This is a genomic window from Veillonella caviae (genome assembly GCF_003992125.1).
GTDB classification, from domain to species: domain Bacteria; phylum Bacillota; class Negativicutes; order Veillonellales; family Veillonellaceae; genus Veillonella; species Veillonella caviae.
Map to the genome: position 1 here is coordinate 1 of NZ_RQUY01000005.1, position 57,671 is coordinate 57,671.

36 protein-coding genes and 1 pseudogene (1 of these 37 running past the window's edge) are annotated in these 57,671 nt (G+C 39.7%); 10 read left to right on the forward strand and 27 right to left on the reverse strand.

Translation table 11 applies throughout. The features are described 5' to 3' along the window. Window positions 1-219: 219 nt before the first annotated feature. The 4 genes from potE to EO120_RS02805 form a co-directional block, all read right to left on the reverse strand. Window positions 220-1,551, reverse strand: coding sequence for a putrescine-ornithine antiporter (gene potE / locus EO120_RS02790; protein WP_127133991.1), 1,332 nt, complete (start codon window positions 1,549-1,551; stop codon window positions 220-222). A gap of 572 nt (window positions 1,552-2,123) precedes the next feature. Then, a complete protein-coding gene (gene argH, locus EO120_RS02795; protein WP_127133992.1) occupies window positions 2,124-3,551 on the reverse strand; it encodes an argininosuccinate lyase in 1,428 nt (475 codons plus the stop codon). Beyond that, on the reverse strand, window positions 3,551-4,762 hold the full coding sequence (locus tag EO120_RS02800; protein WP_127133993.1) for an argininosuccinate synthase: 1,212 nt from the start codon (window positions 4,760-4,762) through the stop codon (window positions 3,551-3,553). The genes argH and EO120_RS02800 overlap by 1 nt, the downstream gene beginning before the upstream one ends. Window positions 4,763-5,106: 344 nt before the next feature. Then, window positions 5,107-5,856 carry a transglycosylase domain-containing protein gene (locus tag EO120_RS02805; protein WP_407834215.1) on the reverse strand — a complete coding sequence of 250 codons (750 nt, stop codon included), beginning with the start codon at window positions 5,854-5,856 and terminating at the stop codon, window positions 5,107-5,109. Between the two features lie 308 nt (window positions 5,857-6,164). Between EO120_RS02805 and EO120_RS02810 the strand changes: the two genes are divergently transcribed. Beyond that, window positions 6,165-6,443 carry a metal-sensing transcriptional repressor gene (locus tag EO120_RS02810; RefSeq protein WP_127133995.1) on the forward strand — a complete coding sequence of 93 codons (279 nt, stop codon included), beginning with the start codon at window positions 6,165-6,167 and terminating at the stop codon, window positions 6,441-6,443. A 183-nt stretch (window positions 6,444-6,626) separates the two neighbouring features. Here the strand turns inward: EO120_RS02810 and EO120_RS02815 are convergent, their stop codons facing one another. Both EO120_RS02815 and ptsP read right to left on the reverse strand, forming a co-directional pair. Beyond that, window positions 6,627-6,887, reverse strand: a complete 261-nt coding sequence (locus tag EO120_RS02815; protein WP_127133996.1) for an HPr family phosphocarrier protein — start codon at window positions 6,885-6,887, stop codon at window positions 6,627-6,629. A gap of 170 nt (window positions 6,888-7,057) precedes the next feature. After that, window positions 7,058-8,785: a phosphoenolpyruvate--protein phosphotransferase gene (gene ptsP, locus EO120_RS02820; RefSeq protein ID WP_127133997.1), complete on the reverse strand. Its 1,728-nt coding sequence runs from the start codon at window positions 8,783-8,785 to the stop codon at window positions 7,058-7,060. A 254-nt stretch (window positions 8,786-9,039) separates the two neighbouring features. On the opposite strand from ptsP, the gene dapF reads away from it, so the two are divergent. From dapF to EO120_RS02840, 4 genes are all read left to right on the forward strand, one after another. Continuing rightward, on the forward strand, window positions 9,040-9,873 hold the full coding sequence (dapF, locus tag EO120_RS02825; protein ID WP_127133998.1) for a diaminopimelate epimerase: 834 nt from the start codon (window positions 9,040-9,042) through the stop codon (window positions 9,871-9,873). 1 nt (window position 9,874) lies between these two features. Beyond that, window positions 9,875-11,263 (forward strand): Na+/H+ antiporter NhaC family protein, encoded by a 1,389-nt coding sequence (locus tag EO120_RS02830; RefSeq protein WP_127133999.1) that lies wholly within the window; start codon window positions 9,875-9,877, stop codon window positions 11,261-11,263. Then, the gene (gene pfkB, locus EO120_RS02835; protein WP_127134000.1) at window positions 11,260-12,171 is read left to right on the forward strand and encodes a 1-phosphofructokinase; all 912 of its coding nucleotides are present in this window, start codon (window positions 11,260-11,262) and stop codon (window positions 12,169-12,171) included. The genes EO120_RS02830 and pfkB overlap by 4 nt, the downstream gene beginning before the upstream one ends. A gap of 120 nt (window positions 12,172-12,291) precedes the next feature. After that, the gene (locus tag EO120_RS02840; RefSeq protein ID WP_127134001.1) at window positions 12,292-14,265 is read left to right on the forward strand and encodes a PTS fructose transporter subunit IIABC; all 1,974 of its coding nucleotides are present in this window, start codon (window positions 12,292-12,294) and stop codon (window positions 14,263-14,265) included. 124 nt (window positions 14,266-14,389) lie between these two features. On the opposite strand, the gene EO120_RS02845 is transcribed toward EO120_RS02840, so the two are convergent. The 13 genes from EO120_RS02845 to EO120_RS02905 all read right to left on the reverse strand — a co-directional run bounded on the left by EO120_RS02845 (window position 14,390) and on the right by EO120_RS02905 (window position 29,448). Then, window positions 14,390-16,501, reverse strand: coding sequence for an ATP-dependent Clp protease ATP-binding subunit (locus EO120_RS02845; RefSeq protein WP_127134002.1), 2,112 nt, complete (start codon window positions 16,499-16,501; stop codon window positions 14,390-14,392). A 275-nt stretch (window positions 16,502-16,776) separates the two neighbouring features. Then, a complete protein-coding gene (gene cysK / locus EO120_RS02850; RefSeq protein WP_127134003.1) occupies window positions 16,777-17,712 on the reverse strand; it encodes a cysteine synthase A in 936 nt (311 codons plus the stop codon). Window positions 17,713-17,830: 118 nt separating this feature from the next. Then, window positions 17,831-18,280 carry an RrF2 family transcriptional regulator gene (locus EO120_RS02855; RefSeq protein WP_127134004.1) on the reverse strand — a complete coding sequence of 150 codons (450 nt, stop codon included), beginning with the start codon at window positions 18,278-18,280 and terminating at the stop codon, window positions 17,831-17,833. Between the two features lie 351 nt (window positions 18,281-18,631). Beyond that, entirely contained in the window at window positions 18,632-19,195 is a 564-nt protein-coding gene (gene ahpC / locus EO120_RS02860) for an alkyl hydroperoxide reductase subunit C (RefSeq protein ID WP_127134005.1), read from the reverse strand. A 231-nt stretch (window positions 19,196-19,426) separates the two neighbouring features. Further along, window positions 19,427-21,037, reverse strand: coding sequence for a CTP synthase (locus EO120_RS02865; protein ID WP_127134006.1), 1,611 nt, complete (start codon window positions 21,035-21,037; stop codon window positions 19,427-19,429). 15 nt (window positions 21,038-21,052) lie between these two features. Next, window positions 21,053-22,786 carry an arginine--tRNA ligase gene (argS, locus tag EO120_RS02870; RefSeq protein ID WP_127134007.1) on the reverse strand — a complete coding sequence of 578 codons (1,734 nt, stop codon included), beginning with the start codon at window positions 22,784-22,786 and terminating at the stop codon, window positions 21,053-21,055. Then, the gene (locus EO120_RS02875) at window positions 22,752-23,210 is read right to left on the reverse strand and encodes a YwiB family protein (RefSeq protein WP_127134061.1); all 459 of its coding nucleotides are present in this window, start codon (window positions 23,208-23,210) and stop codon (window positions 22,752-22,754) included. The genes argS and EO120_RS02875 overlap by 35 nt, the downstream gene beginning before the upstream one ends. 52 nt (window positions 23,211-23,262) lie before the next feature. Then, entirely contained in the window at window positions 23,263-23,529 is a 267-nt protein-coding gene (locus EO120_RS02880) for a GIY-YIG nuclease family protein (protein WP_127134008.1), read from the reverse strand. A 94-nt stretch (window positions 23,530-23,623) separates the two neighbouring features. Continuing rightward, window positions 23,624-24,262 (reverse strand): peptidylprolyl isomerase, encoded by a 639-nt coding sequence (locus EO120_RS02885; RefSeq protein ID WP_127134009.1) that lies wholly within the window; start codon window positions 24,260-24,262, stop codon window positions 23,624-23,626. A 154-nt stretch (window positions 24,263-24,416) separates the two neighbouring features. Beyond that, the gene (locus EO120_RS02890; protein ID WP_127134010.1) at window positions 24,417-25,193 is read right to left on the reverse strand and encodes an HAD family hydrolase; all 777 of its coding nucleotides are present in this window, start codon (window positions 25,191-25,193) and stop codon (window positions 24,417-24,419) included. A 95-nt stretch (window positions 25,194-25,288) separates the two neighbouring features. Then, a complete protein-coding gene (locus EO120_RS02895; protein ID WP_127134011.1) occupies window positions 25,289-25,546 on the reverse strand; it encodes a DUF1653 domain-containing protein in 258 nt (85 codons plus the stop codon). A 415-nt stretch (window positions 25,547-25,961) separates the two neighbouring features. After that, window positions 25,962-27,287, reverse strand: coding sequence for a branched-chain amino acid transport system II carrier protein (gene brnQ, locus EO120_RS02900; RefSeq protein ID WP_127134012.1), 1,326 nt, complete (start codon window positions 27,285-27,287; stop codon window positions 25,962-25,964). Between the two features lie 121 nt (window positions 27,288-27,408). Continuing rightward, window positions 27,409-29,448: a molybdopterin-containing oxidoreductase family protein gene (locus EO120_RS02905; protein WP_127134013.1), complete on the reverse strand. Its 2,040-nt coding sequence runs from the start codon at window positions 29,446-29,448 to the stop codon at window positions 27,409-27,411. A gap of 672 nt (window positions 29,449-30,120) precedes the next feature. Here EO120_RS02905 and EO120_RS02910 point away from each other — a divergent pair. From EO120_RS02910 to EO120_RS02920, 3 genes are all read left to right on the forward strand, one after another. Continuing rightward, entirely contained in the window at window positions 30,121-31,260 is a 1,140-nt protein-coding gene (locus EO120_RS02910) for an Ldh family oxidoreductase (protein ID WP_127134014.1), read from the forward strand. A 297-nt stretch (window positions 31,261-31,557) separates the two neighbouring features. Further along, on the forward strand, window positions 31,558-33,192 hold the full coding sequence (locus tag EO120_RS02915; RefSeq protein ID WP_127134015.1) for an L-lactate permease: 1,635 nt from the start codon (window positions 31,558-31,560) through the stop codon (window positions 33,190-33,192). Window positions 33,193-33,291: 99 nt separating this feature from the next. After that, window positions 33,292-34,476, forward strand: coding sequence for a multidrug effflux MFS transporter (locus EO120_RS02920; RefSeq protein ID WP_127134016.1), 1,185 nt, complete (start codon window positions 33,292-33,294; stop codon window positions 34,474-34,476). A 235-nt stretch (window positions 34,477-34,711) separates the two neighbouring features. Here the strand turns inward: EO120_RS02920 and EO120_RS09285 are convergent, their stop codons facing one another. The 7 genes and pseudogenes from EO120_RS09285 to EO120_RS02995 all read right to left on the reverse strand — a co-directional run bounded on the left by EO120_RS09285 (window position 34,712) and on the right by EO120_RS02995 (window position 53,733). Then, window positions 34,712-39,112, reverse strand: coding sequence for a 2-hydroxyacyl-CoA dehydratase (locus EO120_RS09285; RefSeq protein ID WP_241234862.1), 4,401 nt, complete (start codon window positions 39,110-39,112; stop codon window positions 34,712-34,714). 261 nt (window positions 39,113-39,373) lie between these two features. Beyond that, a pseudogene (locus tag EO120_RS09140) lies at window positions 39,374-46,132 on the reverse strand (S-layer homology domain-containing protein); the annotation flags it as partial. After that, on the reverse strand, window positions 46,075-47,298 hold the full coding sequence (locus EO120_RS02975) for a hypothetical protein (protein ID WP_127134018.1): 1,224 nt from the start codon (window positions 47,296-47,298) through the stop codon (window positions 46,075-46,077). The pseudogene EO120_RS09140 and the gene EO120_RS02975, both read right to left, overlap by 58 nt. Then, the gene (locus EO120_RS02980; protein ID WP_164725716.1) at window positions 47,295-49,583 is read right to left on the reverse strand and encodes an ESPR-type extended signal peptide-containing protein; all 2,289 of its coding nucleotides are present in this window, start codon (window positions 49,581-49,583) and stop codon (window positions 47,295-47,297) included. The genes EO120_RS02975 and EO120_RS02980 overlap by 4 nt, the downstream gene beginning before the upstream one ends. Window positions 49,584-49,760: 177 nt before the next feature. Further along, complete coding sequence (locus EO120_RS02985; RefSeq protein ID WP_127134020.1) at window positions 49,761-50,783, reverse strand: nicotinate-nucleotide--dimethylbenzimidazole phosphoribosyltransferase; 1,023 nt, start codon at window positions 50,781-50,783, stop codon at window positions 49,761-49,763. A 256-nt stretch (window positions 50,784-51,039) separates the two neighbouring features. Further along, window positions 51,040-52,353 carry a dicarboxylate/amino acid:cation symporter gene (locus tag EO120_RS02990; RefSeq protein ID WP_127134021.1) on the reverse strand — a complete coding sequence of 438 codons (1,314 nt, stop codon included), beginning with the start codon at window positions 52,351-52,353 and terminating at the stop codon, window positions 51,040-51,042. A 207-nt stretch (window positions 52,354-52,560) separates the two neighbouring features. After that, complete coding sequence (locus EO120_RS02995) at window positions 52,561-53,733, reverse strand: iron-containing alcohol dehydrogenase (protein WP_127134022.1); 1,173 nt, start codon at window positions 53,731-53,733, stop codon at window positions 52,561-52,563. A 284-nt stretch (window positions 53,734-54,017) separates the two neighbouring features. Here EO120_RS02995 and EO120_RS03000 point away from each other — a divergent pair, with 284 nt between their 5' ends. Beyond that, window positions 54,018-56,300, forward strand: a complete 2,283-nt coding sequence (locus EO120_RS03000) for a ribonucleoside-diphosphate reductase subunit alpha (RefSeq protein WP_127134023.1) — start codon at window positions 54,018-54,020, stop codon at window positions 56,298-56,300. 160 nt (window positions 56,301-56,460) lie between these two features. Beyond that, window positions 56,461-57,489 carry a ribonucleotide-diphosphate reductase subunit beta gene (locus EO120_RS03005; RefSeq protein WP_127134024.1) on the forward strand — a complete coding sequence of 343 codons (1,029 nt, stop codon included), beginning with the start codon at window positions 56,461-56,463 and terminating at the stop codon, window positions 57,487-57,489. A 104-nt stretch (window positions 57,490-57,593) separates the two neighbouring features. Here the strand turns inward: EO120_RS03005 and EO120_RS03010 are convergent, their stop codons facing one another. Continuing rightward, window positions 57,594-57,671 carry the 3' portion of a FumA C-terminus/TtdB family hydratase beta subunit gene (locus tag EO120_RS03010; RefSeq protein ID WP_127134025.1) on the reverse strand. 471 nt of this gene lie beyond the right edge of the window, so the window shows 78 of its 549 coding nt (coding positions 472-549); the start codon falls outside the window, past its right edge; the stop codon is at window positions 57,594-57,596.

Below are 57,671 nucleotides of genomic sequence, written 5' to 3' on the forward strand. Positions count from 1 at the left end.
AGATTAAACCCTTATAACACTAGATATTTACTAGTATTACAAGGGTTTTTACACACACTTTTTGTCCTATAAGCCAATATAACTATTTCTTATAACCCTATAAAAAAGAAGAATTAATTATACACATAAAAAAGACAGGAACCAAGGTTCCTGCCTTAATAAGACGAAATATATCATGTATTGATACTAAGCTAATTTATCATTATCAACGATGACAGATTAATCAATACTTTGCTGTAAATTGTGAGCACGACGAGCAATCATCGCTTTACGAACTATGTAAATAACAAAGCCGATAGCCAATGCTACAACACCGCCCACTATAGCATCTACACCACAAGCATAAATAGCATAGATGCAATACATAATACCAAAAACTGCTATGATGTTAAAATTTTTAATGCGAGATTCGGATAAACCAGATTGACGCATCATAACCGGTACGGCAAGAGTACATAAAATATATGGTACTACATTCGTTACAACCGCAAGATTGACGAGCATTTCAAATTGTTCTCGCAATATATCGTTTGCAGTAAATAATGTAAGCACAGTTTCTACGACAAGTAAAATCAATACGCCTCGAACTGGTGCATCCTTACTGTTTACGCGAGCAAAAACTTTAGGAAAATATCCCGCTTCCGCAGCGCTTTTAAACACGCGGGATAATGTAAATTGCCAGCAGAGTAAAGCCCCACAGCAGGAAATGACCATAGATGCCATTACTATATTCGCCACAGTGCTATTAAACATGTGCATATAAGTCAAGCCGAAAGGAGCATTAGAATTGAGCAAATCTGCGTTAGGCACAATACCTGCCATAACATTAGTGGATAAAACATAAATCACCGCTACTGCTAATGTACCAGCCACTGTTGCGATTGGCACGTTTTTCTTTGGATTTTCCACTGCATCTGCATTCGCCGCTGCGGATTCAAACCCTAAAAAAGCCCAAAGTGTCAAGGAAATAGACTGCTTAACGGCATCAAAGAATGGTAAATCATTAGGATTCCAAGCAGCAATATACATATCAGGATTGAACCAAAACCAACCAATAGTTCCGATTGCAAAAACAGGAATAATAGATCCCCAAACAGTAATATTGCTAAGTTGCCCTGTAAAGCGATTCCCTTTAAAATTCAAAATCGCTGCAAACCACAAGAGCACAATTGTCACTTGACTTGTTTGCACGGCATTCAAATCAATACCGAAGAGTTCTGCACCATAACCGACTGCGGAGACCGCAATCGCTACATTAGCAATGATGAGAGATATGCTGTAAGCATAACTCGCCATAAAATGTCCAGTTTTACCGAAGCGGTGTTCCGTATAACCGCCCATGCCCCCCTTAATTTGGGAGAACATACCCGCTTGAGCAAAAATATACGCTAACAAAAGCGCACCCACAGCTGTCACGAGCCAAGATAAAACTGAAATAGTACCAACTTGAGCCAAATTGGTTGGTAACATAATGATCCCAGCTCCTAGCATATTGGCTGCTACCATTGTGGTTAGCTGGAATACAGACATTTTTTTAGCGGTGGTTTTCATGTATCAATCCCCTTTCGCAGGTGAATTTTTTCTCGTCCATAATTCACTTAAAATAATATATACCGCTAAGCACTTTCAGTTCCTACTGTAATGGGCGGGAATGTGAAAGCACCGTTTTTAGTTCGCATTAATAATAACACCATACAGGCTAAATGAAAAGTACTTTATTGGCGGACAAACCTCATTACACGAATTGAATAAAATAACCGATATTATAGATGTATTGCGATTAGAATCTATAAGAGTATGGTAAGGCTATTATTTTATTCCTGTTTAATCTACGTATCTCTTGGAAAATCACTATCTATTCCAATTATAGTGTCCCAGTAGGACACTAGCAACACTACATAGTCTATTCTATATGGACATGATTTTACAAATAACTCCATCCCTTATCTATGTAAAAGAATTAATTATCCTTACTGTAACATTTATAAAAGTACCCCCAGTCTACACCTATAATTGGGCTCCATAAACAAGGACTGCCTAACGGCAGTTTCAGAGTCACCCAAACGCAGATGTAAACTGGGGGAAATTTTTCATATAAACTTATCAATATTTAAAATAGGCAATTATTCTTGCACCGAATGTACTATTGATTTCCAATTAGCAATTTGCTCCTCTTCTGCAGCAATCAATTGTTTGCCCTTTTCACGTTGCCGTTCCACACATTCAGGTGCTGTACCAGAGTAATTATTTCTACCCGCTACACAGGCTTCGATGGTGATAGCATCTAAAATATCTGCATCAAAGTGAGCAGAAATGGCTTTGAAATCGTCAACAGATAAATCTAATAGAACACAGCCTTTTTCGATACAGTGATGCACAGCGTTGCCTACGATTTCGTGAGCTTCACGGAATGGAACGCCTTTTTTCGCAAGATAGTCTGCCATGTCTGTAGCATTGGAAAAGTCATCGTCCAATACGGATTTCATACGTGCTCCGTTTACTTTCATACCACGAATCATAGCCGCATTAATGGAGAGCGCAAAATGTACCGTATCAATGGCATCGAAAATACCCTCTTTATCTTCTTGCATGTCCTTGTTGTACGTCAAAGGTAATCCTTTCAACGTCGTCAACAAACCGAGCAAATGACCATAGGTGCGACCAGTTTTACCACGCACGAGCTCGCACACGTCAGGGTTTTTCTTTTGTGGCATAATACTAGAACCAGTACAATGAGCATCATCAAGTTCGATAAACCCAAATTCATTGGTAGACCACAAAATTAGCTCCTCGCTGAGGCGACTCAAATGCATCATCACCATAGATGCAAAAGACAAGAATTCTACTACATAGTCACGGTCGGATACGGCATCCATACTGTTTTCGTAGATGCGAGAGAAACCTAATAGCTCTTGCGTATATGTTTGGTCAATGCCATATGTGCTTCCTGCCAAAGCGCCGGAACCAAGTGGCATAATATCGGCATGTTTAAACACCATATAAAGGCGATCAAAATCACGTTCTAACATAGAAAAATAAGCCATCATATGATGAGCAAACAATACAGGTTGTGCCCGTTGCAAGTGAGTATAACCAGGCATGATAACATCACTGTACTTTTCCGCCACTTCCATAAGAGCCTTTTGCATATCTACAATAAGTTCGCCCATTTCGATAACGGCTTTACGCACATACATATGTAAATCTACGGCACATTGATCATTACGGCTACGACCAGTATGTAATCTACCGCCAGCTTCGCCAATATCATCGGTCAATCGTTTTTCAATATTCATATGAATGTCTTCAAGAGCTACAGAAAATGAGAACTCGCCTTTATCAATTTGCCCTTTGATTTTTGTAAGACCTGCTACGATATCATCACAATCTTGTTGAGAAATAATATTTTGTTTTGCTAACATCTTAGCATGTGCTTTACTGCCTGCAATATCTTCAGCGTACATTCTAGCGTCAAAAGCGATAGAGGATGTAAAATCCTCTACCGCTTTATCTGTGCCTTTTGTGAAACGCCCGCCCCACAATTTAGCCATTATAAACCTGCCTTTTCTTTCATCAATGCATTAATTTTGAGAGGTAAACCAAAGAGGTTAATGAAACCAGCTGCATCAGCTTGGTCATATACATCGTCTTCTTCGAAGGTTACAAAATCTTCGCTGTACAAGGAATATGGAGAAGTGCTGCCAGCAGAGATGATATTACCTTTATACAATTTGAGTTTTACGTCCCCTGTTACCGTTTCTTGAGTAGTATCAACAAAGGCTTGCAAAGCATTCATTAAAGGAGCAAACCACATGCCGTCATACACGAGTTCAGCATATTTATTAGCGATTAATTCCTTGTAATGGTATGTTGCTCTATCTAAACAGAGGTATTCAAGCTCTCTATGAGCGTACATAATGATGGAACCACCTGGGTTTTCATAAACGCCGCGAGATTTCATACCAACGAGACGGTTTTCAACGATATCCACAACGCCAACACCATAATGCGCGCCGATTTCGTTCAATTTTTCAAGGATTTGCAATGGTGTTCCTTCTACGCCATCTACCGCAACAGGTACACCACCTTTGAAAGTAATATTTACATAACCAGCTTCATCAGGAGCTTGTTCCGGTGTATGTGTTACAAGATACACATCATCCTTAGGCGCATTGGCTGGATTTTCTAAATCGCCGCCTTCGTGAGACAAATGCCATACGTTTTGGTCCATAGAGTATGGATGTTTTTTAGTAGCCACTACAGGGATATTATGCTTTGCTGCATATTCCATGCAATCTGTACGGGATTTTAATTCCCATTCACGCCAAGGTGCGATGATTTTCATATTTGGTGCCAATGCTTTGATAGCCAATTCAAAACGTACTTGGTCATTACCTTTACCTGTAGCACCGTGAGCAATAGCATCTGCTCCTTCTTTTTCTGCAATATCTACGAGAATTTTACCAATCAAAGGTCTCGCAAAAGAAGTACCTAATAAATATTTACCTTCGTAAATAGCGCCAGCTTTCACAGTTGGCCAAATATAATCTTTTACGAATTCCTCTTTTGCATCCACAATATACGCCTTAGATGCGCCAGAAGCAATTGCTTTTTTCTCAACTGCATCATAATCTTCAGGTTGACCAAGATCCACGCACACCGCGATAACCTCAGCACCATAATTTTCCTTCAACCAAGGAATGATAACAGATGTGTCCAACCCACCAGAATAAGCGAGTACTACTTTGTTTGCTTTACCCATGATTACACCTCATCAACTTACTTATAACAGGTATATATTATATACCGCATGTAACTATTATAATACATATAAATGATGAACATCTAATCTGTTGTTCATCGACTACATGTGTTAGTATATCACTGTATATTTATAAATGCAAGAGTATTTTTTATACATCTGTATAATGTATTTCGTTTGCGAATGATTTGACGGTTAGAAAGATGGAGATATCAAAAAAGATTCAGGAACGCTTATGACCCTTTGGGTTTCTAAAACCGTACTTTACGTAGCTACAGGCCGTTAAGCGTATGAAGGATTTTAGAGCCCCAAAGGGTCATTTAATTCGGATATATTAAATTTTGCTATTCTTCATCCCGAAGGCCGAGGTCTTGTTCGTACGCATAATCAGCTTCTGCTTGAGTAATCATATCCTGTGTCACCATAGCTTGTAGTACCAATTTTTGCCGAGCTTTCGCTGCATCGTAATTCACATAAGGATCTAAATAAGACGGAGCATTTGGTAGTGCCGCTAACAAAGCACATTGTCCAAGGCTTAAACGACTTGGGCTAGTGCCAAAATATCCTTCAGAGGCTGCTTTGATTCCATAGTAGTTATGCCCGTAGTAAACGGTGTTCAAATACATGGTAATGATTTCGTCTTTATTATAGTAATGTTCCATTTCTACAGCTAAAATGGCCTCTTCCGCTTTACGGCTCATGATGCGTTTTGAGGACAGAAATAAATTCTTCACCAATTGTTGTGTTATAGTACTGCCCCCTTCCATAGTTTCACCAGCCACGGTATTTACATAGAGGGCACGAATAACACCGAATATATCGATGGCACCGTGTCTATAGTAACGTTTATCTTCAATAGCAACGAGGGCACGCTTCGCATTATCTGGAATCGTTTCCGATTTCACCCAATTTTCTGACGCCACACGCCTATAGAGGGATTCTTGTACATGTTCTTTAAAAGCAAACACCCGATACATTCGGTCCCAACGGCTCAATGTATCTTCTGTTTGTTCAATTGTCTGTTCTACCGACGTATGCGCTTTACTAATACGGTTTGTTCCCTGATAACTATGGTACGAATCATAGATATACATAATTAAGAACAACACAAGGATAGCGATAATACATCGTTTGATATAACGTAGGATAAGCATAATTTCACCTGTATCGTTACACAATATATACTCAAACAGTATGCCATAGTAAAAAATAACAAAACTTTCACAAAAGAACTGTACAAATGTACTTCCACTATAGCACACAGCCATAAATTTTATATTGATAGTATTGTACCACATATCTACCATTTTACGCATAGTACGCAGTATATCTATTGTATTTAATCTATATAATAGCGTATAATAAAACAGATGAATAAAACATGCCCAATTGGAGGAGTATTATGAAACAGTGTATGGATTCAGACAATCTGCATCGTCGATTGCGTAAAATTTTAGGTCAAGTTCAAGCTATTGATCGAATGATTGAAGAAGACATCCCATGCGAAGATGTGCTGAGCCAAATCAATGCTGCTAAATCCGCATTGCACAAAGTTGGACAAGTAGTCCTCGAAGGCCACATCAACCACTGTGTACGCGATGGCATTGAACATGGTGACGTAGATAAAACCATTGCAGACTTTACACTTGCAGTAGAACGATTTGCTAATATGGGAAAATAAGAACTGGCTTTCAGATGCAGCTCTATATAAATAAACACCCTAAGGATAACCTTAGGGTGTTTATTTTAGTTTTTCTATAAACGGCTTATTACGCTATACTATCATCAAGAAAGACAGTAAGCATTGTTGAACTATCCAATCCTTTAACGATTGGAGGTTCTATTATAGAATAACTACCGTCAATTAGTCATGATTGGTAGTCAAAAATTCGCTCAATGCTGTCAAAGCGTCATCTTCATCAGCGCCATCAGCAGTGAGGACTACAGATGTGCCTTTTGTAGCACCTAATGTAAGCACGGTCAAAATAGATTTAGCATCTGCTGTTTTGCCATTGGCAGCAATGGTTACTTTGGATGCGTATTTAGCAGCCAATTGTGTAAACGCTGTTGCAGGGCGAGCGTGTAAACCAGATTCGTTTGTAATTTCTACTGTTATTTCTTTCATCATGTACCTCTTTCTAATCGATGAGTAGAACAATCAATCATTCATATACATCATTACATATCGATATTCAATGTATGTATTGTAACAAGTTATATTGTCATAATTCAAGATAAATATCAAATTAACAACATAAAATCTATGTAACCATTATATATGATTACTTCGTGTCATTATGCCAGTCCTTTTTCTGCGAGAACAGATTTCGCATAGGCCGTAATTTCTTCCGCTGTGTCTAGTGTGAGTGCATGAGTCGCTACAGCTTCACATTCTGCTTTTGATACGGAACGCAAGATATTTTTAATGAGCGGAATGCTAGATGCGGTCATAGAAAATTCGTCTAAACCTAAACCGAGGAGAATCATAGTAGCCACAGGATCACCAGCCAACTCGCCGCACATGCCAGTAAATTTCCCCTGCTCATGGCTGGCATCGATAACACCTTTGATGAGACGCAACACCCCTGGATGCAATGGTTGATATAGATTACCTATAGCTTCATTCATACGATCCACCGCCAATGTGTATTGGCACAAGTCATTGGTTCCGATACTAAAGAAATCTACATATTTTGCCAAAATTGGTGCAATAACAGCTGCGGCAGGAACTTCAATCATAATACCTACTTTAATATCTTCGTTGAAAGCTACGCCTTCTTTACGAAGTTCTGCTTTGCATTCTTCTAACATAACATTAGCACATTTTACTTCTTCTACAGATGCAATCATAGGGTACATGATATGAATATCACCGAAAGCACTAGCCCGTAGTAAAGCACGCAATTGAACTTTGAAAATATCAGGTCTATTCAAAGAAATACGAATAGCTCGATACCCAAGGAATGGATTCATTTCTTCTGGCAAATCAAGGCATTTTAATTCTTTATCACCACCAATATCCATAGTACGAATAATGACAGGATTACCATGTAAGGATTCTGCCACTTGTTTATATTCTTCAAATTGTACATCTTCCTCAGGCAATTCGTCATTTTCCATATATAAGAACTCAGTTCGATACAAGCCAATACCGCTAGCTCCCATATTAATAGCGTTATCCGCATCCTTAGATTTGCCAATGTTCCCAAACAAATCTACATGATGGCCGTCAACAGTCACCGCCTCTAAATTAGCGGAATCTTTTAATCGTTTTAGTTCATCTTGAAATGCTTCCGCTTGTGTGCTGTAATCAACCCATTCTGCATCACTTGGGTTTATCAACGCAATACCATCGGTGCCAAGCACAACGGCACGAGTGCCATCGACGAAGCTGTCAATATCACCAACCCCCATAACGGCAGGAATTTCTAGGGTACGTGCCATAATAGCCGCATGTGATGTGGGCCCGCCTGCAGCAGTAACGATACCTTTCACTACATTTTTATCGAGAGATGCTGTGTCAGATGGTGCTAAATCGTGAGCTACAAGAATCACTTGTCCTGAAATGTGGGACAAGCCACGCGGATTCATACCTAACATATTACGCATCAAACGATCCCCAATATCTTTAATATCTGCGCCTCTTTCGCGCATATAGGGGTCATCCATGCCAAGAAAAATACCCGCAAATGTATCGATAGTTTGTGCCGTCGCCGCTACCACGTTCGTTTTCGTGGATTCTACTAATGATTTAATGCCATCCGACAATGATGGATCTTGAGCAATCTGCATATGTGCTTCAAAAATAGCAGCCTCTTCAGGCCCCATATCAACCAATGCTTTTTGACGAATGATATCTAATTGTTTTAATGTAGCTGCCATAGCGGCTGCAAATTTTCCAATCTCCGCTTCCACATCACCGTCCGCTACGGTATAGTCGGGAATGATAATTTCCTCTTGTATATATTTGTACACATTGCCAACAGCAACGCCTCGAGATCCAGAAATCCCTTGAATTCGCATCTGTGCTCCTCTTTCTATACTGATAAACTACTGTATAGTTTATTGTAACATGTATAGATAGAACAATAAAGGGACACTATTTGTGATATAATGTTATATTATGTATTCAATAGATTAGTTGGTTCCCATAAGCTGTGACAGTAGTGTGATGAAAGTTTCGTCTATTACTAATCATAAATTATTGAGTGATGCTAGCCATAAATTATATTAGTGAAAGCATAACATATAGGAACCATAGAACCATAGGAGCTATAATGAAACTAACAAAAATGCATGGATTAGGCAATGATTTTGTCCTCTTCTCTGACCCTCAAGGGGGAAATAAAGATTTTACAAATTTAGCCATCAAATTGTGTGATCGCCGAACCGGTATTGGCGCCGACGGTATTTGCGTAGTTGTACCCTCTGATGTAGCAGATGTACGTATGCGCATTATCAACTCTGATGGATCCGAGGCGGAAATGTGTGGTAACGGTATTCGTTGCTTTGCGAAATATGCCTATGAGCATGGTGAGATTACAAGTGAAACTTTCACCATTGAAACATTAGCGGGTATTATGAAACCCACATTGACTATAGAGAATGGGAAAGTTACATTGGTTACAGTTGATATGGGCAAACCATTTTTCAACAGTACTGATATTCCAATGAACATAAACATGGCTAAGGTTATCGATGTAGACCTCGCCGTAGCTGATGAAATGGTAACAGTAAGCTCCGTATTGCTCGGTGTACCACACACAGAAGTATTCATCGACGATATTACCAAAGCGCCTGTAACGACACAAGGCCCTATTCTAGAGAAACACGATGCATTCCCATCTAACACGAATGTGAACTACATCGAGGTTGTCAATGACCATCACATCAAAGTGCGTACTTGGGAACGCGGTGCAGGTGCTACATTAGCGTGCGGCACTGGTTCATGTGCATCTGCAGTAATAGCCCATGAAAAAGGACTAACCGGCCGCGAAGTAGACGTAGAACTCTATCTCGGTACATTGCATATTAGTTATTTGGAGGATGGTACGGTGCTCATGACGGGCCCTGCCGAGGAAGTATTCGAAACCGAACTTCCTATTGAATAATATGAAATGGATTCAACGACTATTACAGACTTGGCTGTTGTATCGCCAAGGTCGCTCTGCACTACCTAGTAACCTAGGTTTACTCATTGCCTTATGTGTATCTATTTGTATTATCATGCTAGCTATCAGCTCTGGTATTTCCATCGGATTTGCACTCATGATAGTATGGTGCGTATTCGCCTATGCCCTCTATCGGCAAGGATATGCTGTAAACGATTTGTTGCGCATGTCTTGGCAAAACGCAAAAACATCGGTAGTGATAATGCAAATTTTCCTACTTATTGGTTGGCTCACTGCTATGTGGCAAGCATCGGGGACAATTCCCATGATTATTTCCATTGGCATTGAACTGTTAAACCCTAATTATTTTATTATCAGTTCTTTCCTACTCACGTCTATAGTGAGTATGCTACTTGGCACTTCGTTAGGAACGGTAGGCACCATTGGTGTTGTCCTGATTACGATTGCAAAGGCTGGAGGCATTCCCCTTGACATGGTGGCAGGTGCCATCATCGCTGGCGCCTATGTAGGAGATCGTAATTCACCGCTTTCATCATCTGCATCATTAGTGGCCAATCTAACACATACAACGGTGCAAACCAATATACCTCGTATGTTCAAAGATAGTATTCCAGCACTCCTAATCAGTTCTGTGCTATATATCTTACTATCCCTATCTCATCCTTTAAATTATGAAAGCAACTATTTGCCAGATACAATCCACTTGTTGTTCAATATACATTGGACTTTGTGGATTCCACTACTCATCGTTATAAGTCTATTGCCAACGAGATTATCCATCCGCTGGCCTATCTCTCTTAGCGCCATGTCGGCAGCCATTTTAGCAATGATTCACCAAGGATACACAGCATTTGAAGTATTGCAGTTCTCTCTACTCGGATTTGAATTACCTCATTTCAATCCTCTAGCGGACATCATACACGGCGGCGGTTTAAAAACTATGCTAGTACCAACTATTTCTATCTTTATGGCTTGTTCTATATCAGGCATGCTAGAAGGAGTCGGTTTTTGGAATGACATTCGGCAGTTGCTTTCACAAGTGAAAGGACGCGCTCAATTATACGCAGCAAACCTTAGTATTGCTTTCATCACAGGCGCCATCGGTTGTAGCCAAGCCATCGCAGTCATTATGACCCATTCCATTATGCGCACTACTTACGCCAAGGAAGGCGTACATGACGAAGATGTAATGTTAGATTTTGAAAATAGTGGCATCCTTATCTCAGCCTTACAGCCGTGGAATATTGCAGCTCTCGTTCCAGTAGTGATGATGGATGTATCACCTGCTGGATACATTCCATATGCCTTCTTCTTGTACTTAGCACCACTCATCTACTGGTATCGGTTGCGCAGAAAGGAACAATCATGATTTACACCATTACCTTTAATCCTGCATTGGATTACATCGTCCGTTTGGACCACCTCAAAACAGGTACAATAAACCGCACTGAGCAAGAATATATTCTCGGTGGTGGTAAAGGAATCAATGTATCCATCGTGCTCAAGAATTTAGGTATGGATACGACAGCGCTCGGATTCATTGCTGGTTTTACAGGCCAAGAAATCGTGCGTCAGCTCAACAGCTTCGGGGTCCGCGAAAATTTCATTCGTCTCCGTGAAGGTCTGACCCGCATCAATGTGAAAGTAAAAGCCTCCGACGAAGAAACGGAAATCAATGGTCGTGGTCCTATCGTATCCAATTTCGAATTACAAGAGTTATATACTCAACTTAATTCGCTCACAGCAGATGACACATTAATTCTCGCTGGTAGTATTCCATCCAGTCTACCTAGCAATATGTACGAAATCATTATGGAACGATTAGCCAACAAAGGGATTCGCATCGTCGTAGATGCTACCAAAGACTTGCTAACCCGTGTGTTGCCATATAAGCCATTTTTGATTAAGCCCAATAATCACGAACTCAGCGAAATCTTTGGTATCCCATTAAACACAACCGAAGATTTAATCAATGCAGCCCACACATTACAATCCCGAGGAGCTCAACACGTGCTCATCTCCATGGCTGGAGACGGTGCTATTTTAGTAGCGGCTAACGGCACAGTCTACACTAGTCCTGCACCATCAGGAACATTAATAAATTCGGTAGGTGCCGGCGATTCTATGGTGGCTGGATTTATGACAGGCTATACAAAAACAGGGGATTTACAAGAATCCCTTTACTGGGGTATCGCCGCAGGATCTGCGTCAGCATATTCTGAAAACTTAGCTACATTACCTGAAGTTGAGAAACTGTTGAAGGGTATAAAAGGATAATAGTTTTATTCACATCAATAATTCTACGAACAGGATTTGTAAAATCTACTATGGTAGTTCAAAAGTATCGATGTGCAAAGGATATTTATATATTATATATGTGCAGTAAGGAGTACACATATGCAAATTACAGATTTATTAAAACGGGACTCTATTTTGCTCAATGCAGCACCAGCAAACAAAGCAGATGCAATCAATACATTGGGTGATTTGATGGACAAAAGCGGTAATCTCTCTAACAAGGACGAGTATTTAAAAGCCGTATTCGCTCGCGAAGAATCCGGTTCTACAGGCCTTGGCGAAGGCATTGCAACACCACATGCTAAATCCAGTGGCGTTCGCGAAGCAGGTCTAACGGCTATGGTTGTGCCTAATGGTGTTGATTTCGATGCCCTCGACGGCCAACCATCTCGCCTATTCTTCATGATTGCCGCCCCTGAAGGTGCCGCTGACACACATGTTGAGGTGCTTAGCCAATTAGCAACGATGATTATCGACCCAGATTTCAAAGAAGCACTCATTTCTGCACCAACCGCGGAGAGATTCCTAGCTTTAATCGATGCAAAAGAAAATGGTAAATTCGACCCAGCCGTGGATGGCTTTATTAAATCCGATGTCGATGCTAATAAGAACACAACAGATATAGTAACAAATGAAAAAACAGATGTTGCTGCACCTACTACAAATACAGGCACTATAACCGTAGACCATCCATACTACGATGTACTAGCTGTTACAGGTTGTCCTACAGGTATTGCTCACACCTATATGGCTGCAGAGTCGTTAGAACGAAAAGCTAAAGAATTAGGTATTTCCCTCAAAGTAGAAAAAAATGGTGCTTCTGGTGTCAAAGATGCTTTAACAGCTGATGAAATCGCTTATGCTAAATGCATTATCGTTGCCTCTGACCGTCAAGTAGAAATGGCCCGCTTCAACGGTAAACCGATGATTCAAACAAAAGTGGCCAACGGTATCAACAAAGCAGAAGAATTATTAACACAAGCTATGTCTGGTACGGCACCAATCTATACAGCCAGTGCAACAGAGCAACAAGCAGCTATGGCAGATGCAACAGATAGCTTTGGTCGTCAAATATACAAACATTTGATGAATGGCGTATCCCACATGCTACCATTCGTTATTGGTGGCGGTATCCTCATTGCCTTGGCATTCTTATTCGATACATTTGATCCTACTAATCCATCTGGATTTGGTTCTGGTACACCACTAGCGGCATTTTTGATGAAAATCGGCGGTGCATCCTTCGGATTTATGCTCCCAGTCTTAGCTGGTTATATTGCTATGAGTATTGCGGACCGCCCTGGTCTTGCTGCAGGTTTCGTAGGCGGTGTATTGGCTAACCAAGGAGGATCTGGTTTCCTTGGGGCTTTGATTGCCGGTTTTGCTGCAGGTTATTTAGTATTATTAGTAAAAAAACTTGTATCTGGATTCCCTGAAGCTTTAGAAGGTACAAAACCAGTTCTTTTCTATCCAGTACTAGGCGTATTATTTATTGGTGTAGCTATTACTTTCATCATCAATCCTCCTGTGTCGGCCCTCAACGAATGGCTTATGAATTCATTACAAACAATGGGCACTACAAGTCGCGTATTATTAGGTCTTATCTTTGGTGCCATGATGTCCGTTGATATGGGTGGTCCTGTAAATAAAGCAGCATACGTTATCGGTACAGGCGCATTAGCAACAGGGGAATATGGTATTATGGCAGCTGTTATGGCAGGCGGTATGGTGCCACCATTGGCGATTGCCCTTTGTACAACATTCTTCCCTAACCGTTTTACCGAAGCTGAAAGAAAATCAGGTATCACCAACTACATCATGGGATTATCCTTCATTACCGAAGGGGCTATTCCATTTGCTGCAGCTGACCCAATCCGCGTGCTCCCAGCATGTATTATTGGTGCCGGTACAGCAGGCGCATTATCCATGTTCTTTGAATGTACATTGCGCGCTCCACACGGTGGTATTTTCGTAGTGCCAACTATCGGCAACCCACTCCTCTACCTCGCGTCTATCGCAATTGGTGCTGTAGTGACATGCTTGATTTTAGCTATGGCAAAGAAAAAAATCTAAAATAATTGAATAACTGCAAGTAACTATAAAAGCCCTCGTACAACTGATATACAGGAGTACTGAGGGCTTTACATATTATATATTCATCTCAATATAATATAGTTTTTAATTTATAAGAAATATGTTATTTATTATTAATAACAATATGTCCATCTTGAACATCTGCTACTAAGTGTTTAGCATCGATATGATCGAGGTAAAAATCTGTTACATTATCACGAATTTCGGTTTCGATAACGCGGCGTAATGGACGTGCTCCCATTGCCTTATCATAGCCTTGTTCCATCAAGAATTCTTTAGCTGCATCAGTTACATCAAGGGTAATATCTTTTTTAGCTAATGTAGCGTTTACTTGATTAATCATAAGGTCTACAATTTCTTTGAGATCTTGTTTACTCAAATGATTAAACTCAATAACACCATTAAAGCGGTTCAAAAATTCTGGACGGAAGTATGGTGCAATACGGTCCATGATAGGTGTATCAATTCCGCTTTCACTATCACTACCATAGCCGAAACCTGCATTAGAGGTAGCGATAATGACAGTATTTTTAAAGTTAACCGTATTCCCTTGTCCATCAGTTAAGTGACCATCATCGAGCACTTGGAGGAGTAACGTAATAACTTGAGGATCCGCCTTTTCAATTTCATCGAACAATACGATAGAGTACGGATTACGCCGAACGCGTTCAGTTAATGTGTTCGAGTTATCATCGTAACCAACATAACCAGCAGTAGCGCCAATCAATTTAGATACTGCAGTGCGATCACTATATTCAGACATATCAAGGCGAATAATCGCATCTTTATTGCCAAACATGTCGTATGCCAACTGTTTTGCTAATTCTGTTTTACCTACACCAGTAGGACCTACAAAAAGGAAGCTACCAATAGGACGATTACCCTCATCAAAACCAGCACGATTACGACGAATAGCACGAGATACGGCTTCTACTGCTTTAGCTTGTCCAATAACATGTGCTTCTAGACGCGCTTTCATTCCTTTCAAGCGCTCAATATCAGATGCACCCATTTGGGAAACAGGAATCCCTGTCATTCTTTCAACGGCTTCGGCTACATCATTTACTGTGGCTACTACTTTTTGGTTTTCAGTATGATTATCGATTTCTTTCTGCAATTTTTGAATACGCATTTTTTCGTTAATAGCCGATTCATAGTCTTCTTTACGAGCATACTCTTCTTGTTTTTCTTTTGCTTGCGCCATTTCTGCTTCCAATGTTTTAATATCGGTTACAGGATATTGAGATGCAAGGTGTGCTGCAGTAACATCGATTAAATCTATGGCTTTATCTGGTAAACTGCGTTGAGGAATATATTGTACAGAATAATCAACAGCAGCTTTCAACACGCTGTCTGGCAATTCAATATTATGATGCGCTTCATATAATGGGCGAATACCTTGTAAAATTTTGAAAGTATCCTCTGCAGATGGTGCATTGACCTTTACTTCATTAAAACGTCTTGCAAGAGCTGCATTTTTCATGATTGTATTACGGTATTCATCCTGTGTGGTAGCACCGATAACAGTTAATTCACCACGGGAAAGTGCTGGTTTTAATATATCTGCCAATCCTTTGGAGCCTCGACCATCACCAGTAGAACCAGCGCCTAAAATTTGATGGATTTCATCGAAGAATAAGATAATATTCCCAGCTGATTTGACTTCTTTAATCAAATTTTGAATATTTTCTTCAAAAGACCCACGATATTGAGTACCAGCTTCTAGACCAGAAATATCGATGGAGATAATTTCTTTATTCTTAATAGCTGCTGGTACATCACCGTTTACAATCGCTTGTGCTAATCCTTCTACAACAGCTGTTTTACCAACACCAGCATCACCTACAAGTACTGGATTGTTTTTAGTGCGTCTAGCCAAAATTTCTGCAGTTTCTTGAATTTCTTTATTTCTACCGATAACAGGATCTAACTTACCATTGCGAGCTTGTTCTGTCAAATTAGTACCTAATCTTGCCAAAATACCATCTTCTTTCATTTTACCTTGTGTGGCTGCTTGAGCCGCTTGTACTTCTTCCTGTGTAGGCAAATGACCAGTTTGACGATAATAAGCAAATTCTTCTGGCGTTACTTCACGACCATTGATTTTATACCGACGATTTTCTGTAGAAAACCCTCCCATATTGCTCATCAATTGATTGAACAAATCATTCATACTATTAAATTCATTACCGAAATGATTAAAATTGTTATTCATATATAACACCTCTCTTTACTAGTCAAACTACTTTATTCTCTATTTGACTTTTTGTCCTTTCTTTTATGTGATTATATTACATCTAAAAAGTCAAAAAGTCAATTATATTTTTATTTTTTCCTGACCTTTTTCGACTTTTTTTGTGTGAATCGCAAAAAGGCCGACAGCATAAGCTGTCGACCTTCTTATAGAAGATATTATTTTATATACCTTATCACAGAAATATCTCAATCCAAAATATGAAATTACTATATTTTATTAAAGATATTAATCTATTATGCTTCTGGGAACAATGGTGTAGACAAGTATCGTTCCCCAGTATCTGGAAGAATTACTACAATATTTTTACCTTTATTTTCAGGTTGTTTTGCTAATTGAGATGCAGCCCACAATGCAGCACCGGCAGAAATGCCTACCAATACACCTTCATCGCGACCGAATTGTTGAGCAGTTTTAAATGCATCTTCATTAGTTACTTGAATAACTTCATCGTATACAGATGTATCCAAAGTGTCTGGAATGAACCCAGCCCCTAAGCCTTGAATTTTATGAGGACCTGGTTTACCATTGGACAATACTGGAGAGTCAGCTGGTTCTACAGCTACGACTTTTATAGCAGGATTCTGTTCTTTCAAATACGTACCTGCACCAGTCAATGTACCACCTGTACCAACACCAGCTACATAGATATCCACGGCACCATCTGTATCTTGCCAAATTTCCGGACCAGTAGTTTTATAGTGAATTGCAGGATTTGCTTTATTTACGAATTGACCTGCTTCAATAGCACCTGCTGTAGCAGTTACGATTTCTTTTGCTTTTGCAATAGCACCTTTCATACCAAGCGCACCATCAGTCAATACGAGTTGAGCACCGTAACCAAGCATCAATTTACGGCGTTCAATAGACATTGTTTCAGGCATTACGATGACAACTTTATACCCAAGTGCAGCACCTACGGCGGATAAACCGATACCAGTGTTACCAGATGTAGCTTCTACAATTGTGCCACCTGGTTGTAATTCGCCAGATTCAACAGCAGCTTGAATGATAGCAGCAGCAATACGGTCTTTTACAGACCCACCTGGATTAAAATACTCCAATTTAGCGAGAATGTTAGCACCAGCGCCTTGGCTTTCACCAAAACGAGTAGCCGCAAGCAATGGAGTTTTGCCAATTAATTCAACGAAGGATTTTGCAATTTTAGACATAGTATTCACTCCTTATTGTAAATTCGGTCAAGATTGACCTACATTATATAATCTATATGTTGATATTGGATAATTATTGATTATGGAAGTACCTCTTCAATGCATTGGCATAATCGTATTAAATAGAACCATCCCAATTGTCATATTTAGCATCCAGTTTCGCATATGTTCCATCTATAACATCTTGTAGGCTGACATTTTCTAAATAATCGTGGATGTAATTTTGTAATCCTGCCCAAAAACCAACGGTGCGTTCATTGATTACATCATCTGTAGAAACACCTTCATCCAATGTGGAAATAATAGCCATCGATTCCTCTGTGGCAAGTAATATTTCTATAATCGAATAATCTTTAGGATCTTTAGATAAACGATAACCGCCATATTTACCGCGAATACTGTCCACCAATTTAGCTGCCCCCAAACGAGCTACGATACCTTCTAAATATTTTTCAGAAATATTTTGTCGTTCTGCCACCGATCGAAGGGATACGGGCTTATCCTTACCTTGTTCCGCCAAATCGATTAGAACCATCAATGCATATCGCCCTTTTGTGGAAATTCTCATGAACATCCCCCTTTTTATAACCTTGTACATCGATAGGAATTAATTACATTATAGAATAGGCTAAGAAAAATTGCAAGTTTAATCTCCTACTTTCTGTAAAGGAATTAGAAAAATACTACTATAACAGGAGTTTTGACTATGTATTTTAATAAAATAGTTATTATAAACAACGTAAGATAACACAAAAAGACTAGCTCGAAAGCTAGTCTTTTTGCGTATAGTTTGTAGTTTGTTATATGAGGTTTGCTTCGGTGAATTGGAGAGGAGTTTCACCGAGCAATGGGGCTTACCGGTATTATTAATGTATATAATCCGTACCCAATTTTGTCATTTGAGGAGGTTATAAAAATCTTAGATTTTACCAACTAGGTCTAGACCTGGTTTCAATGTATCTTTACCTGGTTTCCAACGTGCAGGACACACTTGGTCGCCATGTTTAGCTACAAATTGAGCTGCTTGTACTTTACGAACTAATTCTTCCGCAGAACGACCGATACCCATGTCATGAATTTCAGCTGTACGGATGATACCGTCTGGATCAACTACGAATGTACCACGGTAAGCCATAGCAGATTCAGGGTCGAACACATCAAAGAAATCAGCTAATTCATGTTTTTTGTCAGCTAACATGTAGTACTCAATTTTGTTGATGCTAGGAGAAGCATCAGACCATGCTTTGTGAACATATTCGGAATCAGTAGATACAGCATACACTTCTACGCCCAATTCTTTTAATTCTGCATAGGATTCTTGCACATCTTCCAATTCTGTAGGGCAAACAAATGTAAAATCTGCTGGGTAGAATACGAATACAGACCACTTACCCAATACATCAGCAGTGCTAACTTTTACTAATTCAGGCTTTCTAAAAGCATCTAATGTAAATTCAGGAAGTTTTTTACCAATAATAGACATTATGTCCTCCTTATCTCAATCTATGTGTCTAATAAACAAGTATATGTACTTAACATCTTTTATATCTATCTTTGTCTATATAATATCACTAATCATTATGAATTGCAAGTGTTATTTTTAAATTTATCGATATATATTTTTTATGAGGACTTTCGATATAAGATTTTTTATTTACTTTATATACATAAACGCAAAAGAAGAGCCTATTTAGGCTCTTCCTTGGAATTACTATTATTTTTTTAGATTCAACACAGCATCTACAAACCCTCTAAATAATGGATGTGCATTATTTGGGCGAGATTTCAGTTCTGGATGGGCTTGTGTACCAATGAAGAACGGATGGTTTTTCACTTCTACGGATTCTACAAGGCGACCATCTGGAGATGTACCAGAAATAACAAGACCTGCATCAGTCAATTGTTGACGGTATTCATTATTGAATTCGTAACGGTGACGATGACGTTCGTAAATGAGGTCTTCTCCGTATACTTCACGCGTTTTAGTGCCTGCTTCCACTTTGCACGGGTAGATACCAAGGCGCATAGTACCACCTTTTTTATCTACATCAACTTGATCAGACATCAAATCGATAACTTTATATTGTGCTTCTTCATTGAATTCGCTAGATGTAGCACCTTCTAAACCGCATACGTTGCGAGCAAATTCCATTACGGCTGATTGCATACCGAGGCAAAGACCGAGGAATGGAATGTTGTTTTCACGAGCGTATTGAATGGTACGGATTTTACCTTCTACACCACGGCTGCCGAAGCCACCTGGTACAATGATGCCTTCTACACCTTCAAACATGTCAACAGGACTCACAGACACGTCATCTAATTCTTCGGAATCAATCCAACGGATATTCACCTTTGTACCTGTTTCAATACCAGCATGGCTCAATGCTTCTGCTACAGAAAGGTACGCATCATGCAGTGCCACGTATTTACCTACGATAGCAACAGTGATATCTTTAGTAGGGTTCAAGATTTTATGAACCATTTCTTTCCAAGATTCCATATTACATGGACGATTTTCCAATTCCAATTTGCGGATAACGATATCATCTAAACCTTGTTCTTGCATCATCAATGGTACTTCATAAATAGAATTGCAAGTTTGGTTTTCAATAACCGCATCTGGTTCTACATCGCAAAACAATGCTAATTTTTCTTTCATTTCATCGGAAATATGTTTTTCACTGCGACATACAAGGATATCTGGTTGAATGCCGATACTACGCAATTCTTTTACGCTATGTTGTGTCGGCTTTGTTTTAAGCTCTCCAGCAGCATTGATATATGGTACCAATGTTACATGAATATAAAGCACATCATTACGACCTACATCTTTTTTCACTTGTCGAATAGCTTCCATAAAAGGTAAGCTTTCAATATCGCCGACAGTACCACCGATTTCCGTAATCACCACATCAGCATTGTCCTCTTTGCCTACGCGGTATACATTTTGTTTAATTTCATTAGTTACATGAGGAATGACTTGTACAGTGCTACCTAAATAATCGCCTTTACGTTCTTTATTAATAACAGACCAATATACTTTACCGGCTGTGATATTGGAACGTTTACTCAAATTGATATCGATGAAACGTTCATAGTGACCTAAATCAAGGTCAGTTTCAGCACCGTCATCGGTAACGAACACTTCACCATGTTGGTAAGGGCTCATTGTACCTGGATCAATATTAATATAGGGATCGAATTTTTGAATGGTTACATTAAAACCACGGTTTTTCAACAATCGGCCCAAAGATGCTGCAGTAATCCCTTTACCAAGAGAAGAAACAACGCCACCTGTTACGAAAATATACTTAGTTGCCATGATGCCTCCCACCTATTACATTTTTTCCGGAGCGGAAATACCTAAGATACCAAGCCCTTGACGTAAAACAAGAGCGATAGCAGTAATTAAACCAAGACGAGCTTGTTGCAAAGCTGGATCTACACCGATAATACGACCTTGACGGTAGAACGAGTGGAACATACCAGCCAAATCGTACAAATAACGAGCAATGCGATGCGGCGCACGATGCGTAGCAGCTTGCTGTATTTCTTCTGGGTATTCAGCTATTTTTTTAATCAATTCTAATTCCATTTCTCCTGTTAATGTAGAGAAATCAGTATTGCTATAGTCACCAAAAGCGATACCAGCTTCACGAACTTGATTATAAATGCTGTGAATACGAGCATGCGCATATTGGATATAATACACAGGATTGTCATTGCTTCGAGATTTCGCCAAGTTAATGTCAAAATCAAGTTGGCTATCAAGAGAACGCATCAAGAAGAAATAACGAGATGCATCAACGCCTACTTCTTCGATGAGCTCATCTAATGTTAGCGTATCACCACTGCGTTTAGATAATTTAACTAGTTCCCCATCGCGGAACAAAGCAACCATTTGCAACAATAAAATAGATAATTTATCTGGATCAAAACCGAACGCAGACATGGCTGCTTTCACACGGCACACATAACCATGATGATCAGCACCCCAAATATCAATCATTTCTTTAAAACCGCGCTCGTATTTATTGCGATGGTACGCAATATCCGCAGCAAGGTATGTAGGAACACCATTATCGCGGATTACAACGCGATCTTTATCATCGCCATAATCGGTAGATTTCAACCATAAAGCGCCTTCTTGTTCATAAATAGCACCAAGATTTTTCAATTCATCTACAGCGTATTTGATTTCATCTGTTTCATGAACGCTGCGTTCAGAGAACCAATTATCAAAGGTAACACGGAAATTACGCAATGTTTCTTCTAAACGAGCCAATTTTTCTTTCAAACCAGCTTCTTTAAAAAGTGCAATACGCTCTTCTTCTGGCATAGCCAATAATGTGTCATTGCCCACTTCTGCTACAATAGTTTTCGCTGTTTCGATAATGTCAATACCACGGTATCCATTTTCAGGATACACGAGAGCCCCTTCTGGAACTTCGAATGCAGGCATCGTACCATCATCATTGCGTTTTGGTGGGAATACCAATGTTTTTCCTTGCAATTCTTGGAAGCGGTATTCAATAGACAATGCCATATTGTCGATTTGGTTACCTGCATCATTAATGTAATATTCAGATTGCACATTGTAACCAGCAGCACGCAACAAATTCACTAGCGCACTACCATACGCCGCACCACGTCCATGTCCTACATGCAATGGACCTGTTGGGTTCGCACTAACATATTCTACTTGAATCGTATCTTTTGGACGAATCTCTGCCTTACCATATTCATCGCCAGCGTTCAAAATAGATTTCAATGTATCGTACACCATATCAGATTTCAGGAAGAAATTGATAAAACCAGCGCCAGCTACTTCAGCGCGGTCTAACCAATCAAAATTCATATGGCTAATTAAAGTCTCTGCAATGGCGCGTGGGTTTTGGCGCGCAACACGAGCAGATTGCATGGCAATATTCGTAGAAAAATCACCGAATTCCTTTTGAGGTGGCACTTCGAGTACGATTTCAGGATATTCCCCTGCAGGTAAACCACCACTAGTAATCGTATCTTGTAATGCCTGTTCAATTCCCGATTTCAGGATTTCCTTCATGTCCATGCTCTATTTCCTCCCGCACATCTATATCTAACTGATTGTAAAATTGCCATTCATCGTCAACGGAAATATCATATCCTAAATGAACATGACCTGTCCCATCGTGAAAGTCCACTGTTAATTCATGTGTTTTTACAGCCATCGGAATTTCTCCAAAAGGCGTTTCATACACGGTTTCTCTCTCTTCACCGAGAATATACTGATGTCGCATATTAACAGCACCAGTACGCAACAATACGATGGATCCATCGTAAATCTTGATAGTCGTTTTAACGCCATCCATTCCTGTTACGCTAGACTCCTCATAACGCACATATTGGGTGCCGTTTTTCTCATACCAAGTACCTGGAGAAATTAATTCCACTACTGTATCCTGTCCATCCCTATCTCGTTGTACACTTTTTACGGACACTAGAACCCGTTTCATCATTCATCCTCCATGGTCATAACATATCAATATATTATATCACATTGGATGTCTATTTTGAATGATTTATGAGGGCGATTTTTTTCGTCTTCGTCAATCGTTTGATAGCATATTCTCGCGACTGTGCATCTTGTTTCTGTTGAAAGCTTTCATAATACACCAACTCAACAGGGCGACGACCCCTCGTATATTTAGCGCCTCCAGGGATATCACCATTGTGAGCAGCTAAACGTTTCACTAAATCTGTAGTCCACCCACAATATAAGCTTTCATCAGCACAACGGAGAATATAGGTAAAATATAAGCCTTCCTCTTTCATTCTATATCGTTTATTACATCCATTCAAACACCAGAACTATACATATAACCTACATAATTATCCATATAGAAAGCATTACCAATCTATACTTTAACTATTTTGTAGCATCATCCGTAATAGGTTCGATAGAAATAGAATTAATCACTACTGGTTCTAAAGGTTTATCACGATTATCTGTTTTCACCTTACCAATTTTTTCCACTACATCCATACCTTGTACAACAACACCAAAAATAGTGTGTTTATTATCGAGATGCGGCGTAGGTCCTAGGGTAATAAAGAATTGGGAACCACCTGTATTAGGTCCACGGTTCGCCATAGCCAAAATCCCCATTCTATTAAAATGAAGATCATTAGAAAATTCATCTGGAATTTCATAACCCGGTCCACCAGCACCTGTGCCTGATGGGTCACCACCTTGAATCATAAATCCATCAATAACACGATGGAAAGTAACGCCATTGTAATACCCTTGTTTCACAAGATAATCAAAATTTTTCACTGTAATTGGCGCTTTAGAACCATATAGGCGAATTTTAATTTGTCCATAATTAGTATCAAAAATAGCATATTGATCTTCCACAGGAGCATTTGTAAAATTCGGCATTTTATTGACCGTTTCCGCCTGTGCTACAGGGGTAACAGATTTTTCTGTACTATTCGTACCACATGCCGAGATTGCCAATACAGATACACCAAGCAGGGCAGCTAATACCAAACGTTTTATATTCATAATAAACCTCTTTCACAGAAAAATACGTTAACTATAAATCAAATGTATGGGGCATACAATTCATAAGCTTGTAATATAGAAGAACCGCTCAACCCATGAGCGGTTCTCTTTTAGTATATCATGTTTTCACTAGAAAAACTGTTATCAAAAGATATTATTTAATCCAACCAAAATGCTTACACGCATTATAGATGCCATCCTTATCGCAATCGGTAGTAACATAATCGGCCTCTAGTTTTAATTCAGGTCGCGCATTGCCCATGGCGATATTGAACCATTCAGGTCTAAACATGGACAAATCATTATAACCATCACCGAATACCACTACTTGACTAGGTTCCATACCAAAATGTTCTATCATTTTATGAATGCCTAATGCCTTTTCCATAGGCTCATACAACACGCACCCCTCGCCGTAGCGAATAAGCTTGTGCGTCATGTGCTCAATATCCTTTTCCTCTTCTTCACCATCTTTAAAAAATACGTAAATTTTATAAAAATCCTCTACCCTGTGAAAGTCAAAATCAGGATCTACATGTGTTTTAAATACATCCCAATCGGGGTGCCATTCTAAAATTCCTTTATATGGTGTAATGCGACCTAAGTGATTGCGATCTGTAACAGCCCAAGGAATCTGTTTGGACTCCAAATATTCCAAATAATCAATGCACATATCCCGATTCATACCAATCATAGAAATCAGCTTATTATCGACGGTCACACTATGACCACCATCAGCTACAAAATCGACGAGTCCTGCCTTATCCGCAAAGCGTTGTGCATCCATTTGAATACGCCCAGTTGCCAGTGCCACGCGATGACCTTGCCGTTTCAACTCATCCAAGCAATATTGAGCGCTATCTGGAATATTTCCATTCGGCCATACCGCCAAAGTGTTATCGATATCAAAAAAGAAAAATTTCCGTTCCACAAGCCCTCCTTATATGCTATACACACTATATGACTCTTATCTCCAAATTTCCACTACCTGTCTTTACAATTTAATACTAGTAGCACAAGTCAAATCTATTCTGCCTCGCAACCACTCATTAGTTGAAACCGTTTTTCCTGTACTACATCAGGATATTTCTCACGGTCCACATCACTCAAAAACATATCTAATGGACGCACATACAAATCTCGATTATCATACAACTTCTGATACACCACCAACAGCTCTCCCGTTTCTGAATGGGTCGCCACATCTAGTACGTAATAATACATCCCCTTAAAATGACGATATAAACCACCTTTTACAATACTATCAGCACTAATCGCTTTCATCAGTAACCACCCACCTACAAAACTATACTCAAGATATTTTTCAACTAATGTTAATCAATCACCTATCAGAAATATTATCGTTAACCCTCGCGCCATACATTTCACTCCAATTTCATCACAGATTTTCTGTCTGAGCGTTTATTAGATAATTAACCTTTACTTTCATTATAAAAAGTCCGCCTTATAAAAGCAATAAAAAGCAGTAGATGTATTTAATATAGTTGATTAATTGCTGATTTACGAAAACGTACAAAAAAACGATACCTACTCTGTCTCCACTTTAGCCTCTCCAAAGCGCGCAGCGCACAAGAGAATCTAGTTAGTGGAACCAAAAGTAGGTATCAGTTCTAAATTTAATATTATAGATGAAATACTCAGCAATTAGTCCATTGCCCCAATAGCATTATCGCCTTTTTCATTCGCTTTTAAGCGCCTTATGAATGAGCCCGAAAATAAAACCTAGCACAGCAAAACTCACCCAGCCCATACCAATTCCTTGGAATGGAATATATTGAGTAAATACGGCTTTTAATACATCAGGTGCCCAGCCTGCAGTTTCTAATCCGCTCATCAATGCAGAAATCATCGTCAATCCAATAGTCCAACTATACACACAGCGACGACCATCAAAAAGGGCATCAGATAAAGCTAGGAAAATAATAACAATGGTCAACGGATATAAGAGCATCAACACTGGAATAGCAGCACTGATAATAGTTTTCAAACCAAACATACCGAGCCCAAAGGCAGCTATAGAGAAAATAACTACAAATACTTTGTAGCTAACCTTGCTATACAATTTGTGGAAATACGTACTGCAAGATGTAATTAAACCAATACTTGTACTGAGGCACGCCAATAATACGATAACCGCCAAAATCACTTGTCCCACAGCACCAAACAAAAAATCAGCACTCGCTGTAAGCACCGGAGCGCCAGTTTCAAATAAACCAAAGCGTTCCACGCTAGTAGCACCTATATTAGCAATAAAGATATATACAATTCCGAGGAGTGCTACTGCAATAGCACCAACCTCCATAACTGTTTTCGTCACCACCACTCTCGATGTAGCGCCACTGAGACGTACAAAATCGATGACGAGAATGGCGAATACTACCGAAGCTAAGGCATCCATCGTATTATAACCATCTAGGAAACCTTGTAATACAGCGCCCCCAGCAGTTACATATTCACCTTGCGGCACTGCATAACCACCGAGTGGCGTAATAAAAGACTTGACAATTAATAGAAAAATAACCAATAACAAAGCAGGTGTTAGAATATTGCCAATACGATTTACAAGTTTTTGTGGACTAATAGATAACCATAAGGAAATGCCAAAGAACAGGGCTAAAAAGATTGGTTGCATATCCATAGCCACACCTTCGGTAAAAGGCTTGATAGCAATTTCATATGCTACTGTTCCCGTTCTCGGTGTAGCAAACATAGGTCCAATACTCAAGTACAATGCTACTGTGTAGATAAGACCATATACAGGGTGTACGCGACTAGCCAACTCCTGCACATCTTTACATCCAGAATACCCCATAGCCATAACGCCCAATAAAGGCAAACCAACACCAGTAATAACAAAACCAGCTAGAGCCCATCCTACATTAGATCCAGAGTGCTGACCTAATGCGGCAGGGAAAATTAAATTCCCAGCGCCAAAGAATAGGGCAAACAACATCATGCCTATAGCTAAATAGGCGCGTTTTGATAGATTCTGAGTTCCATCCATAAAGTTACCCCCTTTTTAAGATAATAAAATTAATACCCTTATTATATCGGAATTACAGGTATCGGTATAGTATCAACATCGATTTGTATCGATGTTAATATAAATTTATTTCCTATAAGAACTAAGACAATCTCTCCAAATGCACTTGCACATCATAAAACGTACTACCCCAACCTTCATCTGTAGGTCTGTCTGCTGTAAGAGCATTGATTCCTACACAGGGGTCACTACATTGTTCTTGCCACCATACACCAAGCGTTACGAGGGTGCCTTCGCGCACACTTTTATCAAGATAGGCAGTGATTTCCATACGACCACGGTTATTATAAATGGCCACCCGATCACCATCTACGATGCTATAATCGCTAGCATCCACAGGATTGATGCGTAAATTCATAAGTTCTTCATCGCCGTAATCTAATTCGCAAAAACTAGAATCTAAAATACGAATATCATTGCCGTTAATGAGCCAAAATGGCGCATCATCACCGTATGGCGCAGTATATTGAATGAGAGGGACACTTTCACAAGGATTCAATATTTCGATTTTGCCAGATAACGTTTTAATATCTAATTTGTAATTCTCAGGCAGCATCATCTCTACAGGTTCACCGGCCAACAACAAATCTTGCTCTTCTTGTGAAAGCAAATCAGAGCCGCGCACCATAGATTTGATAAGGTCCGTTTCAGATTGTTTAAAAAACGCATCATCAAGTCCCATACGTTGGGCTAGTAATGAAATAACATCCCAATTAGATTTTGATTCACCAATAGGGTCAATTAATTGATATCCCACACCGATTGTATAGTGACCATATGGATTGTAAATATCATTGTGTTCCACCGATGTAGTGGCAGGTAGAATAATATCTGCGTATTTGCAAGTATCCGTAAAGAATCGTTCATGAACGGTGACGAATAAATCATCTCTCATGAGGCCACGGCGCACGAGATTTTGATGAGGTGCCGTAATAGCCGGATTGGAGGAAAAAATATAAATACTATGAATTGGAGTAGTTCGGAATTCTGAGTCCAAGCCATGTTCATAAAGAGCATTGGGATTCGTCAACAAATCACCTAAAAGAATCATAGGCATCACCCGTTTAGGCGGAGCAGGATGATTTGGTTGCTGCATATAAGATTTATCTAAAAATACTCCAGTACTAGCACTAGATAACAATCCTCCGCCTAAATGCCGCCATGCTCCTACGACGGCAGGCAAAGCATTAATACAGCGACAAGTCATGGCACCATTGCCATACCGAGACAATCCACTGCCGAGGCGAATAAACGGTGCTTTCGATGTAGCATAAGCATGTGCCAATTCTGTCATTTGCGACACAGATACGCCACAAATTTCAGATGCATATTCAGGAGTAAATCGGGGCAATACTTGTTCTACTAATTCATCGTAACCTTGTACATAACGCTGGATAAATTCAATATCATCAAGACCATCTCTATGGATAATGTGCATCATCCCCAATGCTAATGCGCCGTCTGTGCCTGGCTTTATATATACATGATGATGAGCCTGATCAAAAGTATATGTTTTGTGGGTGTCAACAATCCATACTTGAGCGCCTTTACGTTTAGCTATATTTACATCGTGCAAAATATGTACATCTGTGGCCGTCGCGTTGATTCCCCACAATATAATGCAATCACTATGTTGTGCTTCTTGCGGTTTAATAGCCAAAGTATTGCCATATAAGGATTTAAATCCCGCTTGTTTTGCAGGAGAGCAAATACCTCTATCTTGATCTGTAGCACCGATACGACGGAAAAAATAATCTGCTGCAGGACTATTTACAGCTCCCATAGTACCTGCATAGGAATAACGCAGAATACTTTCACTGCCATATTGATTGATAACTTCTTTAAAATTATTGACAATCGCATCAAGCGCCTCATCCCAAGAGATAGGCATATACTCGCTAGGCCCTATCCCCTTTTTCCCCACTCGTTTTAACGGTGTTGTAAGTCGTTTAGGGGAATGGATGATTTTTTCATAATGCGTCATCTTAGGACACAAAGCCCCTCTTGTGAAAGCGTGTTCTCTATTACCACGCACCTTGACTATCCTATTATTATCTACAGTTACGATTAATCCACATGCATCGGGACAATCGTAAGGACATACACTCTTGTACTCTTTCATACTAGTAGCTCCTTTAGCTCTCCCCTATATACTCAGTTTTCTCTATATATTTAGTACTTCGCTCGACATACTTAACGATTCTACCTATATAGTACCATACAAGTAAAACAGTGATGTATATTTATATTATCCAATATATTGTAATTATACCCAAAACGATATTGTTATCAACATAATTATCCACCAATATACGTCATACCATCTTTGCATATCAATACATTTTATAATAAGAATTATAATTTATTCTACAAATATATATCAAAATTTTTAATGTATACTCATTAGATGCACAATAAATATCGATACTTTTCGGTATCTATCTATGTTTATAGAGAGTCAAATTTAATAATAAACTTCATAAAAATACTCAAAATCATTCTATAGACATCCATTCTATTACAGAAACGCATAACACTTTATTTTTAGCTATAATCTAGTATTTTACTAATGTATAAGGATTTATGTATCAAAAATCACACCTAATTATGCATATTAAGTAATGTATTTCGCTATGTAAAACTATTCAATATCTGAATATTGTGTGCTATACTGACATTGTCATTTGAGAGGTATACAACTCGATAACAAATTCATCATGTTATATGTGCTTAATGATGGATGACATGGAGTTGGCTATATCTAGTACATTTTTTCTGAAAAGAGGTTTTAACAATGGCAGACGCAAAAAACACTGTGCTATTCCCTTATGAAACACTAAAAAAACTTTGCATGGACGCATTCCAAAAATTCGGTTTCTCCGAAAAAGAAGCGGACATCATCCAAGATGTACTTTTGACTTCCGACTTGTTCGGTATTCAAAGCCATGGTATGCAACGTATGGTTCGTTACCACAAAGGTATCGAAAATGGTTTGATTAAAATCGACGCAAAACCAGAAGTTGTATTCGAAACTCCTGTATCCGCTGTTATCGAAGGTAACGACGGCATGGGCCAAGTATTGGGCCACAAAGCTATGGAAATGGCTATTGAAAAAGCGAAAAAATCCGGTGTTGGTATCGTATCTGTACGTAACTCCAACCACTATGGTATCGCTGGTTACTACGCAAAAATGGCTTCCGATCAAGGCTTAATTGGTTTCTCCTGTACTAACTCCGAAGCAATCATGGTTCCTACATATGCTCGTAAAGCTATGCTTGGTTCCAACCCTATCGCTTGGACAGTACCTGCTGATCCTGTAGATTTCTTCTTCGATTGCTCCACTACAGTAGTAACTCGTGGTAAATTAGAAATGTACAACAAAATGGCTAAAGCTACTCCAGATGGCTGGGCTGTAAATAAAGATGGTGTTCCTTCCACAGATGCAGCAGAAGTGCTTGGCAACATCTCCCGTCATGAAGGCGGCGGTATCCTTCCTTTAGGTGGTGCTACAGAAGTTCTTGGCGGTCACAAAGGTTATGGTAATGGCATGATTGCTGAGTTATTCTCCTCCATCTTATCCCAAGGCGGCACTTCCAACAAATGTATGGTTGGCGGTCGTTCCAATATTTGCCACGGCTTCATGGCTATTAACCCTGAGTTCTTCGGCGATGCTGCGGAAATCAAAAAACACTTCTCTCAATTCTTACAAGAATTACGTGAAGCACCTAAAGCAGAAGGTCAAGATCGCATCTACACTCATGGCGAAAAAGAAAATGAATCCGTTGAAAAAGTTAAAGCAGAAGGCATTCCTGTACTTAATGGTACAATGGTAGAAGTGCTTGAACTTTGCGAAGCTTTGGGCTTAGACTTCTCCTCCTACTTCGGCGATTACAGACCAGAAGCTCCTGCTAACATGTTCAAAGGTAACTACTAATACCTAAATACTTAGTAAATGGCCCTAACTAGGACATGTAGATAGCATAGAAAGGGACATAAACTTGGTTTATGTCCCCTTCTTTCTTTTTAACACCGTATGGTGTTAAAAAATTTTATACCCTTTATCAATTTTTATGATAAGTCTATTGTTTATTTTTATTTAAAGCCTTATTTTATCTGACTTATTACAATTTAATAGAGTAGCAATAAACTCATCAAAATTATTGATTAGGGTAACTGCATCGTCCTAGACGCTATATAAAAGTTTATATTTAACGAAAGGATGATTCCACAAATGAGTGCCTTAACAGTACTTCTAGCCCTCTTGCCAATCATCTGGTTAATTGTGGCTCTATCAATTCTAAAATTGCCTGCATGGAAAGCCACTTCCGTAGCAGCAATCGGCTCTTTCATTGTAGCCATTACATATTTCCAAGCGGATCCAATGATTATGTTGTCCGGTGCCCTCGAAGGTGCAGCTCTTGCTATTTGGCCAATCCTTTTGGTTATCACAGCAGCTATCTTCGTTTACAACCTTGTAGTACATACAAAAGCTATGGAAACCATTAAAACAATGTTGTCTTCCGTAACCAGCGATATGCGTGTACTCGCATTATTACTTGCATGGGGCTTCGGTGCTTTCATGGAAGGTATGGCTGGTTTCGGTACAGCCGTTGCGATTCCTGCAGCAATGATGGTAGCTGTTGGTTTTGACCCACTCAAATCTATCATTGCTTGTCTTGTTGCGAATTCCGTACCAACTACATATGGTTCCATCGGTATTCCAACAACAACATTGGCATCTTTAACAGGTCTTGACCCTGTACATCTTGGTACATTCATCGCTGTTCAATTATTCTTATTAAACCTTATCGCACCGTTCTTCGTAGTTATGATTATCGGTGGCGGTTTCAAAGCACTAAAAGGCGTATTTCTAGTAACATTCCTTTCTGGTCTTGCCCTTGCAGTGCCAGAAGTTATTATCAACAAACTACTTGGCCCTGAATTATCTGTAATCTCTGCTTCTATCGCTATCATGGCTGTTATCATTCTTTGTGCAAAATTCTTACCACCGAATGATCCTGCATACCAAGTTAAACAAGCAGACGCACCAAAAGTTTCTGGTAGCGAAGGTGTAATTGCAGCAATGCCATTTATCTTAATTTTCGTATTGTTATTATTAACTTCTAAATTGTTCCCTGCTATCAATGGTCCTTTGGCATCTATTAAAACATCTGTGCCAATCTACCAAGGCGAAGGAGCTAAACCTTACACATTCGTATGGATTGCTACACCAGGTATCATGATTTTCATCGCTGGTATCCTTGGTGGTTTTATTCAAAAAGCATCTGCTGGTGAAATCTTTGGTACTTTAGGTTCTACAGTTAAAAACTTGAAATTTACATACCTCACTATCATCACAGTTGTAATGACTGCAAAATTAATGACATACTCTGGTATGACTATTGAAATCGCAAATGCATTAGTTGCCGCTACTGGCACTATGTACCCAGCATTCTCCCCTATCGTAGGTGCTTTAGGTGCATTCTTAACAGGTTCTGGTACAAATTCCAATGTATTGTTTGGCCCATTACAAATTGCATCTGCTCAAAGTTTAGACCCTGCAAACTGGGAAGATCTTGGCTTCTGGTTGGCGGCAGTTAACTCCGGCGCAGCTGGTATTGGTAAAATGTTATCTCCACAATCTATCGCCATCTCCATTGGTGCTGTAGGGCCAGCTTTAAAAGCATATCTTGACAGCCACAAGGAAATTACTCCTGAAGAGGCACACAAATTAGAACACGAAGTAGAAGCAAACGTTATCATGAATAGCGCTTTCAAATACTTCTTGATTTTCATCATCATGCATGGTGCCATTGCATTCTTTGGACAAAATTATATCCACGTAATTCACAAAGTTTTCTTCTAATAGAACTTGTGACAACAGCCCCGATTTGAAATCGGGGCTGTTCTACATTGCTCGTCTCTATAAATCTCTACATCAATTTAACAAACAAAGAAGGTTATTATGGAATCAACAAGAAATGTATCCCTCTTTCTCATCGTATTTCTAGGCTCATTAACAGCTATTACGCCATTAGCTACGGATTTATATTTACCAGCATTACCGATTATGCCAGAGGAGCTAAACACAAGTGCATCTCTTATCCAAATGACTATCGGTATTATGACCTTTGGTATCGCTTTCGGGCAATTATTAGGCGGTCCATTGAGCGATAAATTCGGACGTAAAAAGCCGCTCATTATAGGCAATCTCTTATGTGTACTTGCTAGCATTCTCTGCGCCTATGCACCGAACATAGAAACTCTACTGATAGGTCGTTTTTTACAAGGTTTTACGGGATCTATCGGGGTTGTCATTGCCAAGGCAATTTCTCGCGATTATGCATCCGGAGCAGAACTAATGCGCCTCATGTCCCTATTAATGCTCGTCAATGGATTAGCGCCAGTCATAGCTCCTCTCATCGGAGGGCAACTACTTATTTTCTCTACTTGGCGTTTTATCTTTATCATTCTTGCCGCATTCTCTGCTATTTTATTATTAGGCTCTTTCCTATTTACTGAAAGCCTACCGCCAGAAAAACGCATCGAAGGAGGAATTGTGACGGCCTTCAAAAGCTACAGCACATTATTAAAAGACAACTTTTTCCTCGGTCAATCCTTGGTACAACTCTTCGCCTTTGGCGCATTCTTTGCTTACATTACGGGCTCCTCTTTCGTATATCAAAACATCTTTAACCTCTCTGCTCAAGAATTTAGCTACATGTTCGGTATCAACAGCTGTGGGATTATCGCCGCAAGCTTTATCGCCACCAAAGCAAGCAATGTAATAGAAACGAAAAGCATCCTTCACTTCAGTCTTTGGCAATTGACCATCGGTTCTATTTTATTCTTAATCGCTATGGTATGGGAATGGTCTTTAATACCAACTAGCATCATTCTATTCTTCACTGTATGCACCGTGTCTGTTTACGGCTCTGCTGGATTCTCTCTGTCCATGGCGAAATACGGTCACCTCGCAGGCAGTGCCTCCGCAATTTTAGGATTTGCAGGTATGTTCTCTGCCGGCTTCGTAGCTCCTCTCGTTGGCATCGGTGGTGAAAGTACAGGTATTCCAATGGGTGTTGTTATGGTCATATGCGCCGTATTATCCCTAGCATTCTATTACACCATGATCGCCAATAAAGATTAATAAGTCATAATAAACGACAAAATAATATAATAGCCCTAACTTAACTAACTATATTAAATTACACTGCCTAATGCGACAATATTAATATACTATGTATCAAATCCTATAAAGATAGCACAAAAGACTAGCATTTCACTAGAATGCTAGTCTTTTTGTATTTTAGATTATCTATATATTACTCTTAAAGGTCAGTATCATCATATCTACCTAAGCAATTATCACTATAGACGACAGTTTACTCAAACATGGTTGCCAACAATAATTTCAACCGATTAGCCTGATTAACAGCACTCGATCCTGGGTCGTAATCAATAGCAGCAATGCGCACATCTGGATAGGCTTCAGATAATGTTTTTACCATCCCTTTCCCAGTAACATGATTTGGTAAGCAACCAAATGGTTGTAAACATACTACTTGTTTTGCACCTTTTTCGATAAGGTCTATCATATCCCCCGTAAGAAACCAGCCTTCGCCACATTGGTTGCCAAGGTCGATAAAATGGGATGCCTCTTTTGCCACTTTTGTCATCCGTTGTAGTGGGTCGAAATGTTTCGATGCCGCAACAGCTTTAGCATATGGCAAACGATAGAGTTCCAACGCCTCTCTCGCCAATGTACCAAAGAAACCAGATAACCATGTACCGTCCAAGTGTTTAGCGCGATATGTACTGTCCATAGCACAGTATAAGAAAAAGTCTAAGAGACCAGATGTAATAACTTCGCCACCTTCTTTTTCAATCAGTTCATTAATATGATTATTCGCACTAGGGTGGAATTTTACATAAATTTCTCCTACTACGCCAACACGTGGTTTAACAATGCTTTTATCAATAGGCAAATTATCAAAATCTTTAATGATATTCTTAATGTAACTATTGTATTGACGCAAACTAGCCGTCGTAATGTGCTGACGCAACTTATCAATCCAATAATCACACAGTGCATTAACAGATCCAGGATTCATCTCATAAGGCCGAGTTGCCAATACACATTGCATCAATGCATCACCGTATACAATGGCTTGAATCATTCGATGTAAGAACCGCTTCGTCAAGGAAAATCCTGGTTGTTTTTCCATATTGCTAGCGTTGAGAGATAAAATAGGCACCTGTTTAATACCTGCATCAATCAAAGCTTTACGAAGGTAACCAATGTAGTTCGTCGCACGACAGCCACCACCTGTTTGAGAAATAATAACCGCTGTCTTATTTACATCATATTTTCCTGAAAGCAAAGCTCTCATCAACTGGCCTACAACAATGATAGCAGGATAGCACGCATCATTGTTAATATATTTTAGTCCCACCTCGATATCTTCACGAGTCGGCGCCGATAACATTTCAAAATCATAGCCTTCTGAACGGAGCACTGGGTCCAAGAGGCTAAAATGGATTGGTGACATTTGAGGCACTAGAATTTTATAAGACTGTGCCATTTCCTTCGTGAATACAATACGTTCATAATCGTATGCTGGCATTGTATCAACTTGCGTTTCTACAGATACCTCAGAATTATGGCGGTGACGCATACTCCGTGCCATAACAGACTGTAACGAGCGCAATCGAATTGTAACAGCTCCTAGATTGGTACCTTCGTCAATTTTAAGAAGGGTATGGATTTTATGCTTTGCAGACAAAATATCTTTCACTTGATCTGCTACGATAGAATCGAGTCCACAACCAAAGGAGTTGAGTTCTACAATTTGGAATCCTTCTGTACGGCTCACAAATTCTGCAGCACGATATAAACGGCTATGATAGGACCATTGATCCACAACGCGAAGATGCTTGATGTCTTGCCCCAATGGCGCCACTCCATCTTCGGTAAGCACAGCCATACCGAGAGATGTAATGAGCTCAGGAATACCATGGTTAATACCAGAATCCAAATGATAAGGGCGACCTGCTAATACAATGGTCGGCACTTGCTCTGCTACGAGTCGAGAAACAATTTTTTTCGTTTGTTCTCGATAATCAGCTTTACAAGACTCTTGCTCATCCCATGCTACATCTACAGCATAGGAAATTTCGGATTTAGAAAAACCTAATCCTTTAAGTGCTTTCACAAGCGCAGAAACAAGAGATTGTTTATCTGCTAAGGGCAAAAATGGTGCATAAAACGGCGTATCACCAATCACATCTTGCATATTGTTTTTAATAAGTTCCGCATAGGAAATGACCATTGGGCAGTGATAATTATTGTCTCGACTAAATTCCTTTGGCCCATGTTGTACACAAGGATACCAGATAAAATCTACTTGAGCATTCGCCAAATCGCGGATATGACCGTGTACCGCCTTTGCAGGATAGCACGCTGTGTCGGACGGAATAGTATCTATCGCCTTATTGTACTGATTTTTCGTCGTATATTCTGAAAGCACCACTTCACAGCCCAATTTATTAAAGAATGTGAACCAAAATGGAAAGTCCTCATACATATTGAGGACACGTGGGATGCCAATACGCAATTTACCTTCAAATTCAGGCAAATTTTTCTTCAAATAGTAGTCAAAATATCGGCGCAATTTCGCGTCGACCATATTCGGTACAGGTTTGCGCTTTTCCTGAATCATATCTCCTGCACCGCGATCACAACGATTCCCAGTTACATATGTGCGCCCATCGGAGAAAGCATTAATGGTGAGCATGCAATTATTGGAACACAATCCACAGTTGCGCATAGATGTAGATACCTTCAATGAATGTAAGCCGTTTAAGTCTAAGAGTGTACTATATGGTAATGCAACACCGTCTGCGGTTATCATTGCTGATTGATTTGTATCAGCAGTAGTCACATTAGGTAGTACTACAGATGCAACAGAATTAGCAGCCCCTTGATTTGCTGTAGCAGATGTACCGACATGACTATGTTCTTTGGCTGCGTCTATATGCTCAGCCGCAGCCTCGGATGCCAGGAGAGCCATGCCGTAAGCACCCATAAGGCCTGACACATCTGGGCGGATAACTTCAACCCCCATGAGTTTCTCAAAAGCACGGAGCACAGATTCATTATAGAAGGTACCACCTTGTACTACTACGTGTTCTCCTAATTCTTTTGGATCTTTTACTTTTAATACTTTGTACAAAGCATTTTTAATAACGGAATACGCCAAACCAGCTGCAATATCGGGTACAGTAGCACCTTCTTTTTGCGCTTGTTTTACCTTGGAATTCATAAATACAGTACAGCGAGATCCCAAGTCGATTGGCATCGGTGCTAACAAGCCCTCTTTAGCAAATTGGTCGATAGGAAGGCGTAAGGATGTGGCAAAGGTGTCGATAAAGGAACCACAGCCAGAGGAACAGGCTTCATTTAATACGATATCCTCAATATACCCATCACGAACTTTAGTACATTTCATATCTTGTCCGCCTATGTCTAAAATAAAGGACACATCTGGGCAGAAAAATTGGGCTGCACGATAATGAGCAATGGTTTCAACTTCACCAATATCAATACCTAAAGCTCTTTTTAGAAATGTTTCACCATAACCTGTTACACCAGAATGTCCAATGTAAGCGTCTTTTGGTAAAAGCTCATAAATTTTCTCTATTATTTCACGAGATTTTTCCAATGGCTTGCCATAGTTAGGACCATAGTGAGAGAAAATAATTTCATTATGGCTGTTAATGAGCACCACTTTCAGCGTTGTAGATCCAGCATCAATACCGAGGTAACATGGACCTACAGCATCTTCAATGCGCGCCTTTGGTGTTACTGCCTTATTATGCCGAGCACGGAATTTGGCTAACTCTTCTTCGTTGTTAAATAGAGGTTCCATGCGATCTGTAGCATCCATAGGAATACCGATGAGATCACCGATTTCTTTCGTTAGTTGCCCCACCGTAATATGACGGCAACCATCACTCATCAAAGCCGCACCTACGGCAATAAATAATTCGCCGTTCTCGGGGATAATACGATGTGTTTCATCAAGTCCCAACGTATGGCAGAAGCATTGGCGAAGTTCGGATAAGAACGTCAATGGTCCCCCAAGAAATACCACATTACCTTCGATTTTATGACCACATGCAAGGCCTGCAATAGTCTGATTTACGATAGCTTGAAATACAGATTTCGCGATATTCTCATGAGATGCCCCTTGATTTAACAAGGCTTGTACATCTGTTTTTGCAAATACCCCACAACGAGCCGCAATAGGATATGTTGTATCAGCGTTCATAGCCAATTCGTTTAACCCAGATGCATCAGTTTGGAGCAATGTGGCCATTTGATCAATAAAGGCTCCTGTACCACCTGCACAAGAACCATTCATACGATGCTCCGCAGTTTGACCAAGATACGTAACCTTTGCATCTTCCCCACCAAGTTCGATAATAACATCTGTTTGTGGATATAATGCTTTCACAGCCTTCGTCTCTGCAATTACTTCTTGTACGAAAGGTATACGCACCTTATCAGCCATAGCCATACCACCAGACCCAGTAATAGCTACGCGCACACATGCATCTTCATACCCTACTTGAGCTTCTTTCAATAAGGTATACACTGTATCTATAATATTGGCATAATGACGAATATATTTTTTGTACAAATAGTTACCGTGTTCGTCCAGGAGCACAACTTTCACAGTCGTCGAACCAACATCGATCCCCATGCGTAACAATTGTTGCATATAAACCTCTCTTATACTAAATAAGCACTATGTGTATATTATACATCATCTACTTTATTTATCTATGATATACATATATCGATAAAATATAAAGGATATACATTACAGGAATAGTGTATTATTCAATAACAACTGTTTACCCTAAAAATACATTGCCATACAAAAAGGTCACCCTAGAGATAAACTCTCTAGGGTGACCTTTTATCACCTACAGGAAATCAAAATTTAGTTCTTTATTAAAATTTGATGCGCTTATATGTATTAACGTTTAACACGAACCCGTTCAATCGTTGGATTCCCATTATTATCCGTAGCGATTGTATCGATTCGAATATATTTTAATTCAGGATCAAATTCTTTCACTAATTTACTAAGATCTCCATGTGGATCAAGTTCTGGATGGCTTCCTGCACCGTTCATCAATGCTCGATATACTACAGCAGCAAATTCATATCGAGTCATCATCCGATCACCACCAAAGTTACCATCTGGATAACCTTCAACAATGCCCGCACCAGCTAATCTCGATACATATTCATATGCCCAATGGTTCTCAGGAACATCAGGGAACAATGAGGATTTATCCAACTTAACGCCTTGGTTCTCACTCACTAAGGAATGAACCAAACTGGTCAACTCAGCCATAGCTTGACGCATATCTTTTATCTCTTTTGCCATAGCTACTCGAGATGTAGATACATGATTACCTTGTCCAAGTTTTACACTTACCCCAGCATTAATCATGTTTTCACCACCACCTAAGGATGCACCGACACTAAACATAGTATCTTCATTAGGTCTATAATATGCGCCAATAGCCGCTGCATTTGCACCAGCATAATTACCATAGCCTGCTGCAAAATCCCATTTATCATCTGGGTCAAAATCCAACGGATGTAACGCTGCCAATGCGGCTGCATTCGCACCAGCGTAGTTAATACGTTCGCCTAATTTTTGACCTACACGATTCAATTGGCTTACATTAACAGCATCATCATCTGCAGTACCAGCTGCGACACGATGAATTTGATTACCTCCCATGTCCACATTATCCGCTTGGATAGATACTGCTCTTTCAGCTACCGTTTTCCCATTAACAGATGCATTTCCTGTAACTACAATACCATTGCCAGTAACAGTAGTTTCGCGAGTAACCTCAACTGTTTCACCAGCACTAGTTGTATCGGTTTCCTTTGTTGTAAAAGTAGCACTAGATAAGCCTTTTAAATCTTTTGCCAACTTAACATCAAAACCATCATGAGATGCATTAGTAACTACACCAATATTACGGTCTGTTAATGCATCACTAGCTGCGCCACCATTTAGCTTAAAGGTATCACCTAAACCTATAGTAACCTTATCAGGATTATTGTTCACATCCTTAGTATCACTGCTAAATACGCGACCACCAGTGATTTTATCATCTACAGCTTTCAATTGATCTTCGGTAGCTGCTCGACCACTAGTAATAGCATCTGGGTTCCAGGTCTTATTAGTTAAACCAGTAATAGTAGAACTATCGCCATTTACAGATACGCCACCCACCGTGATTGTATCCTTTGTAATAGCTGTACCACCATTACCACCAACAGTAACCTTACCGTTATTTCCATCAATAGAAACCGCTTTATCTCCAGTACCTACAGCAAAGGAATCACTTAATTTTACTTCAAATGTTTTATTTGTAGCATCATTATTGACACCTGGTGTTACAATAATACCATTTCCAGCTGTAACAGTAGTCACCGTATTAGTATCATTTTCCTTAGCTATAGACTCAGCGATATTTTTTACATCTCCAATATTAGCGGCATTATCAAGCGTATTATACACTGATTTTCCATCAACGATGCTTGATGCACCAGATCCAACTTTCGTAATTTGATTACCGCCCATAGCCACATCATCTTTAGAAAGCTTAATAGCTGTATCACCAGTTCCGATAGTTAAACCGTCTTTTGTGAGATTTGTACCATCAGTACCACCAATATTAACAGAATCTTTTGTCACCGTAGTCCCTGTGCTACCGCCAACATTAACCTTTCCAGCAGTTCCATCTACAGTAACACTCGTATTGCCACTACCTACTGTGAAAGTATCATTTAATTTTACTTCAAATGTTTTATTTGTAGCATTATTATTGGCACCTGGTGTTACAGTAATACCATTACCTTGTGTAACAGTGGTTACTGTATTAGTATCATTTGCTTTAGAAACAGACTCTGCAATATTTTTCACATCACCAATATTAGCAGTATTATCAAGCGTATTATACACAGGTTTTCCATCAGCTTCACCAGACGCACCAGATCCAACCTTCGTAATTTGATTACCACCCATAGATACTTTACCAGTAGTAATGCTAATCGTTTTATTACTATCTGCTGGATTAGTAATGGTCAAACCACTATTGTTCACTACTGTATTGCCTGTTGTGATGGAGCCATCTGCAGTTAAGTTAATGTTTTTAGCTAATTGTACTTTCAATTTGCCGCCTGTAGCATTTACACCTATGTTATTATCTGTCAACTTCGCAGCATCTGCACCACCTACAATGTCCAACTGCTCATTTAATTTCTTAGTAATGACAGTAGTATTATCACCTTTGAATGTAAGACCATCGTCCATGGTTGCTACTTGATGAGTATTGTTATTGCTATCTGTGTAGACAATGCGGTCTGCACTTGTTGCAGAACCTACTGGATTGTTTACATTTGGATCAAGTGTTGCTTTACCGCTATCGGTTGTGATATCGATGGATACGCCATCTTGACCGTCTTTACCTTTAGGACCTGTTAAGCCAATGTGACCTACACCGTCTTTACCAGCAATGGATACAGCATTTTTACCATCTTTACCAGAAATACCTACTTTACCATCTACACCATCTGCGCCATTTTTGCCATTAGGACCTGTAATAGATACGCCATCCTTACCGTCTTTACCGACTTTAATGGAATCAGTAGTAATAGCATTGTTCATCAAAATAGTAATATTACCATTTGCATCAATTTCAGTGGTCAAGTTGTCTGCACTATACGTATACCCAGCTTGCTTAGCTGTACCTTGTACGGTTACTGTGCTGCCCAATTTAGCATTGTATGTAGTGCCACTGTTCGCTGCAAAGCTAAGACCTTTACCTATTTCAGTTGTGTTATTTGTGACACGATTATAAATATTGTTCACCGTATTAGCAATGTTATCTACAACATTTTTGCTAGCTACGTTTTTGAGGACTACATCATTATTTACAGAACCATTTGCATTTTGTACTTTCAAGGTAATATTACCATCTGTATCTACAGCATATTTACCTTCAGAACCATCTACTGGGTTCGCTACTAAGCGCATATCTTGATTCAATGTATTTGTTAAATCAAGGGATACAGTGCTACCGTCATTTTTAGTTAGCGTTACGGTTTTGCCATCTGCAGAAGTCATAGCACCTGTTACATAGTAATCATGTAATCCAGTTACGTTAGCAGTTAAGTTATTAGTACCTGTTAGCGTTGCTGTACCGTTACCATCTGCATTATAAGTAGCAGAGCCACCTGTAATGTATTTATCATTAGCTGCCGCAATTTGTTTTACATCACCAATGTTAGCTGCATTACTATCAATATTACCACCAGAAGCTACATTGACAATTTGTTTACCACCTGCATTAATACCACCTGTTGTAATAGATGGACCACCAGTAATGGTCAAACCACCATTATTAATAGCTGTATCACCGATAGTAATAGAACCTGTATTAGTAAGGTTGATGTTTTTAGCCAGTTGTACTTTGAGCTTGCCATCATTAGTAGCGTTCACACCGATGTTGTTATCTGTCAATGCGCCTGTAGCACCGCCTACAATGTCTAACTGCTCATTTAATTTCTTAGTAATAACAGTTGTGTCATCGCCTTTGAATTTGAGACCATCATTCATAGTGGCTACTTGGTGAGTATTGTTATTGCTATCTGTATAGACAATACGATCTGCACTTGTTGTAAAACCTACTGGATTGTTCACAGATGGATCTAGGGTTGCTTTACCACTGTCGGTTGTGATGTCGATGGATACGCCATCTTGACCGTCTTTACCTTTAGGACCTGTTAAGCCAATATGACCTACGCCGTCTTTACCAGAGATAGATACAGCGTCTTTGCCGTCTTTACCAGCAATGCCTACTTTGCCATCTACACCATCTGTGCCATTTTTGCCATTAGGACCTGTAATAGATACACCGTCCTTACCGTCTTTACCGACTTTAATGGAATCAGTAGTAATAGCATTGTTCATCAAAATAGTAATATTACCATTTGCATCAATTTCAGTGGTCAAGTTGTCTGCACTATACGTATGCCCAGCTTGCTTAGCTGTACCTTGTACGGTTACTGTGCTACCCAATTTAGCATTGTATGTAGTGCCACTGTTCGCTGCAAAGTTAAGACCTTTACCTATTTCAGTCGTGTTATTTGTGACACGATTATCAATATTGTTCACCGTATTAGCGATGTTATCTACAACATTTTTGCTAGCTACGTTTTTAAGGACTACATCATTACTTACAGAACCATTTGCATTTTGTACTTTCAAGGTAATATTACCATCTGTATCTACAGCATATTTACCTTCAGAACCATCTACTGGGTTCGCTACTAAGCGCATATCTTGATTTAATGTATTGGTTAAATCAAGTTTGACAGAAGTGCCATCGTTTTTAGTCAATGTCACGGTTTTACCATCTGCTGAAGTCGTAGCACCTGTTACATAGTAATCATGTAAATCAGTTACATCCACTGTTAAACCGTTTGTACCGGTTAATTTTGCTGTACCTGTACCATTATCTGCATAGGTTGCTGTACCACCTGTAACGTATTTATCATTAGCTGACGTAATTTGTTTTACATCATCAATGTTCGCTGCATTCGTACCTGTATCTCCACCAGAGGCTACATTGGTAATTTGTTTGCCACCTGCGTTGATACCGCCCGTTGTGATGGATGGACCGTTTTGAATGGTCATACCACCGTTATTGATAGTTGTACCACCAATAATCACAGAACCTGCATCAGTGAGGTTGATGTCTTTAGCCAGTTGTACTTTAAGCTTGCCATCCTTAGCATTCACACCGATGTTATTATCTGTCAATTTGTCAGCTGCTGCACCACCTACGATGTCTACTTGTTCATTCAATTTCTTAGTAATAACAGTTGTGTTATCACCTTTGAATGTAAGTCCATCGTTCATAGTGGCTACTTGGTGAGTATTGTTATTGCTATCTGTGTAGACAATACGATCTGCACTTGTTGTAGAACCTACTGGATTGTTCACAGATGGATCTAGGGTTGCTTTTCCACTACCAGTTGTAATATCGATGGATACACCAGATGCACCATCAGCACCTTTAGGGCCTGTTAAGCCAATATGACCTACACCGTCTTTACCAGCAATGGATACAGCGTCTTTACCGTCTTTACCAGCAATGCCTACTTTACCATCTACGCCGTCTTTAGCGTTAGGACCTGTAATAGATACGCCATCCTTACCATCTTTACCGACTTTAACGGAGTTAGCCGAAATGGCATCGTCCATCTTAATGGTAATATTACCATTTGCATCAATTTCAGTGGTCAAGTTGTCCGCACTATATGTATGACCATCTTGTTTAGCTATACCTTGTACAGTGATAGTACTACCCAATTTAGCATTGTATGTAGTGCCTTCGTTCGCTGCAAAGTTAAGGCCTTTACCGATTTCGTTCGTGTTATTTGTCACACGGTTATCGATATTATTCACTGTATTAGTGAGATTGTCTACACTTGTTTTGCTAGCCACGTCTTTAAGAATTACATCATTACTTACAGAACCATCTGCATTTTGGACTTTCAAGGTAATATTGCCGTTTGTATCTACAGCGTACTTACCATCTGCAGCATCTGGGTTCACGACTAATCGCATATCTTGATTTAATGTGTTGGTTAAATCAAGTTTGACAGAAGTGCCATCGTTTTTAGTCAATGTCACGGTTTTACCATCTGTAGAAGTCGTCGCCCCTGTAATGTAGTAATCGTGTAAACCATTAACAGTAGCTGTCAAGCCATTAGTACCAGTGAGTTCAGCTGTACCTGTACCATTATCTGCATAGGTTGCTGTACCGCCTGTAACGTATTTATCACCTGCAACTGTACCGGTTTTAATGTCATCAGCGACTTTTTTCAATTGGTCTTCTGTAGCAGCACGGCCACTAGCAATGTTATTAGCATCCCAGCTCGTATTGCTTAAGCCAGTCACATAGTTACCTTCACCTGCATTAGCACCACCGCCAGCTTGTGTACCCATTTTAGTACCGCCAGCTGTTACCGTCTTAGCAATCACAATATCATCTGCTAAGGCAAATCCTACCTTACCATTTTCTGCTTTTGTTACGATTTGGTTCGCTGTACCATTAAATGCTACGGATTCGCTCAATGTATTTTGACCACTCGTGCTGTTATCCCCTGTATATTTCAAATTGAGGTTGTCTGCTACTGTATCGTAGTTAACACCAACTGTGTATGTGCGGTTGCTACTATCGGTTGTACCTACTGGAGCAGGCGTTACTGTAATAGCACCTGTACCTGCTACATCTGTAATAGTGTTTGTATCATTAGCTTTCGAAATGCGTGCCACATCATCGATGTTCGCTGCATTCGTACCTGTATCGCCACCAGAGGCTACATTGGTAATTTGGTTACCACCCATAGATACATCACCATTAGTAATCTTAATCGGTTTATTACTATCTGCTGAATTAGTAATAGTCAAACCACTGTTATTCACTACCGTATTACCTGTTGTAATCGAGCCATCTGCAGTTAAGTTGATGTTTTTTGCCAATTGTACTTTCAACTTGCCATCGTTAGTAGCATTCACACCGATGTTGTTATCTGTCAATGCGCCTGTAGCACCGCCTACGATGTCCAACTGCTCATTTAATTTCTTAGTAATAACAGTTGCATCATCGCCTTTAAATTTGAGGCCATCGTCCAATGTGGATATGTATGATTCTCACCATTGGTCTCGTACACAATACGCGTAATATCTGTACCATCTACGCCTGGTTTACCATTCACTCCATTTTGACCTGGTTGGCCTTTTTCGGTTTTGATAATAGTTGTGCTATACCCTTGTTTACCATCGGCTCCTGGTACACCATCTTTACCTGCGATACCAATAGAGCCTTCTTTGCCGTCTTTACCATCTTTGCCAACTGTCACACTATTACCTGTGATATCTTGTTTCATCATAATCGTAATGTTGCCGTCATCATCAATGGTTGTAGTCAAGTTGTCTGTGCGGTAGTCTGCAATATTCGTTGCATCGCTACCTTTAATACTAATCGTATCGCCTAGGTTGCGTTTCACTACTTTATAGTCATTGCCGTTTTTCGTATTAGTTTCAAAACTCAAACCGTTATTAACTTTTGTAGTGATAGTATCTACCGCTGATTTAGAGGCTAGATCTGTCAGTTTAACCGTTTTAGTAGCACCATTGCCCACAGAATCTACAATGTTAAGCGTTACAGATCCATCATCAGCTACTGTGTAAGCTTCGTTATGATTCGTACCTGCCCCTGTTAATTGGTAGTCACTCATACCATAGCCACTCAAAACAGATGCCAAGTCTACATCAAAGGTAGCGCCACTTAAGCGAGTAAATTGAACCGTTGTAGATTTACCACCTGCTGTAGCTGGTTTCACAGTCGCACCCGTTACATAGTCATCCTTAAAACCTGTGAGAGTTACAGTAGTGCCATCATTACGTGTTAAGTTAACTGTACCTGTTGCATTTCCCTGTGTACCTGCATACGTTACATTACCACCATTCACATAAGTATTAGCGGCATTCACCGTATATGTGGTTACATTGTTAGCTGTACTCGAAGATACTGTTACATTATTACCTTGTTGCACCACGACAGAATCTTTAGCTACAGATTTAATGGCATTATTAGACACATTGAAACTTACTGAATTTCCATTAACTGTAGCTGTCGTATTAGTTCCATTAACAAAATTAATACCCGTGCCAAGGCTAGTACTTCCTTTTGAGGTACCATTCGCTGACAAGCCCAAATTATCTACATTAACAGTATAGGCTATACCACCTGACGTATTCGTTCCTGTTGTTACACTTGTAACATTTGTGCCTTTCACAACAGTGCTATGTTTCCCTGCTTCTGTTTTGCCGTATTCGCCACATCAGATACAGATTTCAATTGATCTTCTGTAGCTGCTCGACCGCTCACTGGTTCAGTAGTACCTACTACCCAAGTCTTATTGCTCAACCCAGTAATGTAAGAATTACCTGAGCTATCTTTTGTCATAGCAGGACCATCCGAAATAGTTATGCCATTCGAGTTAATTGTTGTGTTTTGACCAGTACTAGATCCTGCCACAAAAGTAGGAGCTGTTACAGTTCTTTCAAAGGTAGGATTTTCCTTCATAAGGATTTCTACCTTCTCTACACCACTATCATCGGTTTTACGATACACCTCAAGATTATTTCCCGTATACCGATCATCACCAACAGTATATTTTTCAATACTTTCAAATTGAATCGTTTTATTATCTGATGAAGACCAAGTGCTACCCGTACTATCTTCCGCTAAACTGCTAGAACCACCCGTTCTTTCACCTTTCAAGGTAATAGAACCAGGTGTACTTGTTTGTACATCGGTTTTCTTAGCATATGCGGAATCATCAAAGTTAATAGTAATAGTATCCCCTGACGCACTGGTACTAATAGGACCTGATGTGGCACCAATTACATTTAATTTTCCACTCCATACATTAACTTTACCGTTAGAACTATTATTACCACCTAACTGTAATGTGGTAGATTTCAATTGTCCCACATTAACAGCATCAGTATCATTAGTACCGCCTGCAACACCGACAATTTGACGCGTCAAACTGCCATCGGCTTTACCAACAGACACAGCACCTACATTATTACCATTGATACTAGTAGAGGATGTGAAAGTTCCATTGCTACCAGCATAGGTAGACCAAGTCTGTTTAGCGGCTACTTTATTTCCAGCTGTAGCTGCTTCAGACGCATACCCAATAGCAACGCCCCCTGCAGCAGAAGTGGTAGCATTATTACCAAATGCAGATGCTCTCACAGCAGTAGCACGAGAGTTTTCCCCTAATGCTACAGTACCTGTACTATCAGCAGTAGCCCCAAATCCAAGAGCTACCGAGTAATCAGAACTCACCGCACTACCACCAAGGGATGTGGAATGATCGCTAGCAGATGAACTGCCCCCAATAGAAATAGAGCTTTCACCAGTTGCAGTAGCATCACCAACTGCAACGGTATTAGATCCTGTTGCAGAAGAGCTGTACCCTAATGCAGTAGATTTATCACCACTAGCAGTAGACTCGACACCTACTGCCATAGATTGTGTATTACTAGCCGCCGATTTTCTACCAATTGCAACGGCATCAACATTACTCGCCTTCGAATCAGTACCCATAGCAATAGTATCTGTATTGCTAGCAGTAGCACCTTCCGGATTATGCCCAGGAGCCGATGCAGAAGACACCCCAATAGCCAAGCTACGTAATCCCGTACCTTGTGCACCAGGCCCTAACGCTACCGAATGATCCCCAGAGGAATTCGTATAGCGACCTAATGCCAAGGATCCATTCCCTGAGCTGCGAGCACCATAGGACATGGCCACACTACTACTATTAGTAGCTTGTGTATTACCACCAAGAGCAATGGCATAAGCACCAGATGAACCTGGAGTCGAACTTTTTGAATCTACAGGGTCCTTACCAGCTACAGCACTGGCGCCGATAGCAATAGCATATTGACTTTTTGTTGTTGCCCCTGTACCCTCTTTAATATTTCCATTACTATCGGATTCCCCATTACCAATGGCTAAGGAAAACTCACCATTTGCAACAGCGCTTCTCCCAATAGCCATAGAGGCCAATGCATTAGCATTACTCCCTGCACCCAAAGCTGTTGCGTTTTGTGCCGCTTTAGTAGACCATCCAATAGCCGTCGCATAATTGCCATTCCCATCTCCTTGATTCCCTGCTATAGTCTCGGATTTAGCATTAATTACACGAGCTCCACGACCTACAAGAGTAACATAACTGGCTGGTTCAAAATCTTCTGTAGATGCTGCCGTACCATGTCCTAATACTACATTTTGATCAAGCCCTGCATTCTTAGTATCCAGCTTTGTAATTTCCGCCCCCTGCACAGGCATAGACATAGCGATTCCTATTAAAGCACCGATTAATATTCCTCTACCCATACCCCTATTAGCACAAAAAGGCGCCATACCTTTCCATTCCTGAAATTGGTTGACGCCTAAATTAATACTACGTAATTTGTTTTTACCATGATTATTCGCTTTTTCAGATACAACAACATAACACTGTCGCACAGAATTCCAAATAACCTTGTAAATCTTGTTCATAATGCCTCGAACTCCTTCCACATCCATTTCCAACTCATACGCTAAAAAAGCAATATAAATTAAAAAGACCTAATAAAAGTATCACCTTCCGATTATACAACACCATTATACTCCACTTTTATATATATTTCACCACTTAATTCATCCATATATCAGGTTTTTCTCAATTCTAAAGAACTACAACTTCATCATCTCCCCAAATGTCCCTACATTCACAAACATGTATTGTGTTGTTTTCAGCATTTGCACCATCAAAATGGCACCTGTACCTTCACCCATAGCCATTTGGGCTTGAATTGGCACGTCCTGATTTTTAATTCCCACTTCATTAAGGGCTATTTCCATACCTGTTTCTCGAGAATGGTGCGATGGTATAGCAAAATGTTTCACATTATCATCCATGTGTACCGCACAGGCAGCAGCCACAGCAGAGATAAACCCATCAATAACGAACGGAACTCGTTTCGTTGCACATTCAATCATGGCACCAGTCATAGCGGCAATATCAAATCCACCTACACAGGCGATGATATGGGGTACAGTATCAAGGTTTCCTTTATGGAAATCGAGAGCTGATTGTACAAAATCTAGTTTTCGCTTCATCAAATCTGGTTTATTAGGCCATGATCCAGGGCCTACGGTATCTTCTACAGGTCTTCCAGTCAAAGCGGACAAAACTGCTGCCGATGTGGTGGTGTTACCCAACCCCATTTCACCAAAAGAAATTACATTAACCCCTTGTTCTACGTGATATGCGACGCGTTCGCGACCAGCCGTAAAGGCACTCTCAAATTCATCTGCCGTCATGGCCTGATGATTTAAAATATTCTTTGTACCTTTCGCCACCTTACAATTCACACCAATACCATCATCACTGGCAACACCCACATCTACTACTTCGTAAGGAATATGATTAAATTCACAAAAATGTGTAGCCGCCGTATGACCTAGCACCATGTTGCGGGACTGCTTTTGGGTTACTTCGTAATTGTAGCCCACATATCCTTCCATATTGCAACCATTATCAGCGGCAAAAATAATATGCTGAGGACGTATAGTATCATCGATGCGCCCCCAAGCGCGACAAATTTTCCTAAAATACATTTCCCACAATCCAAGCCCACCAGGAATCAGACATTTCGCTTGAATGAATGTATTTAATTCTTGGTCCAAATCGTGGACGGTTTGACTATCGTTCATAATAACTCTTTCTATGTAACACAATTCATCGACAATTATTTCAGATATGGTGCTTTCGTCACCTCACTATTTTTTTGCCAATGAAACGCAATCTGTATCTATATCTAAATTTCCTGTTTTTCCTTGTGAAAGTATACCATAAAACGCAAGAAAGACCCAATCAAAAGATTGGGTCTTTCTGCAATATTAAACAACTATTCTATCCTTATAATCAACAGTTTGTAGTAACCACTATAAGCATACTACATCTAGTATTCTATGCTCCTTGGAATGATGGACTTTCACCATCATTATCGCCAAGCGTACCTTCTAAATCATGATCAACCATAGCACATACAGAGGCATCAGACCATACATTTTCAGCAGTTTCAATCATATCAATGATAGTATAGATCGGTAAGATAATACCAAGCAAACCGATAGGTGCACCGATAGAACTCATCAAAGACAATGTCAAGAAGTAACAACCCATTGGAACACCTGCATTACCGACAGCAGCGAGAACAGCAATGAACAACCACGCAATCATGGTTCCCATAGTCAATTCGATGCCCGCATTTTGCATGACAAATAAGGACGTAACGAGAATGAAAGCGGCACAACCGTTCATGTTAATAGTAGTACAGATTGGTAATACGAAACGAGCCACTGCAGGATGGGCTTTCAAATTAGATTCAGCAGACGCCAATGTAACAGGCAGTGTAGCAGCAGAGGATTTTGTAAACAAAGCTACAGCTACAGCAGGAGACATTTTACGAAATACATCTAATGGATTTAAACCACGGAATAATAAGAACAATGGGATAATAATAAAGAATTGAATCAAATTACCGCCGATGACAACAGCTGTATATTTACCGAGGGCACCGACGATAACGCCTGCTTCGATTTGTGCGGACAATTGTGCAGCAAAGGCGAGGATACCGATTGGCAATACATACAATAACGCTTTGATTAAAGTAAACAACAACTCTTGTAAACCGAAGAGAACTTTTAACACCGCTTCACGGCCTTCTGTTTTAGGCATGAATGCAAAAGCAAGACCTACAGAAGCAGAGATAAACATAACGGACAATACATTACCTTGCAAGTATGGTTGCAATATATTGTTTGGAATGACCGACAAGAAATGATCGTAATACGTTACGGTACCTAGTTTTTCAGGTACAGCTGCTGCGCCAGCACCGATAATATCTAGTGGTAAATTATTTGGTGCAATGTAGAGATACAAACCTAACCCCACCGCTGCAGCACAAATAGTAGTTAGCAATGTATATACCAATGCATGTCCAAAAATTCGTCCCGTATCTTTCTTAGCTCCTAAAGCAGATAAAGTGGTAATAACCGCTAAAGATACTGTTGGAATAGCAATAAATTGGAATAAACGAGTAAACACTGCAGCAATAAAATTAAATAATTCATTCAATGCTGGTATGTTTTGCCAACCTAAAATAGCACCGATAATAAGAGCGCCCATCCACAAAATAAATTGACGCAATTTACCTTGACCACGGCTTTGGAGCGTTATCTCCTCTGCCAATTTGTCAACGTTTCTGTTGTTTTCCGACATAATAACACCTCATAACTCTAAATTCGAGACCCTACACATAAACAAAACCCCAGCCCTAAGGGGCTGGGATTTGTTTATGCTCTATTCAGAACATATCCTAGTCTCTTTTTTCTAAAACCTATTATATGAATATGTTTTAGAAATGTCAAATATATTTTCACTTTCAAATGTATAACACTAATTTTTCATGACTACAGAGTCATAAAATCAAAACATCTTTCTATATAATCTTTCTACGTCATCACGACTCACGTCTGCCACTGTATTAGCTAAATTTCCTGCAGCCACGACGTATACATTATCAACTAGCCAAGGAATATCTCCTTTTGTAAGCCCTAATTCTGTAAGATTTGTTATCATGTCAAGTTCACTAACGATAGTATGTAATGCTTCGCCCAATTCTGAACCATCACCATAGTTAAAAATTCTCGCTAACGCACCAAATTTAATAGGATTAGCGCTCCATGTAAAATCCACAACGACCGGTTCAATAACGGCAAGTCCCACACCATGAGTAATATCTTTCAACCCACTAACTGGATGTTCTAAGCCATGTCCCAAAGTAACCCCCGCAGTGTTGATGACCATGCCACCAATAGTACTAGCTAATGTGATGGATTCCCACGCAGTTTTTACTTGTTCATCAGTTAAAGTCGGGCTTTCACCAGAATTCACAGATTTCACATGTTTATAGAGAGGCACGAGATATTGTGCCAATAATTGGACACCATAATAGGACAAAGCATCTGTGAAAGGTTGCGCCATTTTCGATGTATATGCTTCAATATTATGGCATAATGCATCAAATCCAACAGCCGCTAACACAGAAGAAGGCATAGTAGTCATTACACTAGGATCTACAATGCTCACTTTGGGTACGATAGCATTGCAACGCAGAGATTTCTTATCTCCGGTGTTAGGATTCGTAAGCACGCCAAAACCATTACCTTCGGATCCAGTGCCACATGTAGTAGGAATAACGATGAGAGGCAATGCATTATCGCTAAAGGAGCGTCCAAAAATATAATCATTAATATCACCATCATTGACTGCCATAAACGCAATGCCTTTAGCGCAATCCATAATGCTCCCCCCACCAATGGCAAGGACCGCATCACAACCATTTTGTTTAGCTATATCTGCACCTTTAAGAGCCGTCGTAGTCAATGGATTTGCATCTACTTCATCAAATAGTACATGACCAATCTGAGCCGCATGTAATTTCTCTACAACGCGGTCATAAAGGCCTGATTTCTTGGCACTCCTTCGCCCTGTTACAATCAATACCCTTTTACCATAAGGTTTCACAAACTCTGCTACATCATTTACCTTGTGCCAGCCGAATTCGATATGGACTGGTAAAAAATATGAAAATTGCATAGTTAAACCTCCTTAATAAATAATTGTCACATACTTGTACTACTAGTATATACATATTTCCCCACTAATGAAACATTATATTTTATGTCTAAGAAAAAGCTCGTATTAACCACGATAAGACTCATAGATTTTTTTCAATGTCAAGTCTTGAATATATCGACTTTTTTCAGTATAATCATTACATAGTGTATGAGGCAAATAAGAAAACTACAATATATTGTAGTTTTCTTATTTTCTGTTTATATATAGTTTAGAAATAATTTGATATTAATAAGGGAATAGAAATGGAAATTATGATAAAAAAACGGGATGGTCATGTAGAGCCATTATCCGTCGAAAAAACGAAGCGTATGATTGCATTCGCCTGCTTAGGTTTAGATTCTTGTGATCCATTAGAATTGGAAATGGATGCAAAATTGCAATTCGTAGATGGTATGACCACCAAAGAAATTCAAAAAACATTGGTACAAACGGCTATCGAAAAAGTAATTTCCAAAAAAGATGATGGTTTTGGCAATCAAGTAAACAAAATGAATCAAGATTGGCAATTCGTAGCGGCTCGACTTTTCTTATTTGACCTATATAAAGAAGCGGCTATCACACGCCGTTACAAAGCATTTGGATATGGCAATTTCCCTAATCTCGTAAAAATGCTAGTAGCAGAAAAAAAATACGCTGATTTCTTCATTACGGAATATACACATGAAGAATTAGAAGAGTTAGGCGATTACATAAAACCTAAACGAGACTATCTCTTTAACTATGAAGGTCTAAAATTATTAGCCGACCGTTATCTTGTAAAAGGTTTCAATAAAGAAATTTATGAATTACCACAAGAACGTTTCATGGCTATCGCTATGCACTTGGCCCTCGTAGAAGGAGACAACAAAGTGGCATATGCTAAACAATTCTACGACTTGATGAGTCAATTGAAAATGACTACTGCTACGCCTACATTAGCAAATGCTGGTACCCCATTCCACCAACTATCCTCTTGTTTTATTTCTGGCGTAGACGATAACTTGTGGTCTATTTACGACGTAAATAGCAAATTTTCTCGCGTATCTAAACACGGTGGTGCGCTAGGCATCTATCTAGGCAAAGTGCGCGCCTTAAATTCCGACATTCGCGGTTTTAAAAATTCTTCTGGTGGCGTTATTCCATGGATTCGCTTGTACAATGACACTGCCGTTGCGGTTGACCAATTGGGCAAGCGCAAAGGTGGCGCTACAGTAACCCTCGACATTTGGCACAAAGATTTTTACGAATTCGTGGAATTGCGCACCAACAATGGTGATGATCGTCGCAAAGCACATGATATTTTCCCTGCCATTTCCGTGCCGAATATTTTTATGGAACGCCTCATAGCTCGTGAAACCTTTACACTTTTCGACCCTCATGAAGTCCTTACAGTGAAAGGTTACGCCTTAGAAGATTATTTCGACACTGATAAAAGCAAGGAATTTACGAAACGTTATATCGAATGTGAACAAGACCCTAATTTGCACGGTATCGAAGTACCAGCCCTAGATATGATGAAAAAAATCATGCGCAGTGCCGTAGAAACAGGTACACCATTCATCTTTTTCCGCGATACAGTAAATGCAGCAAATCCTAATAAGCACGCAGGCATGATTTACGCATCCAATCTTTGTCACGAAATTGCGCAGAATGTTGGTTTCACCAATTTAGACGAAGAAATCATTAACGAAGATGGTTCTATTACAACAACTACAAAAACAGGTGACATGGTTACATGCAACCTAAACTCCATAAGCCTTGGTCGTATTACCGATGAAGAATTAGAAGCAAACATTGCCCTTCAAATCCGTATGTTAGACAATGTTATTTCTATCAATCAAGCCCCTGTACCAGAATCTCGCATGACCTCAGATAAATATCGTGCTATCGGCCTTGGTACATCTGGTTATCATCACTATTTAGTAAATCACAATATCCAATGGGAGTCTGAAGAACATTTAGAAGTGGCAGACCGCTTATTTGAAGATATCGCTTACTATGCTATCAAAGCGTCCATGGAATTAGCCAAAGAAAAAGGTGCTTATCCTGCTTTTAAAGGTTCCGAATGGGAAAGTGGAGAGTATTTCATACGCCGTGGTTACACATCAGATCGTTGGAAACAATTAGCTACAGACGTAGCAAAATACGGTATCCGCAATGGTTACCTCATGGCTATTGCCCCTACTGGTTCCACATCTAATATTGCGAATACAACGGCGGGTATTGACCCTATTTTTAAAAAATTCTTTATTGAAGAGAAAAAAGGTTCTTTCACACCAAAAACAGCACCAGATTTGAACAATGACACATTCTGGCTCTACAAAGAAGCGCATACGATTAATCAACAATGGTCTATTAAGGCTTGTGGCATCCGCCAGCGCCATATTGACCAAGCCCAATCTTTCAATTTGTACATTACGCCACAAATGAAAGCGAAGGAAATCCTAGACCTCTACGTTGAAGCATACAAACAAGGAATAAAAACGATTTACTATATCCGCAATCAATCCCTCGAAATGGATGAATGTACTAGCTGCTCCTCGTAAGAGCACACAGGCTATACACTTTCATTATCTTTGAAAGTACAATAATAACTACAAAGATATTTCTTAGTATATGTAATATACTAAGGCTTTCACCAATATTATAATTATGATGACGACCTATATACGTATAGGTCGCATCGTTATATAAAGGAGCTCTACTATGGATAAGAAACTCATATTTAACGAAAATGGCGACCGTGGCACACAAGCCATGATTGGCGGCAACACAACAAATTTGCGCGAATGGAATCGCATTAAATACGATTGGGCAAACCAAATGTATCGCACTATGCTCAACAATTTTTGGATTCCTGAAGAAATTTCTTTGAACGAAGACGTAAAGCAATTTCCATATCTAACAGACAATGAACGTCGTGCCTTCGATAAAATCATTTCCTTCTTGAATTTCCTCGATTCCATTCAATCAGAGAATTTACCGAATTTGAGTCGTTACATTACAGCGCCAGAAGTGGCATCCCTATTAAATATTCAAGCCTTCCAAGAAGAAATTCATGCCCAAAGTTATTCCTACATCTTAGACACCGTAACGAATCCGATTACACGAGATAAAATCTATGACGAATGGCGTACGGACAAAACTTTGTTGTCTCGCAATCGTTTCATTGCCGATGCATACCAACGTTTTTCCGACGATCCAAGCGAAGCCAATTTGATTCACACCATCATTGCCAACTACATTCTAGAAGGCATCTATTTCTACTCGGGATTTAGTTTCTTCTATACCTTGGCACGGCAAGGTAAAATGACAGCTACGTCTACTATTTTCAAATATATCAATCGCGACGAAGTAACACACCTCGTATTATTCCAAAACATCATTCGAGAATTGCGCCGTGAACGTCCAGATTTATTTACCCCAGAATTAGAGGCGAAAATTACCGACATGATTCGCCAAGGTGCAGAGAATGAAATTGCATGGGGCCAATACATTACAGATGACAAAATTCTAGGGCTCAACAATTTGCTCATCGAACGTTACATCAAATACTTGGCGAATATCCGTTTAGAAGCCATCGGATTACCTCACCTCTATCCTGAAATCAAAGACAATCCTATGGAATGGATTGAAAGTTTCTCTAATTTAAATAGCACAAAAACTGATTTTTTCGAAGCGAAAGTGACAAACTATACAAAAGCAGCTGCTTTCGATTTTGATGATTTAGTGTAATAACAAAAGATACCCGTCCAAACTCTCAATACCTATGGTCCACTAAGCTCTTTAACTTATGTGGTTGGTACTCGTTTTGGAACAGGTATCTTTTTATGCATATATTAGCGTTTATATTTAGGAATTTCTTGGTTTTGTAATACATTACCTTCTGTATCGATACCAACAATAACGCGGAAACG

Bases quoted from the DNA above. Each gene is read 5' to 3' on its own strand.
- potE (WP_127133991.1), bottom strand. From the start codon at position 1,551: ATGAAAACCACCGCTAAAAAAATGTCTGTATTCCAGCTAACCACAATG.
- argH (WP_127133992.1), bottom strand. From the start codon at position 3,551: ATGGCTAAATTGTGGGGCGGGCGTTTCACAAAAGGCACAGATAAAGCG.
- EO120_RS02800 (WP_127133993.1), bottom strand. From the start codon at position 4,762: ATGGGTAAAGCAAACAAAGTAGTACTCGCTTATTCTGGTGGGTTGGAC.
- EO120_RS02805 (WP_407834215.1), bottom strand. From the start codon at position 5,856: ATGTATATCTATGATTCGTACCATAGTTATCAGGGAACAAACCGTATT.
- EO120_RS02810 (WP_127133995.1), top strand. From the start codon at position 6,165: ATGAAACAGTGTATGGATTCAGACAATCTGCATCGTCGATTGCGTAAA.
- EO120_RS02815 (WP_127133996.1), bottom strand. From the start codon at position 6,887: ATGAAAGAAATAACAGTAGAAATTACAAACGAATCTGGTTTACACGCT.
- ptsP (WP_127133997.1), bottom strand. From the start codon at position 8,785: ATGCGAATTCAAGGGATTTCTGGATCTCGAGGCGTTGCTGTTGGCAAT.
- dapF (WP_127133998.1), top strand. From the start codon at position 9,040: ATGAAACTAACAAAAATGCATGGATTAGGCAATGATTTTGTCCTCTTC.
- EO120_RS02830 (WP_127133999.1), top strand. From the start codon at position 9,875: ATGAAATGGATTCAACGACTATTACAGACTTGGCTGTTGTATCGCCAA.
- pfkB (WP_127134000.1), top strand. From the start codon at position 11,260: ATGATTTACACCATTACCTTTAATCCTGCATTGGATTACATCGTCCGT.
- EO120_RS02840 (WP_127134001.1), top strand. From the start codon at position 12,292: ATGCAAATTACAGATTTATTAAAACGGGACTCTATTTTGCTCAATGCA.
- EO120_RS02845 (WP_127134002.1), bottom strand. From the start codon at position 16,501: ATGAATAACAATTTTAATCATTTCGGTAATGAATTTAATAGTATGAAT.
- cysK (WP_127134003.1), bottom strand. From the start codon at position 17,712: ATGTCTAAAATTGCAAAATCCTTCGTTGAATTAATTGGCAAAACTCCA.
- EO120_RS02855 (WP_127134004.1), bottom strand. From the start codon at position 18,280: ATGAGAATTTCCACAAAAGGGCGATATGCATTGATGGTTCTAATCGAT.
- ahpC (WP_127134005.1), bottom strand. From the start codon at position 19,195: ATGTCTATTATTGGTAAAAAACTTCCTGAATTTACATTAGATGCTTTT.
- EO120_RS02865 (WP_127134006.1), bottom strand. From the start codon at position 21,037: ATGGCAACTAAGTATATTTTCGTAACAGGTGGCGTTGTTTCTTCTCTT.
- argS (WP_127134007.1), bottom strand. From the start codon at position 22,786: ATGGACATGAAGGAAATCCTGAAATCGGGAATTGAACAGGCATTACAA.
- EO120_RS02875 (WP_127134061.1), bottom strand. From the start codon at position 23,210: ATGAAACGGGTTCTAGTGTCCGTAAAAAGTGTACAACGAGATAGGGAT.
- EO120_RS02880 (WP_127134008.1), bottom strand. From the start codon at position 23,529: ATGAAAGAGGAAGGCTTATATTTTACCTATATTCTCCGTTGTGCTGAT.
- EO120_RS02885 (WP_127134009.1), bottom strand. From the start codon at position 24,262: ATGAATATAAAACGTTTGGTATTAGCTGCCCTGCTTGGTGTATCTGTA.
- EO120_RS02895 (WP_127134011.1), bottom strand. From the start codon at position 25,546: ATGAAAGCGATTAGTGCTGATAGTATTGTAAAAGGTGGTTTATATCGT.
- brnQ (WP_127134012.1), bottom strand. From the start codon at position 27,287: ATGGATGGAACTCAGAATCTATCAAAACGCGCCTATTTAGCTATAGGC.
- EO120_RS02905 (WP_127134013.1), bottom strand. From the start codon at position 29,448: ATGAAAGAGTACAAGAGTGTATGTCCTTACGATTGTCCCGATGCATGT.
- EO120_RS02910 (WP_127134014.1), top strand. From the start codon at position 30,121: ATGGCAGACGCAAAAAACACTGTGCTATTCCCTTATGAAACACTAAAA.
- EO120_RS02915 (WP_127134015.1), top strand. From the start codon at position 31,558: ATGAGTGCCTTAACAGTACTTCTAGCCCTCTTGCCAATCATCTGGTTA.
- EO120_RS02920 (WP_127134016.1), top strand. From the start codon at position 33,292: ATGGAATCAACAAGAAATGTATCCCTCTTTCTCATCGTATTTCTAGGC.
- EO120_RS09285 (WP_241234862.1), bottom strand. From the start codon at position 39,112: ATGCAACAATTGTTACGCATGGGGATCGATGTTGGTTCGACGACTGTG.
- EO120_RS02980 (WP_164725716.1), bottom strand. From the start codon at position 49,583: ATGAACAAGATTTACAAGGTTATTTGGAATTCTGTGCGACAGTGTTAT.
- EO120_RS02985 (WP_127134020.1), bottom strand. From the start codon at position 50,783: ATGAACGATAGTCAAACCGTCCACGATTTGGACCAAGAATTAAATACA.
- EO120_RS02990 (WP_127134021.1), bottom strand. From the start codon at position 52,353: ATGTCGGAAAACAACAGAAACGTTGACAAATTGGCAGAGGAGATAACG.
- EO120_RS02995 (WP_127134022.1), bottom strand. From the start codon at position 53,733: ATGCAATTTTCATATTTTTTACCAGTCCATATCGAATTCGGCTGGCAC.
- EO120_RS03000 (WP_127134023.1), top strand. From the start codon at position 54,018: ATGGAAATTATGATAAAAAAACGGGATGGTCATGTAGAGCCATTATCC.
- EO120_RS03005 (WP_127134024.1), top strand. From the start codon at position 56,461: ATGGATAAGAAACTCATATTTAACGAAAATGGCGACCGTGGCACACAA.